Source organism: Paracoccus sp. TD-10, assembly GCF_048270675.1.
In the GTDB taxonomy this organism is placed as follows: Bacteria; Pseudomonadota; Alphaproteobacteria; order Rhodobacterales; family Rhodobacteraceae; genus Paracoccus; species Paracoccus pantotrophus.
The window spans coordinates 2,143,318-2,191,147 of record NZ_CP182418.1 but is presented as its reverse complement, the minus strand read 5'-3'; the positions used below and the strand labels follow the sequence as shown (position 1 = coordinate 2,191,147).

The 47,830-nt window shown below is 69.0% G+C and carries 45 protein-coding genes (1 of these 45 cut by a window edge); 25 read left to right on the top strand and 20 right to left on the bottom strand.

Annotation, left to right across the window (positions count from 1 at the left end; translation table 11 throughout):
- Nucleotides 1–413 precede the first annotated feature (413 nt).
- Nucleotides 414–2,300, bottom strand: a complete 1,887-nt coding sequence (locus ACNKFW_RS10875; RefSeq protein WP_147428242.1) for an autotransporter assembly complex protein TamA — start codon at nt 2,298–2,300, stop codon at nt 414–416.
- Nucleotides 2,301–2,391: 91 nt separating this feature from the next.
- Nucleotides 2,392–3,315 (bottom strand): glucokinase, encoded by a 924-nt coding sequence (locus ACNKFW_RS10870; RefSeq protein WP_024842675.1) that lies wholly within the window; start codon nt 3,313–3,315, stop codon nt 2,392–2,394.
- A 154-nt stretch (nt 3,316–3,469) separates the two neighbouring features.
- Between ACNKFW_RS10870 and ACNKFW_RS10865 the strand changes: the two genes are divergently transcribed.
- The 4 genes from ACNKFW_RS10865 (at nt 3,470) to ACNKFW_RS10850 (ending at nt 6,296) form a co-directional block, all read left to right on the top strand.
- Nucleotides 3,470–3,907, top strand: a complete 438-nt coding sequence (locus ACNKFW_RS10865; protein ID WP_418024400.1) for a hypothetical protein — start codon at nt 3,470–3,472, stop codon at nt 3,905–3,907.
- Between the two features lie 69 nt (nt 3,908–3,976).
- On the top strand, nt 3,977–5,368 hold the full coding sequence (ahcY, locus tag ACNKFW_RS10860; RefSeq protein ID WP_418024398.1) for an adenosylhomocysteinase: 1,392 nt from the start codon (nt 3,977–3,979) through the stop codon (nt 5,366–5,368).
- 54 nt (nt 5,369–5,422) lie between these two features.
- Nucleotides 5,423–5,857 (top strand): HIT family protein, encoded by a 435-nt coding sequence (locus ACNKFW_RS10855; RefSeq protein WP_418024396.1) that lies wholly within the window; start codon nt 5,423–5,425, stop codon nt 5,855–5,857.
- Nucleotides 5,858–5,954: 97 nt separating this feature from the next.
- Nucleotides 5,955–6,296: a DUF2853 family protein gene (locus ACNKFW_RS10850; protein ID WP_418024394.1), complete on the top strand. Its 342-nt coding sequence runs from the start codon at nt 5,955–5,957 to the stop codon at nt 6,294–6,296.
- Between the two features lie 60 nt (nt 6,297–6,356).
- Here the strand turns inward: ACNKFW_RS10850 and ACNKFW_RS10845 are convergent, their stop codons facing one another.
- Nucleotides 6,357–6,974: an enoyl-CoA hydratase/isomerase family protein gene (locus ACNKFW_RS10845; RefSeq protein WP_024842670.1), complete on the bottom strand. Its 618-nt coding sequence runs from the start codon at nt 6,972–6,974 to the stop codon at nt 6,357–6,359.
- An 86-nt stretch (nt 6,975–7,060) separates the two neighbouring features.
- On the opposite strand from ACNKFW_RS10845, the gene ACNKFW_RS10840 reads away from it, so the two are divergent.
- The 4 genes from ACNKFW_RS10840 to ACNKFW_RS10825 all read left to right on the top strand — a co-directional run bounded on the left by ACNKFW_RS10840 (nt 7,061) and on the right by ACNKFW_RS10825 (nt 11,485).
- Nucleotides 7,061–8,623: a DUF2125 domain-containing protein gene (locus tag ACNKFW_RS10840; protein WP_418024392.1), complete on the top strand. Its 1,563-nt coding sequence runs from the start codon at nt 7,061–7,063 to the stop codon at nt 8,621–8,623.
- 97 nt (nt 8,624–8,720) lie between these two features.
- Entirely contained in the window at nt 8,721–10,073 is a 1,353-nt protein-coding gene (locus ACNKFW_RS10835; protein WP_418024390.1) for a TldD/PmbA family protein, read from the top strand.
- On the top strand, nt 10,060–10,881 hold the full coding sequence (locus ACNKFW_RS10830; RefSeq protein WP_418024388.1) for a 3'(2'),5'-bisphosphate nucleotidase CysQ: 822 nt from the start codon (nt 10,060–10,062) through the stop codon (nt 10,879–10,881). Before ACNKFW_RS10835 ends, ACNKFW_RS10830 begins: the two co-directional genes overlap by 14 nt.
- Before the next feature lie 58 nt (nt 10,882–10,939).
- On the top strand, nt 10,940–11,485 hold the full coding sequence (locus tag ACNKFW_RS10825; RefSeq protein ID WP_418024386.1) for a flavin reductase family protein: 546 nt from the start codon (nt 10,940–10,942) through the stop codon (nt 11,483–11,485).
- A 6-nt stretch (nt 11,486–11,491) separates the two neighbouring features.
- On the opposite strand, the gene ACNKFW_RS10820 is transcribed toward ACNKFW_RS10825, so the two are convergent.
- From ACNKFW_RS10820 to ACNKFW_RS10800, 5 genes are all read right to left on the bottom strand, one after another.
- Entirely contained in the window at nt 11,492–11,968 is a 477-nt protein-coding gene (locus tag ACNKFW_RS10820) for a DUF2867 domain-containing protein (protein ID WP_418024385.1), read from the bottom strand.
- A 78-nt stretch (nt 11,969–12,046) separates the two neighbouring features.
- On the bottom strand, nt 12,047–12,697 hold the full coding sequence (locus tag ACNKFW_RS10815; protein WP_024842664.1) for a PqiC family protein: 651 nt from the start codon (nt 12,695–12,697) through the stop codon (nt 12,047–12,049).
- A 1-nt stretch (nt 12,698) separates the two neighbouring features.
- On the bottom strand, nt 12,699–14,765 hold the full coding sequence (locus ACNKFW_RS10810) for an intermembrane transport protein PqiB (RefSeq protein WP_024842663.1): 2,067 nt from the start codon (nt 14,763–14,765) through the stop codon (nt 12,699–12,701).
- Nucleotides 14,762–15,421, bottom strand: a complete 660-nt coding sequence (locus ACNKFW_RS10805) for a paraquat-inducible protein A (RefSeq protein ID WP_418024382.1) — start codon at nt 15,419–15,421, stop codon at nt 14,762–14,764. The genes ACNKFW_RS10810 and ACNKFW_RS10805 overlap by 4 nt, the downstream gene beginning before the upstream one ends.
- On the bottom strand, nt 15,418–16,098 hold the full coding sequence (locus ACNKFW_RS10800) for a paraquat-inducible protein A (RefSeq protein ID WP_114669339.1): 681 nt from the start codon (nt 16,096–16,098) through the stop codon (nt 15,418–15,420). Before ACNKFW_RS10800 ends, ACNKFW_RS10805 begins: the two co-directional genes overlap by 4 nt.
- 164 nt (nt 16,099–16,262) lie before the next feature.
- Between ACNKFW_RS10800 and ACNKFW_RS10795 the strand changes: the two genes are divergently transcribed.
- The 5 genes from ACNKFW_RS10795 to ACNKFW_RS10775 all read left to right on the top strand — a co-directional run bounded on the left by ACNKFW_RS10795 (nt 16,263) and on the right by ACNKFW_RS10775 (nt 22,113).
- Complete coding sequence (locus ACNKFW_RS10795; protein WP_418024380.1) at nt 16,263–17,063, top strand: flagellar motor protein MotB; 801 nt, start codon at nt 16,263–16,265, stop codon at nt 17,061–17,063.
- An 86-nt stretch (nt 17,064–17,149) separates the two neighbouring features.
- On the top strand, nt 17,150–18,490 hold the full coding sequence (locus ACNKFW_RS10790; protein WP_418024378.1) for a flagellar hook protein FlgE: 1,341 nt from the start codon (nt 17,150–17,152) through the stop codon (nt 18,488–18,490).
- Between the two features lie 52 nt (nt 18,491–18,542).
- Complete coding sequence (gene flgK, locus ACNKFW_RS10785) at nt 18,543–20,000, top strand: flagellar hook-associated protein FlgK (RefSeq protein ID WP_418024376.1); 1,458 nt, start codon at nt 18,543–18,545, stop codon at nt 19,998–20,000.
- The gene (locus tag ACNKFW_RS10780) at nt 19,997–21,016 is read left to right on the top strand and encodes a flagellin (protein WP_418024374.1); all 1,020 of its coding nucleotides are present in this window, start codon (nt 19,997–19,999) and stop codon (nt 21,014–21,016) included. Before flgK ends, ACNKFW_RS10780 begins: the two co-directional genes overlap by 4 nt.
- Nucleotides 21,013–22,113 carry a flagellar basal body P-ring protein FlgI gene (locus ACNKFW_RS10775; protein ID WP_028709775.1) on the top strand — a complete coding sequence of 367 codons (1,101 nt, stop codon included), beginning with the start codon at nt 21,013–21,015 and terminating at the stop codon, nt 22,111–22,113. Before ACNKFW_RS10780 ends, ACNKFW_RS10775 begins: the two co-directional genes overlap by 4 nt.
- Before the next feature lie 96 nt (nt 22,114–22,209).
- Here the strand turns inward: ACNKFW_RS10775 and ACNKFW_RS10770 are convergent, their stop codons facing one another.
- Entirely contained in the window at nt 22,210–22,860 is a 651-nt protein-coding gene (locus tag ACNKFW_RS10770) for a carbonic anhydrase (RefSeq protein ID WP_024844046.1), read from the bottom strand.
- 145 nt (nt 22,861–23,005) lie between these two features.
- On the opposite strand from ACNKFW_RS10770, the gene ACNKFW_RS10765 reads away from it, so the two are divergent.
- The 5 genes from ACNKFW_RS10765 to ACNKFW_RS10745 all read left to right on the top strand — a co-directional run bounded on the left by ACNKFW_RS10765 (nt 23,006) and on the right by ACNKFW_RS10745 (nt 28,036).
- On the top strand, nt 23,006–23,383 hold the full coding sequence (locus ACNKFW_RS10765) for a hypothetical protein (RefSeq protein WP_024844045.1): 378 nt from the start codon (nt 23,006–23,008) through the stop codon (nt 23,381–23,383).
- Nucleotides 23,384–23,455: 72 nt separating this feature from the next.
- Complete coding sequence (locus ACNKFW_RS10760; protein ID WP_024844044.1) at nt 23,456–24,853, top strand: leucyl aminopeptidase family protein; 1,398 nt, start codon at nt 23,456–23,458, stop codon at nt 24,851–24,853.
- Entirely contained in the window at nt 24,850–25,701 is an 852-nt protein-coding gene (locus ACNKFW_RS10755) for a C40 family peptidase (protein WP_024844043.1), read from the top strand. The genes ACNKFW_RS10760 and ACNKFW_RS10755 overlap by 4 nt, the downstream gene beginning before the upstream one ends.
- Nucleotides 25,702–25,725: 24 nt before the next feature.
- Nucleotides 25,726–26,781, top strand: a complete 1,056-nt coding sequence (locus tag ACNKFW_RS10750; protein ID WP_024844042.1) for a saccharopine dehydrogenase — start codon at nt 25,726–25,728, stop codon at nt 26,779–26,781.
- Nucleotides 26,782–26,848: 67 nt separating this feature from the next.
- Entirely contained in the window at nt 26,849–28,036 is a 1,188-nt protein-coding gene (locus ACNKFW_RS10745) for a PQQ-dependent sugar dehydrogenase (RefSeq protein WP_418024371.1), read from the top strand.
- A gap of 182 nt (nt 28,037–28,218) precedes the next feature.
- Here the strand turns inward: ACNKFW_RS10745 and ACNKFW_RS10740 are convergent, their stop codons facing one another.
- The 10 genes from ACNKFW_RS10740 to ACNKFW_RS10695 form a co-directional block, all read right to left on the bottom strand.
- Entirely contained in the window at nt 28,219–28,590 is a 372-nt protein-coding gene (locus tag ACNKFW_RS10740) for a DUF3775 domain-containing protein (protein ID WP_024844050.1), read from the bottom strand.
- A 48-nt stretch (nt 28,591–28,638) separates the two neighbouring features.
- The gene (locus ACNKFW_RS10735; protein WP_418024369.1) at nt 28,639–29,016 is read right to left on the bottom strand and encodes a hypothetical protein; all 378 of its coding nucleotides are present in this window, start codon (nt 29,014–29,016) and stop codon (nt 28,639–28,641) included.
- A gap of 260 nt (nt 29,017–29,276) precedes the next feature.
- A complete protein-coding gene (gene mutL / locus ACNKFW_RS10730; protein ID WP_418024367.1) occupies nt 29,277–31,088 on the bottom strand; it encodes a DNA mismatch repair endonuclease MutL in 1,812 nt (603 codons plus the stop codon).
- A gap of 43 nt (nt 31,089–31,131) precedes the next feature.
- Complete coding sequence (locus ACNKFW_RS10725; protein WP_024844039.1) at nt 31,132–32,460, bottom strand: M16 family metallopeptidase; 1,329 nt, start codon at nt 32,458–32,460, stop codon at nt 31,132–31,134.
- Nucleotides 32,457–33,866, bottom strand: a complete 1,410-nt coding sequence (locus ACNKFW_RS10720; protein WP_418024364.1) for a M16 family metallopeptidase — start codon at nt 33,864–33,866, stop codon at nt 32,457–32,459. Before ACNKFW_RS10720 ends, ACNKFW_RS10725 begins: the two co-directional genes overlap by 4 nt.
- 95 nt (nt 33,867–33,961) lie before the next feature.
- A complete protein-coding gene (locus ACNKFW_RS10715; protein ID WP_024844037.1) occupies nt 33,962–34,534 on the bottom strand; it encodes a DUF3035 domain-containing protein in 573 nt (190 codons plus the stop codon).
- 31 nt (nt 34,535–34,565) lie between these two features.
- Nucleotides 34,566–35,261: a signal peptidase II gene (lspA, locus tag ACNKFW_RS10710; protein ID WP_024844036.1), complete on the bottom strand. Its 696-nt coding sequence runs from the start codon at nt 35,259–35,261 to the stop codon at nt 34,566–34,568.
- A complete protein-coding gene (purH, locus tag ACNKFW_RS10705) occupies nt 35,261–36,850 on the bottom strand; it encodes a bifunctional phosphoribosylaminoimidazolecarboxamide formyltransferase/IMP cyclohydrolase (protein ID WP_418024362.1) in 1,590 nt (529 codons plus the stop codon). The genes lspA and purH overlap by 1 nt, the downstream gene beginning before the upstream one ends.
- Nucleotides 36,851–36,890: 40 nt before the next feature.
- Entirely contained in the window at nt 36,891–38,540 is a 1,650-nt protein-coding gene (locus ACNKFW_RS10700) for a heparinase II/III family protein (protein ID WP_418024360.1), read from the bottom strand.
- Nucleotides 38,541–38,568: 28 nt separating this feature from the next.
- A complete protein-coding gene (locus tag ACNKFW_RS10695; RefSeq protein WP_418024358.1) occupies nt 38,569–39,852 on the bottom strand; it encodes an RsmB/NOP family class I SAM-dependent RNA methyltransferase in 1,284 nt (427 codons plus the stop codon).
- Between the two features lie 54 nt (nt 39,853–39,906).
- Between ACNKFW_RS10695 and ACNKFW_RS10690 the strand changes: the two genes are divergently transcribed.
- The 6 genes from ACNKFW_RS10690 to ACNKFW_RS10665 all read left to right on the top strand — a co-directional run bounded on the left by ACNKFW_RS10690 (nt 39,907) and on the right by ACNKFW_RS10665 (nt 46,486).
- The gene (locus ACNKFW_RS10690) at nt 39,907–40,080 is read left to right on the top strand and encodes a DUF1674 domain-containing protein (protein WP_036747342.1); all 174 of its coding nucleotides are present in this window, start codon (nt 39,907–39,909) and stop codon (nt 40,078–40,080) included.
- Nucleotides 40,081–40,237: 157 nt separating this feature from the next.
- Nucleotides 40,238–41,407 (top strand): efflux RND transporter periplasmic adaptor subunit, encoded by a 1,170-nt coding sequence (locus ACNKFW_RS10685; protein WP_024844032.1) that lies wholly within the window; start codon nt 40,238–40,240, stop codon nt 41,405–41,407.
- 3 nt (nt 41,408–41,410) lie between these two features.
- A complete protein-coding gene (locus ACNKFW_RS10680; protein ID WP_418024356.1) occupies nt 41,411–44,509 on the top strand; it encodes an efflux RND transporter permease subunit in 3,099 nt (1,032 codons plus the stop codon).
- Entirely contained in the window at nt 44,506–45,549 is a 1,044-nt protein-coding gene (gene selD / locus ACNKFW_RS10675) for a selenide, water dikinase SelD (RefSeq protein WP_418024354.1), read from the top strand. The genes ACNKFW_RS10680 and selD overlap by 4 nt, the downstream gene beginning before the upstream one ends.
- Nucleotides 45,550–45,644: 95 nt before the next feature.
- Nucleotides 45,645–46,004 (top strand): hypothetical protein, encoded by a 360-nt coding sequence (locus ACNKFW_RS10670; RefSeq protein ID WP_024844029.1) that lies wholly within the window; start codon nt 45,645–45,647, stop codon nt 46,002–46,004.
- Nucleotides 46,005–46,066: 62 nt separating this feature from the next.
- Entirely contained in the window at nt 46,067–46,486 is a 420-nt protein-coding gene (locus ACNKFW_RS10665) for a PaaI family thioesterase (RefSeq protein ID WP_024844028.1), read from the top strand.
- A 1-nt stretch (nt 46,487) separates the two neighbouring features.
- On the opposite strand, the gene ACNKFW_RS10660 is transcribed toward ACNKFW_RS10665, so the two are convergent.
- Complete coding sequence (locus ACNKFW_RS10660; RefSeq protein WP_418024351.1) at nt 46,488–47,183, bottom strand: fumarylacetoacetate hydrolase family protein; 696 nt, start codon at nt 47,181–47,183, stop codon at nt 46,488–46,490.
- 113 nt (nt 47,184–47,296) lie between these two features.
- Here ACNKFW_RS10660 and ACNKFW_RS10655 point away from each other — a divergent pair, with 113 nt between their 5' ends.
- Nucleotides 47,297–47,830 carry the 5' portion of a protein-L-isoaspartate O-methyltransferase family protein gene (locus ACNKFW_RS10655; protein WP_024844026.1) on the top strand. It continues 120 nt past the right edge of the window, so only the first 534 of its 654 coding nucleotides appear in the window; its start codon is at nt 47,297–47,299; its stop codon lies beyond the right edge, outside the window.

Below are 47,830 nucleotides of genomic sequence, written 5' to 3'. Positions count from 1 at the left end.
CTGCGGCAGCGAGAACTCGCGCGCCTCGGCCTGGGGGGCGCTGTCGCCGGTGCCGGGCAGGCGCGGCAGGATGATGCGCTCGGCCGAAAGCTCGTTGATCTCGACCCGCCGCGCCAGCAGCGCCGAGCGGGTCCATTGCATGGCGCCGTTTTCCAGCGTGATCCAGACGCCGTCGTCGTCGGCGATGGTCATGCGCTCGAAGGTCGCGCGCGAGGACAGCGCGCCGCGGAAGCCCTCGATCACCACCTGCCGGCCGGCGCCGGACAGCTTTTCTTCCAGGAAACGGGTGATGAAACCGCGGTCGTCCTCGACCTCCTGCGAAATTTCGGCGGCGGTATCCTGCGCCAGCGCGGCCAGGGGCGCGGCCAGGGCCAGCCCGAATGCCAGAACGAGACGATAAGCCAGATCACGCATCAGAACGCCTGCCCCAGACCGATATAGACCTGCACCCCGCCGTCGTCGCCATCGCCGCCGCCGACCGGGGTGGCGATGTCGAAGCGCAGCGGCCCGACCGGGGTGCGATAGCGGATGCCCGCGCCGGCCCCGGCCTGCCAGCCGCTGGCGCCGGACCAGCCGCTGTCCTCCCAGACCCGGCCGGCATCGGCGAACAGCGCCAGGCCGATGCGTTCGCGGACCTGGATGCGGGTCTCGGCGGTCAGGGTGACGATGGACATGCCGCCGGTGCGCACCATGCCGCCGCTGTTGTCGGGGATCACCTCGACGCCCAGCGATTCATAGGAATGGCCGCGCACCGTGCCGCCGCCGCCGGACCAGAACAGGTAATCGCGCGGGGTTTCCCCGATCTCGGGGCCGACCACGGTGCCCAGCCGCGCCCGGCCGGCCAGGGTGAAGCGGTCATCGGTGCCGAAGCTGTAATAGGCCCGCCCCTCGGCCAGCACCTGTGCGCCCGAGCCGGTTTCGTCCTGCAAGCCGACAAAGGGCGTGACCCCGCCCGACAGCCAATAGCCGCGCTTGGCGTCGGTCGGCTCGTCGCGCTTGTCCCAGATCACGCTGGTAGGCAGCGCGAAAAGCCGGAAATCGGTGCGGCCGCTGTCGTCGTCGACGCGCAGCGCCCGGTATTGCAGGGCGATATCGGCGGTCAATTCGTCGCTGGGGATCCAGGTGAAGCCCAGGCCGAAGGTGCCGGACTTGAGGTCGTAATCCTCTTCCTGCAGGCTTTCGACCTTGGCCAGCACATAGCCGGTGGTGTCGGCGGTGATGGTGGCGGGCCGGTCGATGCGCAGCCCCAGGCTGTAGTCGCGCCCGCTATCGCCGCCGATATCCGAGACGCCGGCATCCACGCGCAGCCGCTCGCCGCCGCGGAACAGGTTGCGGTTGATCCAGTAGGCGGTCAGCGACAGCCCGTCGGTATTGGAATATTCGAAGCCGGCACCCAGCCGGCGCAGCTTCTGCTCGGCCACCAGCAGGTCCACGTCCAGCGTGTTGCCGGGGCCGATCCGGTCGGCCTCGGTCAGGGTGATGGCCGAGAACACGCCCGAGCGGCGCAGGCGCTTCCTCACATTCTCGAGCTTCTCGGGATCGAAGCGTTCGCCCTCGGGGAAGCCGGCGATCTTGCGCAGCCGGCGCGGGTCCATGCGCTGATGGCCGCGGATGGTCAGCTGGCCAAAGCGCAGCTCGGGGCCCGGCGCCAGGCGGATGCGGCTGTCGATCAGGTTGGTGGCGTGGTCGGCGATGATCTCGGTCTCGGCCACCTCGGCCTTGGCGTGGCCCACGTTGCGCCAGCCCGCCACGCCGGCGGTGGCGGCGTTCTTCATGTCGCCGGTGCGGGCGATCTCGCCCCGGCGATAGCTGCGCGGCAGTTCGGTGCCCGGCGCCACCGGCGCGATCTCGGCCCGGCTGTAGCGAAAGCGCGGGCCGGGCTGGACCGAGACCACCACCCGGTGCACCACCTTGGGCGCGTCGAGCGGCGCGATGCCGGCAGCCTCGACCCCGTCCAGGGTGATGTCGATGACGCCCGAGTAATAGCCCTGGTCGTAAAGCACCCCCAGGATGCGGGCGTAATCGCCGCGCGCGGCGGCCAGCATGTCCTGGCCCGTCACCCGCCCCTCGTCCTGGGCGCTGACCAGAAGCGAGGTCTGCCGGATCGCCGGAAGCAGGGCGTCGTCGCCGCCATCGACCTGGAAATCCAGGTTCACGGGCGAGCCGTCATTGCCGTCCCGGCCGAACCAGCCCGAAAAGGGCGAGGAGGAAGGCGAGCCCGAGGACTGCGCCCAGACCATGCCCGCGCCGGTTGCAAGCACGATTGCGGCAGCCGTCCCTGCCTTGATCCAGCTTTTCATTGCCTGATTGCCCTGCTTCTGGCGGTTTTCCCGCAAGCATTGCAGGGCACGTCAACAAAATCCAGCGCAGCTGCCCAAATTCGGGCGATTTTCAGCGGATTGCGGCCAGACAGCCATGCAGCGCCGCCATGTCGTCCCGGATCACGCCGATCGGAACCGCCTGCGGAATCCGCGCCATCAGCGGGTCGGAAAGGAAGGCGCGCTCGAAGATTTCGAACCGATCGGTGCAGGAACGCGCGACGCTGCCGGCCAGGAACATGCCCTCCATCGGCATGAAACGAAAGGCAAGTTCGCGGCAGAACAGCCCGAACAGCCGGGCATAGAGCGCCAGCGTTTCCTCGGCCGCCTGATCGCCCTGGGCCGCGTCTGCGACCACGGTTTCGGCCCGGCCCTGCGGCAGGCCCATGCGCAGCGCGTGCAGCCGGGCAAGGCCGCGGCCGGCGAACAGTTCCTCGACCGAATCAATCGCCCGGCCGGCTGCACCAAGCGCCTCGGCCAGCGGCTCGGCCACGGAAAGCGGCAGGCGGGTATGGCCCTCCTCGGCCTCAAGGCAGGCGATCCCGCCGTCCGGCAGCACCTTGACCGCGCAGACGTTGAAGCCGGTGCCGGCATTCACCACCAGCCGCTGCCCGTTCGACAGCGCGCCTTCGGGCGCCGCGCGCAGGAAGCCCGCCGCCTCGCCGTCCAGGGCCGGCGTGGCATAGCCCAGGGCGATCAGGTCGTTGATCAGCCGCGCGCGGGGGGCGCCGGACAGCGTGCAGAGCCGTGCCGTGGAAAAGCTCCAGTCGCGGTTGGTCAGCCGCGCCTCGTCTCCCCAGACCGGGCCGGCGACGGCGACGCAGACCGCCTCGATCTGCGGGCTGCCCTGCTGGGCGAGGAACTTGGCCACCACCTCGTCGAATGTCGCATGATCGTCGCCGCGAAACCGGGTGATGGTATCGGCGACCAGCGCGCCGTCCCGTGCCAGCGCCATCCGCGCATTGGTGCCGCCCACATCCGCCAACAGGATCGCCATGTCTTCCCCTTTTCCGCGCAGCCTCGTCCCGATCCTTCTAAGCCATTCCAGAGAAAGCTGCTACCGCTCACATTTGCGACTGGATCGGAACCTTTCGCGAACCCCGGCGGTTTTCCCCGGTCACCCGCGCAAGCGAAAGGTTGAGGCAATGCACATGACCCCGGCTTCCCGCATCGCAGCCGCCCTGCTGGCGGTGCTTCTGGCCCTGCCGGGCCAGTCCGCGCAGGCGGCGATCCAGACCCGCGAGGAGAACCTGGCCCATCCGCGCGGCTGGTCCGCCATCGCCGGCATGGACCCGCGCGCCGTGCGCGAGGTCGCCCGCACCCTGCCGCTGTCCGAAGTGGCGGTGGAGGACCAGCCCTGGTGCGCCCGCAAGGCGGAACTGGAGCAGACCCTGCGCCAGGATTTCGGCGAGGCGCGGATCGCCACCGGGACCGATGGCGTGACGCTGTGGGGCTCGGACCTGATGGGCACCTGGACGGTGGTGTTCGAGCGGCCGGATGCGACCAGCTGCGTCATCGCCTCGGGGATCGGCTTCAGCGACGCGACCAGCCCGCAGGTGTTCTTCGTCAAGGCGGGCTTCAACGGCTGACCGCTTGGGTTTGCAGGACCGCGCCGGGGATGCTAAGGCCGCGCCAACAGCACAAGGCGCGAGGGCCCCATGACCGATTACATCATCCGCGACATCGCCCTGGCCGAATACGGCCGCAAGGAGCTGGACATCGCCGAGACCGAGATGCCCGGCCTGATGGCCCTGCGCGCCGAATATGGCGAGACGAAGCCGCTGAAGGGCGCCCGCATCGCCGGCAGCCTGCACATGACCGTGCAGACCGCCGTGCTGATCGAGACGCTGGTGGCGCTGGGGGCCGAGGTGCGCTGGGCGTCCTGCAACATCTTCTCGACCCAGGACCATGCGGCGGCGGCGATTGCGAAAGCCGGCATCCCGGTCTTTGCCGTCAAGGGCGAGACGCTGCCGGAATACTGGTCCTATACCGACCAGATCTTCCAGTTCGCGGAAGGCACGGCGAACATGATCCTGGACGACGGCGGCGACGCGACCATGTATGTGCTGCTGGGCGCGCGGGTCGAGGCGGGCGAGACCGGGCTGATCGACGTGCCGACCAGCGAGGAGGAGGAGGCGCTGTTCGCCCAGATCCGCAAGCGGCTGGCGGCCTCGCCCGGCTGGTTCACCCGGCAGCGCGATGCGATCCGCGGCGTCAGCGAGGAGACGACGACCGGCGTGCATCGGCTTTACGACCTGCACAAGAAGGGGCTCTTGCCGTTCCCGGCGATCAACGTGAACGACAGCGTCACCAAGTCGAAATTCGACAACAAGTATGGCTGCAAGGAATCGCTGGTCGACGGCATCCGGCGGGCCACCGACGTGATGATGGCCGGCAAGGTCGCCGTGGTCTGCGGCTATGGCGACGTGGGCAAGGGCTCGGCCGCGTCGCTGCGCGGTGCCGGCGCCCGCGTGAAGGTGACCGAGGTCGATCCGATCTGCGCCCTGCAGGCCGCCATGGACGGCTTCGAGGTGGTGCTGCTGGAGGAGGTGGTCGCGACGGCCGACATCTTCGTCACCACCACCGGCAACAAGGACGTGATCCGCATCGAGCACATGCGCGAGATGAAGGACATGGCCATCGTCGGCAACATCGGCCATTTCGACAACGAGATCCAGGTCGCGGCGCTGAAAAACCACAAATGGACCAACGTCAAGGACCAGGTGGACATGATCGAGATGCCCTCGGGCAACCGGATCATCCTGCTGTCCGAGGGGCGGCTCTTGAACCTGGGCAATGCCACCGGCCACCCCAGCTTCGTGATGTCGGCCAGCTTCACCAACCAGGTGCTGGCGCAGATCGAGCTGTGGACCAAGAACGACGAATACGCGCCGGGCGTCTATATCCTGCCCAAGGCGCTGGACGAAAAGGTCGCCCGGCTGCATCTGGACAAGATCGGCGTCAAGCTGACCAAGCTGTCCAGCGAACAGGCCGCCTATATCGGCGTGACGCCCGAGGGCCCGTTCAAGTCCGAACATTACCGCTATTGAACGCGTGGGCGCGGCTCGACCGGGGCCGCGCCGCAAGCCGGGAAGGGGGACCGGATGTCCGACGATTGCCTGTTCTGTCGCATCGCGCGCGGCGAATTGCCGGCGCATCGGATCTATGAGGACGAGCATATCCTCGCCTTCCTGGACCTGCATCCCATCCGTCCCGGCCATTGCCTGGTCATTCCCAAGCGGCATTACCCCTGGTTCGAGGATCTGCCCGAGGATCTTGCCACCCGCATCACCGGTTGCGCGCAGCGCCTGGCCCGGCAGATGAAGGCGCTTTATGCGGTCGAGCGGGTCGCCCTGTTCTATACCGGCATCCATGTCGCCCATGCCCATGCGCATGTCGTGCCGATGCATCATGTGCATGACGTCTCGTCGCAGGCCTATCTGAAGGAGGGCATCGACAGTTTCGCGGTGCCGCCGCAACTGTCGCCCGAGGAAGGCGCCCGGATCGCCCAGGCGCTGGCCCCCGCCTTCGCGGGATAGGCACGCCGCGCCGCAAGCGTGCGGTTTCAGTTGATATTTGCCCGCCCGGCGCTAGGCTCTCCCCTGGGATGAACCAATCCGAAGGGGGGACAGAGCAATGAGCAAGCGCGACGATCTGATCGCCAAATACGCCGCCGACATGAAGGACAAGCTGGGCGTCACGCCCGACATGGACCTGCTGACCAAGGTGGTCATCGGCTGCGGGCCTTCGATCTACAACGCCGACGGGGAAACCGTGGCCGGATCGGACAAGGCCGAACTGGAGCGTATCAGGACCAACTACCTGATGAAAAAGCTGGGCCTGCCTGACGGCCCCGATCTTTCCGCCGCCATCGACAAGGTGATCGCGAAATACGGCAGTTCCAACCGCAACAAGTATCGCGCGGTGGTCTATTACATGCTCTGCATGCATTTCGGCAAACAGGCGGCCTATGCCTGACGGCGGTGACGCAACGTCACGAAAGGCCGCGGCCAGGCGCTGAACGCCGGGCGGGCGCCGTCAATCCAGCATCCGCTTGATCGCCGCGACATGGCCGGCATCGGCGGCGCAGGCGTCGGCGGCCAGCGCCGCGGCCTCGTCCAGCAGCGCCTCGGGCGCGACCAGCCGGTCGATCAGGCCCCAGGCCAGCGCCTCTTCGGCCGGGATCTTTTGCCCGGCCATCAGGATCATCTTGGCGCGCGCCGGCCCGACCAATGCGCGCAGGCGCAAGGGATCGCTGGGCTGGGGCAGGAAGCCCAGGCGCATGACCGGATAGAAGATTTTCGCACCCGGCACCGCCAGCCGCAGGTCGCAGGCCAGCACCATGCCCAGGGCGCCACCCGCCGCCGTGCCGTTCAGCGCGGCGATGGTCAGGCAAGGCATCGAGGCCACGCGGGACGACAGCCGCTCCCATTCCGGGGACAGGGCCAGCCCGGCGCGGGCCTCGTCCAGATCGGCCCCGGCGGAAAACACCGCGCCCTCGCCGGTCAGGATCACGGCGCGCAGGGCGGGCTCGGCGGCCAGCGCGTCGAAAGCGGCGGTCAGCCCGGCCAGCATGGCGCCGGTCAGCGAATTGGCCTTGGCCGGGCGCGCGATGGTGATGCGTCCGATCCCGCCGACGATTTCCCTGGTGATCATCATTCCCTCCTTGGACCCGCGCGCTGGCTGTGGCAAAAGCCGGATCGGTGTTTCTTATGCAATTCTCGCCGGAAAGGTGTTATGAAATGAACCTGCGACTGACAAGCTCGGCCCTGGCGCTGGCCGCGATGACGGCCCCGGCGCTTGCCGATGTGACTTCGGAACAGGTGTGGCAGTCCTGGGTCGATTACTACCAGTCGCTCGGTTACAGCGTGACCGAGGGCAAGCGCGACAAGGCCGGCGACACGCTGACGCTCAGCGACATCGCCATCAGCGGCGGCGTGCCCGACAGCCAGGTCAGCTTCAGCATTCCCCAGGTCACGCTGAGCGAGGGGGCCGACGGCACGGTCAAGACGGTCTTCGCCGACCGGATGACCGGCGAGGCGCATGGGACCGATCCCGACGGGCAAAGCTACAGCCTGCCCTTTACCGTGGACATGCCGGGCAATGCCATCGTCACCTCGGGCGCGCCCGAGGACATGACGCATGACTTCGACTATCCCGCGATGGACTTCACCCTGACCACGATCAAGAGGGGCGACAAGGAAACCCCGCTGCCGATCAAGGTGGGCGTGGCGGATTCGACCGGCACCTTCCACATCGTTGCCGGTGCACCGGCGAAATACGACTACGCGATGAAATCGGGCGCGATCACCTTCTCGGGCGACGTGGACAGCGAGGAAGGCGACAAGGTCAAGTTCGCGGGCAGCCTCGCCGATCTGGAAACCACCGGCGAGATGGCCGTCCCCTCCGGCATCAAGCTGGAAGAGGACATGAACGCCGCGCTGAAGGCCGGGCTTGCCATGAACGGGGTACTGAAATCCGGCGCCATGGCGGTCAGCTTCGACTTTGCCGGCACCGACGAAGGCGGCGAGGCCACCAGCGGCGCCGGCAAATACGACGGCAAGGGCTTCGAGCTGAGCTTCGGCCTGTCGCAGGACGGCATGACCTACCAGGCGGGCTCGGATGCCGGCAACTTCGAGCTGACCAGCAGCGACATGCCCTTCCCGATCAATTACGCCATCGAAAGCGGCAGCTTCGACATGCAGATGCCGGTGATGCAGTCGGATCAAGCGCAGCCCTTCAAGTTCGCCTATTCGCTGGCCGGGCTGACGCTGGGCGATGCGATCTGGAACCTGTTCGACGCGCAGGGCCAGCTGCCGCGCGACCCGGCCTCGCTGGACATCGACGTGACCGGGCAGATGAAGGTGACCAAGGACATCTTCGACCCGGCCAGCATGGCGCCTGCCGCGGACGAGGCCCCGGATGAGGCTGAGACCGACGGCGCCGAGGGCATGGAGGCTGCGGAAGCCGACCCGCAGCCCTTCGAGCCGGTCGAGGTCGCGATCAACCAGTTCGCGCTGGTCGCGCTTGGCGCCAAGGTGAATGCCGAGGGCGCGCTGAAGGCCCCGGAAAGCGGCGACATGACCACCCCGGTCGGCGAGGTCCATGCCCGCTACGAGGGCGTGAACGGCCTGATCGACAAGCTGGGCGCCATGGGCCTGATCCCCGAGGATCAGATCATGGGCGTGCGGATGATGATGGCCATGTTCGCCAAGCCGGTCGCTGAGGGTGAGGACAGGCTGGAAACCAGGCTCGAGTTCAAGGAAGACGGCTCGATCTTTGCCAACGGCCAGCAGATCAAGTAACCCCTCCGGGGCGCGGCGCCCGGCGCCCTGACGGATCGCATTGCGGGGGCCGGGCGTTGGTGCCGCGGCCCCCGTGTCCTATTCCAAGGTGAACCGCATGTCCGAATACCATCGACTCGAGGCTTTGGCGCAGCAGCTTCTGGCGGCGGCGCACAAGGCGGGCGCCGACCAGGCCGATGCCGTGGCGCTGGAGGCCGCCGCCGTCTCGGTCGATGTGCGCGCCGGGCATCTGGAACATGCCGAGCGCGCCGAGGGCGTCGAGATCGGGCTGCGCGTGCTGGTCGGCGGGCGGCAGGCCTGCGTCTCGGCTTCGGACCGCTCGGCCCGGACCATCGAGGAAATGGCGGTCCGCGCCGTCGCCATGGCGCGCGAGGCGCCGGTGGACGACACGCTGGGCCTGGCCGAGCCCGAGCAGCTGGCCCGCGACACCGACAGCGCCCGGCTGGACCTTTACGACCACGCGGCCGAGCCCACGCCAGAGCATTTGCGGGATCTGGCCTTGCGTGCCGAGGCGGCGGCGCTGGCGATCGAGGGCGTGTCGACGGTCGAATCCGCCGGTGCCAGCCATTCGCAGCGCCGCATGTGGCTGGCGGCGACGAACGGCTTCTCGGCCGGCTACGGGCGCAGCGGCCACAGCCTGTCCACCGTCGCGATCACCGGCGAGGGGCTGGGGATGGAGCGCGACTGGGCCGGCGAAAGCCGGGTCCATGCCGCCGACCTGCCCGCACCCGAAGAGATCGGCCGGCTGGCCGCCGAACGTACCGTCGCCCGGCGCGGCGCGCGCAAGCCGCCGACCGGCGCCTTCCCGATCCTCTATGACGAGCGCGTGGCCTCGGGGCTGATCGGCCACCTGGTCGCGGCGGTGAACGGCGCCTCGGTGGCGCGCGGCGCCAGCTGGCTGCGCGATGCGCTGGGGGAACAGGTGCTGCCCAGGGGGTTCGCGCTGCGCGAGGATCCGCACCGGCCGCGTTATGGCTCTTCGCGCCTGTTCGACGGCGAGGGGCTGGCGACCGCGCCGCGGCTGATCGTGGCCGATGGCGTGTTGCAGGGCTGGACGCTGGACCTGGCCACGGCGCGCAAGCTGGGCATGGACTCGACGGCCAATGCCATGCGCGGTGCCGGCAGCCCGCCCTCGCCCGGCGTGACCAACCTGGAGCTGACCCCGGGCGACAAGACGCGGGACGAGCTGATCCGCGAGATGGGGCGCGGCTTGGTCGTGACCTCGATGCTGGGCGCCTCGATCAACGGCACCACCGGGGATTATTCGCGCGGCGCCGGCGGCTTCTGGGTCGAGAACGGCGAGATCGCCCATGCCGTCAACGAATGCACCATCGCTGGCAACCTGCGCGACATGCTGCTGCGCCTGACCGCCGCCAATGACCTGCCCGACTGGCGCTCGATGCGCGTGCCCAGCCTTCTGGTCGAAGGGATGACCGTTGCCGGCGAGTGACCTTGCGCTTCTGGAACAGGCCGCGCATGAGGCGGGCGAGATCGCGCTGCGCTATTGGCGGCGCGAGCCGCGGGTCTGGGACAAGGGCGACGGCGCCGGCCCGGTGACCGAGGCCGACCTGGCCGTCAACGCGCATCTGGAGCGCCTGCTGCGCAGGGCTCGTCCCGATTACGGCTGGCTGAGCGAGGAAAGCGCCGACGACCCGGCCCGGCTTCAGGCCGAGCATTGCTTCATCATCGACCCGATCGACGGCACTCGCGCCTTCATCGACGGGCAGGTCGGATTTTCCCATGCGCTGGCGATCACCCGCGGCGACCGGGTGGTGGCGGGCGTGGTGCATCTGCCGGCGCAGCGCACCACCTATGCCGCCTCGGCCGATGGGCCGGCGCTGCGCGACGGCAAGCCCATTGCCCCCTCGGCGCAGGGGTTGCGCGGCGCCCGCGTGCTGACCAGCAAGGCGAGCCTCGATCCCGTGCATTGGCGGGGCGCGGCGCCGCCGGTCAAGCGCAGCTTCCGCCCCTCGCTGGCCTGGCGGCTGTGCCTGGTGGCGGACGGGCAGTTCGACGCCACGCTCTCCACACGCCCGGCCTGGGAATGGGACGTGGCGGCGGGCAGCCTGATCGCCGCCCGCGCCGGCTGCCTGGCCAGCGACCTGTCCGGCGCGCCGATGCGTTTCAACGCCGCCCGGCCGCTGACCGACGGGCTGGTGGTGGCGGCGCCGGCGCTGCACCGCCAGCTGATCGCCGCCATGACCCCGCGATTGGCGATGCCCAGCGGTCGGGTTGATGCGCCGCCGCCCGCCGACTAAGAAGGGGAAAAAGGCCGGAACCGCTCTGGCCATGTCCCGCAGATGACAGGGCCCGCGCATGAGCCGTCTTCCCCCCGCGACCCGCGACCGGCTGGCCGACGAGATCACCTTTCATCCCGCCAATGCCGAGGCGCGGCTGCTGCGCGAGGCGCTGGGGCGTTTCGTCACCGGCGTCACCGTGGTGACCACCACCGGGCCCGAGGGACCGCTGGGCATGACGGTGAACAGCTTCTCCAGCGTTTCGCTGGAGCCGCCGCTGGTGCTGTGGTGCCCGGCCCGCGCCTCGGCCCGGCACGCGGCCTTTGCCGGGGCGGCGGCCTGGTCGGTGCATGTGCTGGGCGCGGAACAGCTGGAGACCTGCCTGCGCTTCACCCGCGGTGGCCGGCAGTTCGAGGGGCTGGAGAGCGTGCTGACCCCCGAGGGCGTGCCGGTCATTCCCGGCGTCGCGGCGCGCTTCGACTGCATGGCCCATGCCGCGCATGAAGCGGGCGACCATTCGGTGCTGATCGGGCGGGTGCTGCGGGTCACGGTGGCAGGCCCGGGCGATCACCCGCTGGTCTTTGCCGCCGGCCGCTTCGGCCAGTTCGAGCCGGATGCCGGCTAGGCCGGGCTAGCCGCGCATCAGCCGGCGCAGCATGGCGCGCACGATCAGCCGATGCGCCGGCCCCACCACCAGCATATAGGCCCGGCCGAAGCGATTATGCGTCACCACCGAGGAGGTGATCGCCAGATCTGCCCCGTGGGTCGAGATGCAGGTCATCACGTCCAGATGCCGGTCGCGCTCGGTCAGCACCAGCAGGTCGGGCGCGATATGCTCGACCAGAAAGAAATCCAGCCGCTGACCGGCGCGCACGCTGTCGCTGGGCGCCTTGCCCAGCCCGCCGATGCGCCGCACGCCGAACCGCGCCGACACCGCGTCGCGAATGCGGAAGGCCAGGCCCAGCAGGGGCAAGGGGCGGCTGCGGATACGGTTCCATGCCTCCAGCGGGGTGATCGGCGCCGGCAGCAGCACCGTTTGCCGGTCGAGAAAGTCCAGCCGCCCGGGCGGCGCCAGCAGCGGCACCCCTTGGATCTGATCGGCCTGCATTTCACCTCCGCTGCCGGGATGGGCGCAGTCTAGGCGGGGGCGGGAAGGCGGAAAGCCGTCAAACTGTCGCAGCCGGGTTCAGCTGCCCTCCAGCGGCGGCAGCGGCTGCGAGAAGATGTCGTCGATCCGCGGCAGCGGTGCGGTGCTGGTGCGGATCGACCGGCCCGGCCCGGACAGCGTGGCGATCTGCCGGGCAAGCCGGGCGATGGCCTGCGACTGTGCGCGGGCGATGGCGGCGGGGTTCTGGTCGGCAAGCGGCACGGAAATGTCGAAGCCGCGCGCCTGGTTTGTGCCGCCCGCGCCCTCGTCAGCGACGAAATAGCGCCCGGTCAGGCGATAGCTGCCGTCGGCCTGGGCCAGCGCCTTTTCCACCCGCACCTCCAGCCGGCGACGCGGCGGTTCGGCCAGCGGCCATGGCTCGGCGATCACCGTGGCGCCCGAGAGATCCGAGATGCTGCGCGCCAGCGTCAGCGTGAAGGCGCGCTGCGGATCGTCGGCCCAGAGCTGTTTCGTGTTCGAGCGCACCGCCCCGTCCCCGGTCTGCCAGCTGACCTCACCGCCCGAGGCGTATTCCGGCAAGGACACGTCCTTCAGCTCCGCCGTGCCCAGCCGGTCGGGCACCCGTTCGCCCGTCATCGGCGGGTCGATCAGGTAGCGCGCGGTCTTTTCGCCGTTCGAGCAGGCGCCGAGCAGGGCGAGGCAGGCGGCGGAGGCAAGGATCAGGCGCATCTTATCGTCCCAGGATGAAGGCTTGCGGATTGCGTTCGATGGTCCGGGCCAGGCTGCCGAAGGCATTGGCGGCGCGGCGCATCTCGCGCATCAGGTTGATGGTCTCGTTGTTGAAGCTGGAGCGGTCGCCATAGGCGGCGATCACCGCATCGGCCCGCGCCGCCAGCGCCTCGAGCCGCGCGGAAAGCTGCGGCAGGCGTTTCGCCGCGTCCGAGACATCCTGCGCCGCCGTGCTGGCCGAGGCGAGCGCCGTGTTCAGGCTGCCCGCGGCATTGCCGTCGCGCAGGTCGTTGAGCAGGCCGGAGGCCGCCTTCAGCGTCTCGGACAGATCCCTGGGCAGCCGTTCGGCATCCTCGGTGCCCAGAAGCGCGCGCACGTCCCTGAGGATGCCCTCGGCCTCGGTGCCGATGGCGGCATAGTCCACCGCCTCGATCTTGACCGCGGCGGCGTCGATCTGGTCGACCATGGCCGGCACGTCGGCGGCGGCGAGCTTGACCGCCTCGGCCGCTGCCGCCGCCTCGTCCACCATGCGGCGCAGTTGGCCCACCGCGCCGGATTCGCGCAGCTCGGTGGTGACTTGCCGGATCTCGCCGGCGGCGGCCTGCGCGTCCTCCAGCGTGCCGCGCAGGGCGCCGGGGATGGCGCGGGTATCCTCGCTGCTGGCGATGGCGGTGACGCTGTTCATCATGTCGGTGACGGATTTCAGCGCCTCCTCGATCGGCAGGTTGCCGACGCGGGTCAGGAAGCCCTGTGCCGTCTCGGTGAAATCGGAGATCTCGCCGGGGACCGAGGGGATGAGCGGATAGGGATCGCCGGCGCGGTCCAGTTCGGCCGGCGTGGCATCGGGCAGTTCGACCAGCTCGACCTGCAGCGAAGTGCCGAAGAAACCGGCGCTGGCGACGCGCGCCCGCAGGCCGGCCCGGACCTGGCCGGCCAGGAAGTCCAGCGCCTGCTCGGGCGTGGTCTCGTCCGGCAGGCCCAGGCGGGCGGGGGTCAGGGCCAGCGTCACCTCTTGCTCGATATGCTCGCGCCCCTCGGCATCGGCGATCACGCGGGCGGCCAGATCGGTGACGCGGCCGACGGTCAAGCCCATGAACTGCACGTTGGCGCCGGTCTCCAGCCCCTTGACCGATTCGCCGATGCGCATGGTTAGCCGCAACGCCTGCGCCTCGTCGGCGAACAGGTTGGTGCGCGCCGTCGCCTCGTCGGGTTGCAGGGTAAAGACATGGCCGTCCTCGACCGGCCGCCCGCCCGAGGTCAGGGTGGCGAATTCCGCCCCGCCCTGCAGCACCGAGGCCAGCGAGTTCACGTTCAGCGACAGGCCCTGCGCCCCCAGCGATACCGAAAAGCCCGAGGTGTCCCAGAACACCGTGCTGGTGGTCAGCCGCGCGTCATGCGGCGCGGCGATGAAGACATCGGCCAGCACGCTTTCGTCGTCCTCGGACAGGCGCAGGTTCTGCATCTGCCCGACCGGCAGGCCGCGGAACATCACCGGCGCGCCCTCGGTCATGCCGCGCGAACGGTCGGTCGAAAGCACGATCCAGGTGCCCTTTTCGCCGAAGCTGGTCAGCGGCGGCCGGTCCAGCCCCTGGAAGCGGGTCTGCGGCTCGTCCGGCTTGTCGTCCCAGAAGCCCTCGACGAAGGCGCCGGTCAGCACGGTGTCCAGCCGCGAGATGCCCTGGGCCGAGACCTGGGGCCGCACGATCCAGAACTGCGATTCGCTGTCGATATAGGGGGCCAGATCCTTGTCCACCCGCATGTTCACCAGAACCTGCTGCAGATCCTCGGTGAAGCGCACCGATTCGACCTTGCCCACGGTGATCTCGCGGAATTTCAGCGCGGTTTCGCCCGGCGTGATCCCGGTCGCGTCCTTGAAGGCGACCGAGATCAGCGTGCCGCGTCCGGCGATCATGTTCCAGCCCACGCCCAGCGTCACCACCAGCGCCGCGATCGGCACCAGCCAGATCAGCGGCAGCCCGGTCCGCACGGCGCGGGCGGCGGGCTTGCGGACGGGTTCGGCGGGTTTCAGGGGGGCGTCGCTGCGCTCGGGCGAGGGCCTGTCGGTCATTCATGGTCCTTGCGGCTGCGCAGCGGAAGGCCGCGCCAGATCAATCTCGGGTCGAAGCTTTGCGCGGAAAGCATGGTGAAGGCAACCGACAGCGCAAAGGACACCGCGGCAGGCCCCGGATGGATCGAGGCGACGAAGCCCAGCTGCACCAGCGCCGACAGGATCGCCACCACGAAGACGTCGATCATCGACCAGCGGCCGATGAACTCGACCACCTCGTAAAGCGCCAGCCGCTTGTGCGCGGCCCTGACCGTCGCCGGCCGCCCCGCCACCAGCGCCAGCCAGGCGATGGCGACGAACTTGCCGACCGGCACCATGACCGAGGCGGCAAAGATCACCGCCGCGATGCCGTAATTGCCGTAATGCATCAGTTCGACCACGCCGCCCAGGATGGTGGATTCGCTGTTGCCGCGCAGCCCGCCGAAGGTCGAGGTCTTGAGCATCGGAAACAGGTTGGCCGGGATGTAGAAGATGAACCCCGCCGCCAGCCAGGCCCAGACCGCGTTCAGGCAGCGCCGGTCGGGCGGCACCAGCGCGCTGCCACAGCGGCGGCAGGTCGTCTCGGCCTCGGGCCAGGCCCGGCCGCAGCTGCGACAGCCGGCCAGCCCGGCGCGATGCGCGGTCAGCACCGGGGCGTCCTGGGCGGGCGCGCTCATGCCCGCGGCTCCGGCACGATCTCGCGCCCGTCGGTGGCCATGCCGGCATCCTCGATGGCGTCCCAGATCGTCGCGGCGCTGGTAAAGGCGTTGCTGGCGGCGTTGACCAGGATCAGCCCGCAAAAGGCCCAGAAGGCCGGGCCGAAGCTGATGTTGGCCAAGCCCCCCACCTTGACCAGCGCGATGGCGGTGCCGATGACGAAGATCTCGGCCATAGACCAGGGCCGCAGCACCTCGGACAGGCGAAAGGCCGGCACGGCATGGGCAAAGGGCCGGCGTTTCCGCGCCAGCGGCAGCAGCGTATAGACCAGAAGCAGCGCCCGCAGCACCGGCAGCCCCACGATCATGCCCAGCACCGCCACGGTCAGCGGCATCAGGGCGCCGTGCGAAAAGGCCAGCGCCACGCCGAAAAGCGAGGTCTGGTTGCCGAACCCCATGCGCGAGATTTCCAGGAACGGAAAGAACACCGCCCCCACCATCAGCACCAGCGAGGCAAAGGACAGCGCGATGATCCGGGTGAAGGCGCCGGCGCGCGGGCTGGCCAGCAAGGTGTTGCAGCGCAGGCAGCGCGCGGTCTCGCCCGGCTCCAGCTCGCGCTCGACATGCAGCGCGTCGCAGCGCGGGCAGGCGGTCAGCCCGGCGCCGGTGGAGAGGTCGTATTCGCCTTCGGTCTGCATCGGCACAGATTATCCGCGCACGGGGCCGGCGCAAGATGGCGCGGCTGCTCGCGGCTAGCCGGTCCCCGGCGGCGCCTGGGGGAAATAGGCGGCATTTGAGCGGTAACTGGTATTTGGCGGCGCGGCGCGAGACCTTTCCCGGCAGGCAACGAAAGGAATGGTTCATGGCCGGGAACGGTGGCGGCGCCCCGATCATCATCAAGAAGGTTCAGGGCGCGTGCGAAGCCGGGCATCACGGCGGCGCCTGGAAGGTCGCCTATGCCGATTTCGTCACGGCGATGATGGCGTTTTTCCTGCTCATGTGGCTGCTGAACGCCACCACCGAAAAGCAGCGGCAGGGGCTGGCGGAGTATTTCAACCCGACGCTGATCCATTCGACCCGCAGCGGCCATGACGGGCCCTTCGGGGGCGAGGTGCAGGATGCCGAAACCGATTCGGGCCAGGGCGCCGGCGCCTCGCGCGACACGCTGGCCGCGCAGGCGCGCGAAGGCCGGGAAGCGGGTTTCGAGGAGATGGCCCGCCACGTCCAGGACCAGCTGACCGGCAGCGGCGCGGAATCCATGCAAAAGGTCAATCTGCTGCGCCATGTCGTGACCCGCATGACGGACGAGGGGCTGGTGATCGAGTTGACCGACCTGATGGACGAGCCGCTTTTCGTCGGCGACAGCGCCCAGCCGACCCCGGCGATGAAGGAACTGGCCGGCATCCTTGCGGGTGTGTTGGGGCGCATCAGGAACGAGGTCGCGCTGACCGGCCATGTCCGCGCCTATCCCGAGATGCTGATCCAGTCGCCGGTCTGGGCGCTGTCGGACGCCCGTGCCCATGCCCTGCGCAACCTGCTCGAGGGCTCGGGCTTCGACAGCGCGCGCATCCAGCGCGTCACCGCCTTCGCCGACCGGCGCAACCGGTCGGTGAACCCGATGGACCCCAACAACAACCGGATCGAAGTGATTTTACTGAGATGACCGGCCGGGCCGGGATGCCGTTAGCGGCATGTTAACCCCCGGCCGGCAAACTCCACGCAGAACGACTCAGACAGGGTGACAACAGAATGTCGATTTCATCTGCCCTCAGTGCCGGGGTGTCCGGGCTTGCCGCCAATTCCACGCGCCTGGCCAATATTTCCGACAATATCGCGAATTCCGGCACCTATGGCTACAAGCGGGTGGATACCAGTTTCGAAAGCATGGTGATCAACCAGGGCCGCGGCGGCGGGCTTTATACGGCCGGCGGCGTCCGCGCCTCGACCAGCCGGCTGGTGGACCAGCGCGGCAACCTGGTTCCCACCGCGCATCCGATGGACATCGCGATTTCCGGGCGCGGCATGCTGCCCGTGATCCATGCCGCCGCCCTGGCCTCGGGACCGGGCACGCAGCGCGAACTGGTGATGACGACGACCGGTTCGTTCCGCACCGACGACCAGGGGTATCTTCGCACCGGTTCGGGGCTGGTGCTGATGGGCTGGCCGGCCAATGCCGACGGCACGATTTCCAGCCAGCCGCGCGATTCTGCGACCGGCTTGCAGCCGATCCTGATCAATCCCAGCCAGACCGCGGCCGACCCGACGACGCGGATCAACCTGCGCGTGAACCTGCCCGCCGACGACGCGGTCGCCGGCGCGGCCGGCGATGCCTGGGAAATGGAGGTCGAATATTTCGGCAACCTCGGCAATTCCGAAAGGATGGCGGTCAGCTTCACGCCCGAGGTGGCGGGCGCGGCCGGGACTCGCACGAACCGCTGGACGATGGAGATCCGCGATTCGGCCATCATCGACGATCCGGCTACCCCCGCCGACGACTCGCTGATCGGCGTCTACACGCTGGAGTTCCAGGGCGGCCAGTCCGGCGGCGGCACGCTTGCGGGCGTGACGACGGTCACGGGCGGCGCCTACAGCGCGGCAACCGGGCTTCTCACCGTCCCCGGCGCGAACGGACCGATGACCATCAACCTGGGCCGATATGGCGACAGCCAGGGGATCACCCAGCTCAGCGCCGGCTTCTCGCCGGCCAATGTGACCAAGAACGGCTCGCCTGTCGGGAACCTGACCGCGCTGGAGATCGACGAAAGTGGCCATCTTCGCGCCACCTATGACACCGGTTTCACGCGGACCCTGTATCAGGTGCCGCTGGTGGGTGTTCCCAATCCGAACGGTCTGATCGCGATGGACAACCAGACCTACAAGATCTCGCCCCAATCCGGTGCGTTCTACCTGTGGGATGCCGGCGACGGTCCGACTGGCGCGATCGCCGGCTATGCGCGTGAGGCATCGACCACCGATGTCGCGGCCGAGTTGACCGATCTGATCCAGACCCAGCGCGCCTATACCTCGAACGCCAAGGTCATCCAGACCGTCGACGAGATGCTGCAGGAAACCGCCAATCTCAAGCGCTGACATTGGCCGGCGTGCTTCAGCCTGTCCCGCGCTCGGAAAACGGAGTTTGTAAATGAGCCTTTCATCCGCCATCTCCAATGCCGTTTCAGGGCTGACCGCGGCTTCGCGGGGCACGGAAGTCGTGTCCTCCAACATTGCGAACGCGCTGACGCCCGGCTACGGGCGCAGAGAGCTCGACCTGTCCTCGCGCCTGGCAGAACGCGGTGGCGGCGTGAGCATCGATGGCGTCAGCCGAACGGTCACGGCGGGGCTGATCGCCGACAATCGCCTGGCTCTGGCGGATGTCGGTTCAACCCGGACCGTGGCGGCCTTCCACGCCACCATGGAACAGGCCTTCGGCACCGGGACCGAGGCATCCTCGCTGGTCCAAACTCTCACCGACTTCGAATCCGCGCTGACCCGTGCGGCCGCAAGGCCCGACAGCGAAGCACGGCTGGCGACGGTGCTGGATACGGCCACGGTCCTGGCAAACAAGGTCAACGGCATTTCCGCCACCATCCAGGCCGAGCGTGGCAAGGCGGAACAGGCCATCAAGAATGACGTTTCGCGGTTGAACACCGCGCTTGAACAGGTGGCGAAACTGAATGCGCAGATCGTCACCGTAACCGCGCAGGGCAAGGATGCCTCGTCGCTGATGGACGCGCGACAGGCGATCATAGACAGCGTATCGGATATCGTGCCTATCAAGGAGGTATCGCGTGAAAATGGCCGGGTTGCCCTGTTCACATCCGGCGGCGCCATCCTGCTGGACGGCACCGAGCCGGCCAGGATCGGCTTCGACGCCGTCTCCGGCATCACTGCCGATATGACCGCGGCCAGCGGCGCGCTTTCTGCGCTGACGCTGAACGGCAAGCCACTTGGCGACCCGCAGAAAACCATGTGGAACGGCGGCAGTCTGGAAGCGAATTTTGTCATTCGCGACCAGATTGCCCCGGCTTACCAGCAGCAGATCGACGCTTTCGCCCGCGATCTATACGACAGGTTGTCCGATCCGGCGATCGACCCTTCCCTGAATCCAGGCGACCCAGGGCTGTTCACGGATTCCCAGGGCGCTTTCAGCTCTGCCGATGAAACCGGCTTCGCCAGCCGCATTGCGGTTAACCGGGCGGCAAACCCCGAAACGGGCGGACAACTTTGGCGGATCCGCGCGGGTATAAATGCGATCGACCCCGGCAGTTCGGGAGAAAGCGCGCTGCTTGATCGGCTCGGTATGGCAATTTCGACCACGCGTTCGCCGGCTTCGGCCAGCTTGTCCGACGCACCACGCGGCCTGCAGGGCCTTTCGGCAGACCTGTCTTCGGCTGTTGCAACGAATCGTATCCGAGCCGAAGCCAGCGCCATGCAAAGCAGCTCGCGTCAATCTGGTCTCCAATCGGCCCTTCTGGCGGAGGGGGTGGACAGCGACAAGGAAATGGAAAGCCTGCTCGCTTTGGAGCGTGCCTACGCCGCCAATGCCAAGGTCTTTCAGACCGCAAATGACATGCTGGATACTATCCTGAGGCTGACATGACCGCTTTTCATTCCATCGGCGATCTTTCCCGTTCCTATCAACTCCGCCTTGGGCAGCAGGGGCTGAAAGCCAGGCTGGACCGGCTGACCCAGGAAATGATGACCGGGGACAAATCGGATATTCCCAAGACGCTGGGCGGGGATCTGTCGGGGATCTCGCATATCGAATCCCGACTGAAGCTGCTGACCACGTTCCAGCAAAACGCATCGGAAGCGCAAACCCGGCTGGCCGGCATGCAGGCCGCGCTCGGGCAGATCCACGATGTCGTGGACGATCTCGGCCCCCGGTTGCTGACGGAGCCCAATATTCTGGACGAGCATGACCTGAGGGCGCGTGCCGACAGCATCAAGCGGGATTTCCAGTCTATGCTTGCTACCCTGAACACCACCAGCGTCGGGCAACATCTTTTTGCAGGCAACCGGACCGACGGTCCGGCACTGGCCGGTTTTGAAACGATCCTCGCGGAGCTGAATACCGCGGTCTCTGGCGCGACCACGGCGGCGGCTATCGCAAACCGTATCGACGCATGGTTCGCTGCGCCACAGGGGGCTGGGGGCTTTTCCGACACGGTCTACCGGGGTAGCGATAACGGCAGTACCCGGTTCTTGATTTCGCCCGATCATCGGATCGACAGCAATCTTTCGGCCAATTCGGTGGAACTGCGCGACACGCTCAAGGGAATGGCCATGATCGCCTATGCTTCGGAAGCCGGGCCGGCAATGGACGCAAAGACCTTGCGCGATCTTTTCTCCGAAGCCGGGGTCCGACTGGCCAAGGCAACGATCGGATTGACTGCTGCCCGCGCCGATCTGGGCCAACAACAAGCCGCCGTCACCCAGGCGCAGGCCAGAAACTCGGCCGAAACAACAACGCTATCCATCGCGCGCACGAACATGATCGGTGCCGACCCCGCTGAGACCGCCACTGCCTTGGAGGAAACAGAAGCAAAGATTCAAAGTCTCTATGCCATCACGGTTCGGCTTTCCCGTCTCAGCCTCGCGGACTACCTGTCATGAGGTTTTTATGCCTTCTGCTGATCCTGTTCGGCCTTGCCGCTCCCGGACTCGCAGCGCCGGTCCGGATCAAGGATCTGGCTAATATCGACGGCGTCCGGGGCAACGATCTGGTCGGTTATGGCCTTGTCGTCGGTCTGAGCGGTTCGGGCGACAGCTTGCGAAACTCGCCTTTTACCGAAGAGATCATGGCCGGATTGCTGGAACGACTGGGCGTTAATGTCACTGACGAAGCATTCCGGCCCAAGAACGTGGCGGCGGTGATCGTCACAGCGACCCTGCCGCCCTTTGCGCGTGCCGGTTCGCAGATCGATGTCAGCGTGGCCGCGATAGGCGATGCGAAAAGCCTGCTGGGTGGCACATTGGTCATGACGCCGCTGAGCGCGGCAGACGGCGAAATATACGCCGTAGCGCAAGGCTCGGTTCTGGCTGGAGGAACGGAAGCCTCCGGTGCAGCCGCCTCGGTCGTCCAAGGCGTGCCGACAACAGGAACCATCCCCTCGGGCGCGCGGGTGGAGCGGGAGGTGGCCTTCGATTTCTCGCAGATGACAAACCTGCGCCTGGCGTTGAGGAATCCCGATTTCACCACAGCAGCCCGCGTGGAGGCTGCGATCAATCGCACGCTGGGACGTGGACTGGCCGAGCTTGTCGATTCGGGAACCATCGTGATCGACTCGACCGTTTTGGGCCGGGTCAACCCGGCGCGGCTTATGGGACAGATCGAGAATATCACCGTCGAGCCCGAGACAGCCGCTCGCGTCGTCATCGATCACAAATCTGGCACTATTGTCATGGGCGAGGATGTGCGCATCTCGCGGGTGGCGGTTTCCCAGGGCAACCTGACCCTGCGGGTGCGGGAAACACCTGTCGTGTCGCAGCCGAATCCCTTCTCTCCGGGAGAAACCGTGGTTCTGCCCAGGACGCAGGCCGAAATCACCCAGGAACCGGGGATCGGCTTTGCCGAAATATCCGGTGAATCATCCTTGTCCGAGGTGGTCGCGGGGCTCAACGCCCTGGGCATCAGGCCCCGCGACATGATTGATATCTTGAAGGCGGTTCATGCCGCTGGGGCGCTGCATGCCGAATTCATCGTGAACTGAACCGGAACAACCACTCGGCGCAGGGCCTTTGCGCTTCCGAGGCCGGACTTTCCCGGCCGCATCTGCAACCGGCCGATGTCGGTGCGGCGGGCGGACTCAGATGACCGGCGTGAATCCCCCAGCCTGATGATCGTATTGTTCCAGCGTTCCCTCGGCGATGTCGTGCAAGACTCCGTGCAAGGACAGGTTCCCTGATTCGACTGCGGTTTTCACAAAGGGAAAGGTCATCAGGTTTTCAAGCGAAACCAGGACGGCCTGCCGTTCGAGCCCGCGAATCTGCTGTTCGGGCGGCAGCGTCGCCACGCGCTCGTAACCCGGTCGCAGGATGTCCATCCAGCGGCCGACAAAGCTGGATTTTTCCTCGAGCTCGGGCGCATGGCCGGAACACATGGCATGGCATCCCTGCACGCCGCCGCAATTGGTGTGTCCCACCACGACCACATGGGCGACCTTGAGCGTGTTCACCGCATATTCGACCGCGGCCGAGGTGCCATGCTGCTCGCCGTCCGGCGCATAGGGCGGAACCAGATTCGCGATGTTGCGGTGAATGAAGAACTCACCTGTATCCGCCCCGAAGATCGAGGTCACATGAACGCGCGAATCGCAACAGGCGATGACCATGGCGCGGGGATGCTGGCCGTCCTCGGCCAGGCGGCGATACCAGACACGATTTTCGACAAAGGCTGTGGCGCGCCAGCCGTGGTAGCGCTGGACCAGATACAGCGGCAGTGGACGTGCTTCTTTCATTCCTATCCTCATCTACCGATCGCAAGAGTGATAGCGGCTGAACCGATAAAGTTCGAGTGGTTTAGCGCGCGCTGCATAACCTTTTCTTGATGGATTGGTGCCAGCTTGCGCCTCGGCGCGACAGAAAGCCCAGATGGGAGCGGGAATGACGAAGATTGCAGTTCTGAGCATGGACGAGACCGTTCGGATCGACGTGCAAAGGCTTGAACAGATCGTTCGTGAACTGGGGGAACCCGCGGCGGGCCGGATTATCGGTGCGGCGCTGGAACAGCTTGCGCTTGCGCTCGGCCGCACGGTGGCAGCCTCGCAGCGGGGCGACCTGGGGGTCGTCGTCGCCAACGCCGACCAGCTTTCGCGATTGGCTTGGCAGGTCGGGCTCGTCACCCTGGCCGGTGTCGCCATAGATGTCGGCGCTTGCGCGGAACGCCAGGACGATCCGGCGCTTGCTGCCACCACCCGCAGGCTTGAGCGGATCGGCAACCGGTCGTTGACCCAGCTGTGGGATTCGCCGGAATCCCCTTGAACGAACGCGCCCTTGCAGCCCTTGGCCGGGGCGTTAGGGTGCCGCAAAGGACAGAAGGTCACGAAAATGCCGATGATACCCCGATTTGCCGATCCCGATGCCCCCTCGCTTCCGCTTTGGCTGGTCCGGTCGGGCGATGCCGGGCCGGATCTGCCCCCCGACATCGGCCCCCTGGCCGCGACCTGGGCCAAGGCGCAGGGTTTTGCGGCCAAGCCCGGCCAGGTTTGCCTGCTTCCCTTGCCGGATGGCGGGCTTGGCGGCGCGCTGTTCGGCCTTGGCCCCCAGCCCGCGGATCGCCCCGCGCGCGAACGCTTTGCGCTGGCGCGGGCGGCCGAGGTGCTGCCTGCCGGCAATTGGCATCTGGCGAATTTCCCCCAGGATTTCGATCTGGGCCTGGGCGCCCTGGGCTGGCTTTTCGCGCAGTATCGCTTTGACCGCTACAAGCGGATCGAGGCGCCCGGCGCCCGCCTTGTCTGTCCCGAGGGGCTGGACCGCGACCGGCTGATCGCCATGGCCGCGGGCGAGTATCTGGCGCGCGACCTGATCAACACCCCGGCCTCGGACATGGGGCCGGGCGAGCTGGAACAGGCGGCCCGCGACCTGGCCCTGCGGCATGGCGCCGGGATCGAGGTGATTGGCGGCGACGATCTGATCACTCGCAACTTTCCCATGATCCACGCCGTCGGCCGGGCCGGCGCGCAGCCCCCGCGGCTGATCGACATCCGCTTTCCGGGCGAGGGGCCGCGGCTGACGCTGGTCGGCAAGGGGGTCTGTTTCGATACCGGCGGGCTGGACATCAAGCCGGCCGCCTCGATGGCGCTGATGAAGAAGGACATGGGCGGCGCGGCCAATGTGCTGGGCCTGGCCGAGACCCTGGCCCGGCTGGGCCTGCATCGCGACATGCGGCTGCGCATTCTGATCCCGGCGGTGGAAAACGCCATTTCTGCCAATGCTTTCCGCCCCGGCGACATCCTGATCAGCCGCAAGGGCCTGACGGTCGAGGTCAACAATACCGATGCCGAGGGCCGGCTGGTGCTGGCCGATGCGCTGGCGCTGGCGGAGGAGGAGGCGCCGGAGTTGCTGGTGTCGATGGCGACGCTGACCGGCGCCGCCCGCGTGGCGCTTGGCCCCGAACTGCCGCCCTTCTTCTGCGACGACGACGCGCTGGCGGCCGCGATCCAGGGCGCTGGCCGGGCCCATGGCGACCCGGTCTGGCGCCTGCCCTTCTGGGAACCCTATGAGGCGATGATCGAGCCGGCCATCGCTGATCTGGACAATGCACCCTCGGGCGGGTTTGCCGGGGCGATCACTGCTGCGCTGTTCCTGCGCCGCTTTGCCGGTCGGGCGCGGGCCTATGCGCATTTCGACATCTATGGCTGGCAGCCAAGCGCCGCGCCTGGCCGGCCCAAGGGCGGGGCGGGCCAGGCCATGCGCGCCATCCTGCACGCCCTGCCGGAAATCCTGCGATGACCGCGCCTGCCGACCGCCGGCTGACCCCGGCGACCGAGCGGGTCGCGCTGGAATCCCTGCGCGGCATCCTGGAGCGTCCGGCCTATACGCCCGGGCAGCCGATGCGGTTGGCCGCGCCGCTGGCCGATCTGTGCCGCGCGCCCTGCGGCGCCCGCGACCGCCAGCTGAATTTCGGCGCCGACCTGGTGCAGCTGGAACAGGCCGAGGGCTGGGCCTTCGTGCAGGCGGCGGCCGACGGCTATTGCGGCTGGGTCCGGGCCGAGGGGTTGAGCCGGCAGATGCCGGCCATCACCCACCGGGTCAGCGCCCCGGCCACCCATGTCTATGCCGAGCCGGACATGAAAACCCCCGAGCAGATGCGGCTGTCGCTGGGCGCGCGGCTGACGGTCGTCGCCATGCGGGACGGCTTCGCCCGGCTGGCGCAGGGCGGCTGGGTGCCGGCGCAGCATATCTCGGACCGGGCCGAGCGCGACCCCGCCGCGGTGGCCGAGCGTTTCCTGGGCACGCCCTATCTGTGGGGGGGCAACAGCCGCTGCGGCATCGACTGCTCGGGCCTGGCGCAGGCTGCGCTGGCGGCCTGCGCCGTGCCCTGTCCCGGCGACAGCGACATGCAGGAAGCCGCTTTTCCCCCGGCCGACGGCGCGATCCGCCGCAACGACCTGCTGTTCTGGCCCGGTCACGTCGCCCTGGCGCTGGACGGCGAGCGCATGATCCATGCCACCGCCTTCGCCATGGCGGTGATCGTCGAGCCCATAGCCCAGGCCGTCACCCGCATCGACGCGGCCGGACAGGGACCGTTCCGCGGCGCCAGGCGGCCCTCGCTTGCCGTACAGGCGCCATTTCCCTAGCCTCGACCGGAAAGGAGGGTGCGTATGGTTCATCTCTGGGTCCGCGCGGAAAGCCGCGCCAATGAACAGCGGGTCGGCATCACCCCGGCAGGCGTGGGCGAGTTGATCGCGCAGGGCTTTCGCGTCACGGTCGAGGAAAGCCCGCATCGTGTCCTGCCCGTCGCCGATTATGCCGCGGCCGGGGCCGAGATCGCGCCCGCGGCTTCATGGCCCGGCGCCCCGGCCGAGGCCATCGTCTTTGGCCTCAAGGAACTGCCCGAGGACGGCACGCCCCTGGCGCATCGCCACATCATGTTCGGCCATGCCTACAAGGGCCAGCCGGCCGGGCTGGCGCTGCTGCGCCGGTTTCGCGACGGCGGCGGCGCGCTCTATGACCTGGAATACCTGACCGACGAAAGCGGCCGGCGGCTGGCGGCCTTCGGCTATTGGGCCGGTTTCGCCGGGGCAGCGGTCTCGCTGAAGGCCTGGGCGGCGCAGCGGCGCGGCAGCCTCTGCGGGCCGGTCGCCGCCTGGCCCTCGCAAGAGGCGATGCTGGACGAGCTGCGGGCCGAGCTGGACGCGACCGGCGCGCCGCGGCCGCATGCCATCGTGGTGGGCGCGCTGGGGAGGGTGGGCAGCGGCGCTTCGGACCTGCTGGGCCGCATGGGGGTGCGGGTCACGAAATGGGACATGGCCGAGACGGCCGGCGGCGGCCCCTTCCCCGAGATCCTGGCGCATGAGCTGTTCGTCAATTGCATCCTGGCCGGGCCGCAGACCCCGGTTCTGGTGCCGCCCGAGGCGGTCGGGCCCGGCCGGGCGCTGACGGTGATCGGTGACGTCGCCTGCGATCCCTCCAGCGATTTCAACCCGGTCAAGGTCTATGATCGCGCGACCGACTGGCACCGGCCGGTGGTCCGTGTCGCCGCGCACCCGCCGCTGGACGTGATGGCGATCGACAACCTGCCCTCGCTCTTGCCGCGCGAAAGCGCGCTGGATTATGCCGGGCAGCTGTTGCCGGTTCTGAAGCGCCTCGACCGCATCGACGAGGGGGCTTGGGGCAGGGCAGCGGCGCTGTTCCGGGACCATCTGACCGCGCCTTGACCCCGGCCGGGAACGCAAGCGGCGGCCGGGACGTTGGGCCGCAAACCCCAGTCAGACGGATGCGACCATGATGACGCGACCCGCCGCCATTGCCGCCAGCCTTGCCCTGTGCCTTGCCGCCCCGCCGGCGCTGGCCGAGCTGAACGACCGCCCGCCGAATGCCAGCGGGCAGAGCCCGGCCTTTCCGGGCCAGACCCGCGCCCCCGAGATCCGCCAGCAGATCCCCATGGCCCGGACCCCCTTGATCCGCGGGCTCAGCAATCCCTGGGGCATGGCGCTTTTGCCCGATGGCGGCCTGCTGATCACCGAACGCACCGGCACGCTGCGGCTGTACCGTGATGGCCAGCTGTCCCAGCCGATCCAGGGCATGCCCGAGGCCGATGCCCGCGGCCAGGGCGGGCTTCTGGACGTGGCGGTGGCCCCGGATTTCGACCGGACGCGGCAGGTCTGGTTCAGCTTTTCCGAGCCGCGCGGCAATGGCCGCAACGCCACCGCGGTCGGCACCGGTCGGCTGTCGGCCGATGGCACCGCGCTGGAAGAGATGCGGGTGATCTTCCGGCAGGAGCCGGCCTGGGATTCGACCCTGCATTTCGGCTCGCGCCTGGTCTTCGACCGGCAGGGCCAGCTGTTTGTCACCACCGGCGAACGCTCGCGCCCCGAGCCGCGGCAACTGGCGCAGGATCTGGGCACGCATCTGGGCAAGGTGCTGCGCATCGACCCCGTCACCGGTAGCCCCGCGCCCGGCAACCCGTTCAGAGACGGGCAGGCCCGGCCCGAAATCTGGTCCTGGGGCCATCGCAACATCCAGGCGGCGGCCTTGGACGGGCAGGGCCGGCTATGGACCGTCGAACACGGGCCGCAGGGCGGCGACGAGCTCAACCTGCCGCAGGCCGGGCGCAACTATGGCTGGCCGGTGATCACCTATGGTCAGGATTACAGCGGCGCCCCAATCGGCCAGGGCATCACCCAGCGCGAGGGGATGGAGCAGCCGGTCTATTACTGGGATCCGGTGATCGCGCCCAGCGGCATGCTGTTCTATCAGGGTGCCATGTTCCCGGAACTGCAAGGCGACGCGCTGATCGGCGGCTTGCAGGCCGGCGCGGTGGTGCGGCTGCGCATCGAGGGCGACCGCGTGACCGGAGAGCAGCGCCTGCTGGAAGGCATCGGCCGGGTGCGCGACATCGAACTGGCGCCGGACGGGGCGCTGCTGGTCCTGACCGATGCGGGCGAACTGATCCGGCTGGCGCGGGACTGACGGCGGGCGCGCCTTCGCAACCTGGCCAGGGCCCAGGCGCCCGATTGCCGGGCGGGGCGGCGACCGCCGGTCCCGGTCATGCGGCCGGACCGGGGCCGGGGAACCTGCGACCGCTTTCGCAGTCCTTGGCCGTCGCTGGTGTGGTGCGGAATCGCCGCTGTTCCTTGCCAGGGACCGGATGGCTAGACCGGGCGCTGCAACGCGTCCTCGGCATCTTCGGGCGAGATGCCAAGCGCCTCCATCCCGGCTTCCAGATAATCGGCCAGCTGCGGCTCGCCCATCAGGTAGTCCTCGGTGGGGGTACTGCGCTCGGCCTTGGCGGTCTCGATCGCCTCGTCCAGATCCTCGGGGCCGAAGGTGTCGCGGCCGATCCACATCACCGCGACCAGGCTGGCCTGCTCGTCCTCGTTCAGGCTGGCGATGAACTCGGCCAGTTCGGTCTGCGTGCCATGGCCCTTGCGATGCCCGCTATGCGCCCAGGGGTTGATGCCGCTGTCGTATTCGCGGGCGCGGATGATGACATGGGCGATCTTTTCGGGGCTGATTTCCAGCATGGCGGCACCTCCGGGACTATCCATTTGTCGCCCCGAGCGGCGCCGGGGTCAATCGGGATCGAAGCGATGGCTGAAGCGGGCGATGCCCTCGGCCGCGGGGCATGCGACGATGCCGGCCGTCTCGGCGTCCTTGGCCGCGCGCCAATCGCCATGGTCCGGGCGGTTCTCATGCGGCAGCCGGTGCGGGGAAAAGCCCAAGCGGGCCTCAAGCCGGGGCAGGTCGGCACTGAGATGTTCGAGCTTCGGGTAGGGCGCCGGGGATTCGCCCTGCGGTCCGGTCAGGTAAGGCCGCGTCGGGATCGACAGCCGCGCCTGCGTCATCGGGTCGCGCAGGAAATCGGCAAAGCCCGCCGCCTCGGCCGGCCGCACCGAGAGGGGCGCAAAGCCCCGCCCGCCCAGCCAGGAATGATCGCTCGGCGCCTGCACCCAGGGGGGGGCCGCACCAGGGTAAAGACCAGGCAATCCGCCAGGGCGGCTGGATCGACCGGGCCTTGAATATCGGCCATCGTCGAAGGCTCTGACAACCGCACGCGCGTGGCCAGGTTCTTGACGCGGCGGCGGTTGCGGCCCTTGGGCGTGTCGGACGGGATGATGTCATCCTTGCCCGACACGCATCTCCAACCCCAGCGCGGTGCCGCCGGTTTTCGAAATATGGACAAGGACATAGCGATGCCGGTGCGAGGCGATCATCGCCCGAAAAGCCGCTCGATATCCGCCAGCTTCAACTCGATCCAGGTCGGGCGGCCGTGGTTGCATTGGCCGGATTTCGGCACCCGCTCCATCTCGCGCAGAAGTGCGTTCATCTCCTCCGCCGACATGCGCCGGCCCGAGCGCACCGAGCCGTGGCAGGCCATCGAGGACAGCACCGCATCGACCCGCGCCCGCAGCCGGTCCGATGCGCCCTGATCGGCCAGGTCGTCCAGGATGTCGCGGATCAGCCGCCGGGCGTCCAGGCGCTGGACCAGCGCCGGCACCTCGCGCACCGCCACGGCGCCGCCGCCGAAGGGCTCGATCACCAGCCCCAGCGCGGCAAGATCCTCGGCGATGGCCAGGATGCTTTGGGCCTCGGATTCGGACAGCTCGACGATCTCGGGGATCAGCAGGGCCTGGCTGGCGATGCCGCTGGCATCAAGCTGCGCCTTCAGCCGCTCATAAACCAGCCGCTCATGCGCGGCATGCTGGTCGACGATGACGATGCCATCGGCGGTCTGGGCGATGATCCAGTTCTCGTGCAATTGCGCGCGGGCAGCGCCGAGCGGCGCCTCGACCGACGCTTCGGGCTCCGGCTCGACCCTTGCGGTCGGCGCCTCGGCGAAACCCGGCGCCTGAAAGGCCAGGCTGGCGGCGATGGCCGGGGCCGAGGGGCGGGCGGGGCCGTAATGCGCCTGATAGCGGCGCGGCGGCTCGGAAACGGGTTCCGCCCGCGCCACTCCCAGCGCCGCCGCGGCCACGGTGGACGAGCTGCGATGCCCCGCCCCCGCCAGCGCGTGACGCAAGGCAGAAACCACCAGCCCGCGGGCAATGCCGGGTTCGCGGAACCGGACCTCGGCCTTGGCAGGATGCACGTTCACGTCGACCTGGTGCGGGTCGCAGGCCAGAAACAGTACCGCTGCCGGATGCCGCCCCGAGGCCAGCACGTCCATATAGCCCGCCCGCAGCGCCCCGGTCAGCAGCTTGTCGCGCACCGGCCGGCCGTTGACGTAAAGATGCTGCGCCACCGCCGCGCCGCGCGAATAGGTCGGCAGCGCGGCAAAGCCGGTCAGGGTGATGCCGTCGCGCGTCGCGTCGATGGGCAGGGCGTTGTCGATGAACTCGCGACCCATGACGCGCGCGAGCCGGGTCTGCAGGGCGCCGAACAGCTCGCCCTGCTCGGCATCGGCGCGGAACAGCACCCGGCCCTCGTCCTCGTCGGTCAGGGTGAAGCCGACATAGGGTTCGGCCATGGCCAGGCGGCGGACGACCTCGGCCACGGCCTGGGTCTCGGCCCGGTCCGAGCGCAGGAATTTCAGCCGCGCCGGGGTGGCAAAGAACAGGTCGCGCAGCTCGACCACGGTGCCGCGATTGCCGGCGGCGGGCTTGACCGGGCCGATGCGCCCGCCCGTGACGGCGATCTGCGCGCCGTCATGGCCGGCGGCGCGGCTGGTGATCGACAGCCGGCCCACCGCGCCCAGGCTGGGCAGCGCCTCGCCGCGAAAGCCGAAGCTGCGGATGTCCAGAAGGTCGCTGCCGTCGATCTTGCTGGTCGCGTGCCGGGCCAGGGCCAGCGGCAGATCCTCGGCCGTCATGCCGCAGCCGTCGTCGCTGACGCGGATCAGCGCCTTGCCGCCCTTGGCGATGGCGATGTCCACCCGCGCGGCCCCGGCATCCAGCGCATTCTCGACCAGTTCCTTGACCGCCGAGGCCGGGCGCTCGACCACCTCGCCCGCCGCGATGCGGTTGGCGGCGGCCTCGTCCAGCTGCCGGATCACGGGGCGCATCTGGGGGTCGTGATTGTTCATGCCCCCAGATCTAGCATTTCCCGCTGCGCCGGGAAAGGATTCGTCAATTGGTGGCGTCGATACCCTCGGGCCGGCCGACCAGAACGAAGCGGATCTGGCCGGCATGCAGCAGGCGCTTGGCGACGCGCTGCACGTCCGCGGCCGTCACCGCCTCGATCTTGCCGTTGCGGGTGTTGACGTAATCCGCCGGCAGGCCGATCAGCTGCATCCCGGCCAGAATGCCGGCGATCTTGCCGTTGCCGTCGAAGCGCAGCGCATATTCGCCGGTCAGATAGGTCTTGGCATCGGCCAGTTCCTTTTCCGTCACGCCGCCCTGGGCGAACCGGTCCCATTCCTGGCGGATCAGGCCGACCGCCTCGGCCACCTTGTCGTTGGCGCTGGCCATGCCGCCCTGCCAGGTCTCGCCATAGACGCCGTTCGCAAGGCCGGTGCGCACGCCATAGGTCAGCCCGCGCTTTTCGCGGATCTCGTCCATCAGCCGCGAGGAAAAGCCGCCGCCGCCCAGGATGTGATCGGCGACATAGGCGGCGAAGTAATCCGGGTCGGACATGGGCAGGCCGGGCTGGGCAAAGCTGACCACCGTCTGCGGGCTGTCCCAGTCGATCACCGTTACCCCGCCGGTCAGTTGCAGCCGGGCCTTGTCCGGCAGCGGGGCCGAGCCCTGCTCGGGCAGCCCGCCCAGCACCTTGTCGATCAGCCGGCCCAGTTCCTCGGCACTGATATCGCCAGCGGCCGCCACCACCACGCGGTCGCGGGCCAGAACGCGGTCCTTGGCCGCGATCAGGTCGTCGCGGCTCAGCGCCGCCACCGATTCGGCGGTGCCGTTGATCGAGCTGGCATAGGGATGCTCGCCCCAGGCCTGCCGCGCCAGCTCCTTGCTGGCGATGGCGTTCGGGTCGGTCGCCTCGGCGCGGATCACCGCCTGCAGCTGCGCCCGCACCCGTTCGACGGCATCGGGGTCGAAGCGCGGCTCGGCCAGTGCCTGGCGCAGCAATTCGGCCGCCTCATCGCGGTTCTCGGTCAGCATGCGGGCATTGACGGTCAGCGCGTCGTCCCCGACATCGAAACGGTTCTGTGCGCCCAGCCCCTCGACCGCCTCGGCATATTGCACCGAGTCCATCTGGCCCGAGCCTTCTTCCAGCAGCGCGGTCATCAGGCTGATCTGGCCGCGCTTGCCCGGCGCGTCCAGGCTGGCGCCGCCCCGGAACATCAAGGACAGCGCGGTGAAGGGGATCGAGTGATCCTCGACCAGCCAGGCCGTGATGCCGCCGGGCGAGGTGATCTGCTGGATCTCGATGGCGCGGGCCTGCTGAAGGCTGGCCGGCAGCGCGGCCAGCGCGACGAAGGCAAGGGCGGCAAGGGCGCGGATCATTCGGCTTCTCCCGGATTGGCGGTATCGGCAGAGACCGGTTCGGGCGCGGAATCGGCGCGGGCCTCGACCGGCGCCTCCGGCGGCGGCAGCAGCCAGCCGGTGACGCTGGCCCGGCTTTCCAGCACCAGTTTCGCGGCGGCCCGGATGTCCTCGGGGGTGACGGCGGCCAGGATGTCGGGCCAGTCGTTCACGTCCTCGACGGTCAGGCCGGTGGCCAGGCCCTGGCCATAGTCATAGGCCCGGCCATGCGCCGAATCCTGGGCATAGACGCGGCCGGCGCGGATCCGGGTCTTGACCCGCTCCAGCTGCGCGGGATCGGGGCCATCGGCCAGGAATTTCGCCAGCGCCGCGTCCAGCGCCGCCTCGGCCTCGGCATTCGACACGCCCGGCGCCGGCACCATCGAGATCGCGAAGGTGGTCGGATCGACCGCGAACCCGTCATAGGAGGCATTCACGTAAAGCGCCTTGCCGGTCAGAACCAGGTCGCGGGCCAGGACCGAGGTCTGGCTGGAACCCGCCAGCAGGTTGGCCAGCACGGTCAGCGCCGCGGCCTGCTGCTGTTCGCCCCGGTTGCGTTCGGGTGCGATCACGCTGCGGATCATCACCGGCTGGGCGACGCGGGCATCCACCCGCTCGATCCGCCGGGGCGAGCGCTGGATCGGTTCCTGCGGGCGCGGCTTGCGAGCGGCATCGGGCTTGGGCGGGATAAGGCCGTAATATTCTTCCGCCAGCTCCCGGACCTGCTCGGCCGTCACGTCGCCGGCGATGACCAGAACGGCGGCGTTCGGGGCGTAATGCGCGTCATACCAGGCGATGGCGTCCTCGCGCGTCAGCCCCTCCATCTCCTGCCGCCAGCCGATTACCGGGCGGCCGTAAGGGTGATTGTAGAACTGCACGGCGCTGCGTTCCTCGGCGAATTGCGCGCCGGGGTCGCTGTCGGTGCGCTGCGAGCGTTCCTCCAGCACCACCTGCCGCTCGGCCTGCCAGTCGTCCTCGCCGATCTTCAGATTGGCCATGCGGTCGGCTTCCATCTCCATGATCAGCGGCAGCCGGTCGCTGGCGATGCGCTGGAAATAGGTGGTGAAGTCATAGCTGGTAAAGGCGTTGTCCATGCCGCCATTGGCGGTCACGGTCCTGGAAAGCTCGCCCGGTCCCAGCTTGTCGGTGCCCTTGAACATCAGGTGCTCCAGGTAATGCGCGATGCCGGACTTGCCCGGCTGCTCGTCGGCCGAGCCGATGCGATACCACAGCATCTGTACGACGACCGGGGCGCGATGATCCTCGATCACCACGGCTTCAAGGCCGTTATCCAGGGTGAAATGGCTGATTCCCTCGGGCATTTCCGCCAGCGCGGGCGATGCGGCCAGCATGAGCGCAAGCGGTGCAAGTCGGGTCAGGATGGTCATGGGCAGGCTCCGGTTCCGGGTCGCGCCATGAACCTGCCCTTGTGCGCGGGTGCGCGCAAGCCTGCCGCCCCTCATCTCGGCGTGATCGGGGGCGATCAGTCCTCGCGCAGGATCGGCACGCGGTCGCGGACGCTGGGCCGGACCATCTCGCCGCCCCGGCTCATGCCGCGCGGGGGCGCGGCGGGCAGTTGCACGCCGGTCGGCCGCCACCGCTCCAGCTCCGTCCAGCTGTCCAACGTCATCGAGTCATAGGCGCGGTAATAGACATTGGTCCGCGCCAGCACCTCGAGCGCGCGGCGGGAATGGCGGCTGCGCCAGGCCAGATCCTCTTGCGCGGTGGTCTGGCGGATCGCCGGGTCGCGGCCCAGCCGCGAGGCATGGGCGATCAGCGCCGCGTCCGCGGCGCCGACGCCCTGGGCGGAAAGCTGGCCGGGATTGCCGCCCAGCGCCGCTACGGCATCGGCATGGGGCGTCGGATCGGTGATGTTGCCGCCCCCCGGCGTCGGTGTCGGCAGCACGTTCAGGTCGGCCGGCATCTGCAAGGGCCTGGTCGGCAGGATCGAGAACTCGTCAGGGCTGGAGCGGCCGGCGCTGGTGTTCATCAGACGCGGATCGCTGCTGCAAGCGGCCAGCAGCAGCGTGGTCATGGTCAGCGCGATCGCCCGCATCTTCCGTCCCTCTTGTTCTTCCGGCCCGTTCTTAGCGCGTATTGCCGGGCTCGTCACGGGTCTTGTCGTCCAGCGCCAGTTCCGCCTGCGCATCCTCGCCGGGCAGCGTCGGTTCGCCGTTCGCGGGGCGGGGTTTCGGCGCCCGCGGCTTGGCCGGGGCGCGGCGTTTCCTGGGCTCGGGCTTCTTTTCCGGCGGCAGCAGCACCAGTCCCAGCGCACCCAGGAAGATCGCGATATCGGCCACGTTGAAGCTATAGGGGTTGCGCCAGCCCGGCAGCGACATGTTCAGGAAATCCGCGACCGCGCCATAGGTCAGCCGGTCCACGACATTGCCCAGCGCGCCGCCGATCAGCAGCCCGGCCGAAAGTTGGGCAAAGCGCGAGGGCTTGGCGCGTCCGACCCAGATCCCGACCCAGAGGCAGACGGCCAGGGCGATGGCGATCAGCACCCAGCGCATCACCTCGACATCGCTGGCGAACAGGCCGAAATTCATGCCTTGGTTCCAGGCCATGCGCAGGTTCAGCCAGGGGTCGATCACGTCGATCTCGCGCAGCTGGTCCAGCCGCAGCACATGCACGACCAGGTATTTCAGTGCCTGATCCAGCAGGAAGACCAGCCCCGCCACCAGCGCCACATTGCGCCCGACGCGCGGCGGCGGCGGCTTTTTCGAGCGCCGCTTCCGGGCCGCCGGGCTTTTCCGCGGCTTGGGGGTCGCGGTCTCGGCCATCAGTGGCGGAAATGCCGCTGGCCGGTAAAGACCATGGCCAGGCCCAGCCGGTCCGCGGCCTCGATCACCTCGGCGTCGCGCATCGAGCCGCCGGGCTGGATCACCGCCCGCGCGCCCGCCGCCGCCAGCGCCTCGACCCCGTCCGCGAAGGGGAAGAAGGCGTCAGAGGCCACCGAGGAACCGATGGTCAGCGCCTGCGCCAGGCCCAGCGCCTCGGCCATATCCTCGGACTTGCGCTTGCCGATGCGGGTCGAATCGACGCGGCTCATCTGGCCGGCGCCGATGCCGACGGTCGCCAGGTCGCGGGCATAGACGATGGCGTTCGACTTCACATGCTTGGCCACGGTCCAGGCGAAAAGCAGGTCGGCCAGTTCCTGGTCAGTCGGCTGGCGCTTGGTCACCACCTTCAGGTCGGCGGGCAGGATGCGGCCGTTGTCGCGGCCTTGCACCAGGAAGCCGCCGGCGACCTGGCGGAAGGCCAGCCCCGGCGCGGCCGGATCGGGCAGCCCGCCGGTGGTCAGCAGGCGCAGGTTCTTCTTGGCGGCGAAGATTTCCTTCGCCTCGTCACTGGCGTCGGGGGCGATGACCACCTCGGTAAAGATCTCGGTGATCGCTTGCGCGGTCTCGGCGTCCAGCGTGGTGTTCAGCGCGATGATGCCGCCGAAGGCCGAGGTGCGGTCGCAGTCGAAAGCGCGCCGATAGGCATCGACGGCGCTGTCGCCGCGGGCCACGCCGCAGGGGTTGGCGTGCTTGATGATCGCCACCGCCGGGCCCTGGGTCGGGTCGAACTCGGCCACCAGTTCAAAGGCGGCGTCGGTGTCGTTGATGTTGTTGTAGGAAAGCTCCTTGCCCTGCCATTGCCGCGCGGTGGCGACGCCCGGCCGGTCCGAGCCGTCCTTGTAGAAGGCGGCGGACTGGTGCGGGTTCTCGCCATAGCGCAGGCTTTGCGCAAGCTGGCCCGAAAAGCTGCGCCGGCGCGGCGTTTCCTCGCCGATGGCGCCGGCCATCCAGGTCGAGACTGCGGCGTCATAGGCGGCCGTCCGGGCATAGGCGATCTGCGCCTGCCGCTGGCGGAAGGCCAGGCTGGTGCGGTCGTCATTGGCGTCAAGCTCGGCCAGCACGGCGGCGTAATCCTCGACATCGACCACCACCGTCACGAAGGCGTGGTTCTTGGCGGCGGCGCGGATCATCGCCGGACCGCCGATGTCGATGTTCTCGATGCAATCGTCATGGGCGGCGCCCTTGGCCACCGTCGCCTCGAACGGATACAGGTTGACGACCAGCAGGTCGATCATGCCGATCCTGTGCGACCGGGCGGCGGCCATGTGCTCCTCGTTGTCGCGCAGCGCCAAGAGACCGCCATGGACCACCGGGTGCAGCGTCTTGACCCGGCCGTCCATCATCTCGGGAAAGCCGGTCACGTCGGCCACGTCCACCACGCTCAGCCCCGCCTCGCGCAGCGCCTTGGCGGTGCCGCCGGTGGACAGGATCTCGACGCCCCGCGCCGAAAGCGCCCGCGCGAAATCGATCAGCCCGGTCTTGTCGGAAACGGAAATCAGCGCGCGCTTCAGCGGAATGCGGTCGGTCATCGGTCGGTAGCCCCGTGCGGTGGATGGCGGATTTGGCCCGTCACCTACCCCCGGAACGCGCCAAGGTCCAGCCGATCTGGATCGCCCGGCCCAGCAGATGCGCGGAAATCACCATCTGCCGCGAGGGGCGCGGCTCGGCCAGGGCGCGGTCGAGCAGGCAGGACGCCTCCAGCCGCAGCTGCCCCACGCCGTCATGGGTGAACAGCCATTCCTCGCCACCCGGCAGGGTCAGGTGGATGTCCTGCCCCTGCTGGCGGGCCTGGACCTCGGGGTGCAGGTGGAAGCGGATGTCGAAGGCCAGCCCCTCCTCCGGACGGACCTGGTCCAGCCGGGCCTGGGCGCTGGCATCCAGCGCCGCCAGCGAATCCTCGCCCTTGAGGCCCATGCCGTCGGGGTCGAGCCATAGCTCGCGCAGATGCGTCAGCCCGTGGCTGGCCAGCCAGCCGTCATGGCCGGCCAGCAGATGCGCCGGTTCCGGCGAATGCGCCGGGCCGCAATCCGGGGCGGTCAGGTTGCCCAGCGCGTCGCAATCGCCGGCCCAGACCAGGTCGGGACGCTCGGTCAGGATGTCGGGCTCGCCCTCCTGCCGGTTCGGGTTCAGCCGCGACGAGGACAGGCCGGCCAGGCACAGCGCCGAATGGCAGGGCGTGGCGCGGCTGGCCCTGGCCCAGAGCGGGCCGAAGCCGTCGCCGGGGCCGCAATTCACGATCAAGGGCTGGCGCGCCACGGTCAGTTCGAAGGCCAGGGTCGAGGCATGGGCGCGCACCGCCGCCGGACCGCCGGGCGGCGGCGCCGCATCCAGGATCAGCGTGGTGCGGGCCCGCGCCATGCGGGCAAAGCCCATGGCCAGCCCGCTGGCCGGCAGGGCGGGGCCTTCGGCCGCGCGCAGGCAGCGGTCCAGCCGCCCGGCCGCGCCGCGCCCGCCGCCATGGAAGCTGGGCAGCGCACCGTCGGCATGGCGCAGCGCCCGCAGGATCGGCGCGATCTCGGCGATGATGGCGTGCAGCTCGGGCGGGCAGTCCAGCCCCACCTCTTCGGCGACCTCCTGCGCCCAGACCAGCAGCGCCATCGCCTCCAGCAGCGATTCGGGCGCGCGCGCCTCGGACAGGGTGGCGACGCCCATGGCGTCGGCCTCTTCGGCCAGGGCGATCAGCGCCGGCTGCGCCAGGGCCTGGCGGTCGCGCAGCGACATGGCGCCGATGGCGAGCCCCGCCAGCGCCTCGATCCGGCACAGCCCGTCGGTGCTGTCGAACCATTTGTCGCGCAGGTGAAGCAGGTGCTGGTCGAGGGCGCGGAAATAGGGCTCGGCCCCGTCGCGGTCCAGGCCCGGCAGGATCATCCCGGCATGGAAGATCCAGCGCAGCACCCGCCGCCCGGCGACCTGGGGCGCCCATTCCGGCGTCTCGGGCTGCGGCTGACGATGCCGGCGCAGCCAGCGCAGCACATGGTCCTGGGCGATGGCGCGGGCACGGGGCGTGCCCACGGCGGCAAGATCGTCGAGCCAGCCGAAGCCGGCCAGTTCGGCCGCGACGCTGGCGGGCAGGTCGGCGGCGAAGAAATCGCCCGAGAGCGTGATGCCGCCCAGGTGCAAGGTACCCGCGGCGATCTGTTCGCCGCGGCCGGGATGGCCGATGGCCTTGGGTTCGGGGCGGCGCAGGAATCCCCGGGGCGCGACGGTGCTATCGGTCATGGGCAACATTCACTAGGACGGCGCAACCTTAGGTCCGCTCGGCGGATTTCCGCAAGCGCGCGATGAAGAACCCGTCCATGCCGCCGCGTTCCGGCCACAGGTCCGGGCGCAGCCGCAAGCCGCCTCCGGGCGTGATCCAGCCCGGCTCGATGCCGGTGGCGCGGGGCGGCTCGATTGCCAGGCCGGGATGGCGGGCCAGGGCGGCGGCCAGCTGGTCCTCGCCCTCGGCCGGCAGGAGCGAGCAGGTGGCATAGACCAGCCGCCCGCCGGGCTTGAGCAGCGTGAGTGCATGGTCGATCAGCCGCGCCTGCAATCCGGTCAGTTCGGCAAGGCCGGCACCGTCGCGGATGCGCGGCAGCTCGGGATGGCGGCGGATGGTGCCGGTAGCCGAGCAGGGCGCATCCAGCAGCACCGCGTCCAGCGGCTGGTCGGGGTGCCAGTCCAGCGCATCCGCCGCGACCAGCCGGGCGGAAAGCCGGCAGCGGGCCAGGTTCTCGGCCACGCGGGCCAGGCGCGGCTCGGAGATGTCCAGCGCCGTGACCTCGGCCCCGGCGGCGGCGAGTTGCAGCGTCTTGCCGCCGGGCGCGGCGCAAAGATCGGCGATCGCCTCGCCCGGCTGCGGGTCCAGCACCCGCACCGCCAGCGCGGCGGCCGCGTCCTGCACCCACCAGTTCCCCTCGGCATAGCCGGGCAGGGCCGAGATCTGCGCGGCGGCGGGCAGCCGGTGCGAGCCGGTCGGCAGCGCCTCTCCGGGACAATCCGCGTCCCTGGGCGTCAGGTCCAGGGCTGCGCCGGCCTCATGCGCGGCCTCGATGGCGCGGGCGATATCCTCGCCCCAGGCGGCGACGATGGGGGCGCGCAGCCAGGGCGGCATCTTTTGCGGCGAGAGCCGCGCCCAGGCCTCGGCGGCGCCGGCGATCTTGCGCAGCACCGCGTTCACCATGCCGGCCGCCGCCTGTCCCTTTGGCCCCGAGGCGCGGGCCAGAGCCACGGCGGCGTTGACCGCGCCATGCGGCGCCTCGCCCAGGGCCAGCATCTCGACGGTGGCCAGCCGCAGGATGCGCATGATCTCGGGCCGCGGCCGGCGGGCCAGCAGCGGCGCCAGCAGCAGGTCGGCGCGGTCCGCCCGGCGCAGCACCTCAAGCGCCAGGCGGCGGGCGCGGGCGCGGTCGGGCGGCGACAGGCGCTCGGTCAGCGCCGCCGCCTCGTCCAGCGTCGCGCCCTCGTCCACCGCGCCGAGCAGGCGCAGCGCGCCCTTGCGCGCCCCGTCCCTGGTCCCGTCCCTGACCGTCTTGCCCTGTGCCTTGTCCAAAGCCTGCCCCTTGCCTAGATTGGTCCGGTCTAGCGTGAAGCAGGGGAAACCGCCATGACCGACCGCAAGGATCTGCCGCCCGCCGCCCAGCGCGCGCTGGCCGAGGCCGAGGAGCGCCGCCGCAAGCAAAAGCCGCTGGAGCTGCCGGTCGAACTGGGCGGGCGCGACGGGCCCGAGCCGGTGCGCTATGGCGATTACGAAAAGAAGGGCATCTGCGTCGATTTCTGATCCGCTGCGCCCGGCCGCCCGGTCGCATGGGTATTTGGAGAACGGAGAAATCCGCCCTGCTGGCGAATCCGTGATCGGGAATGAGCCGGCCGTTTACTTGCCATTGGGGTTCGGCGTCTAAACAATGCGCCAACCACCAAACCGCAAGGAACGGCAGATGGCCTCTGGGCAGGGGATGATGAGATGGGCGGCGCTGGCGATCCTGCTGGCGGGCCCGGCTTTCGCGCAGCAGGGACCGGGGGCGCGCGGACCGCAAGGTCCGACCCAGGTCGGGGTGATGGCCACTGCCGAGGAGGACGTGCCCTATACTGTCACCCTGCCCGGCCGCGCCATCGCCTATCAGCAGACCGGCATCCGGCCGCAGGTCGGCGGGGAAGTCCTGGAGATCGCCTATGATCCCGGCAGGCCGGTCAAGGCCGGCGACGTGCTGTTCCGGCTGGACCCCGAGACCCTGGCCGCGGCGCTGGCCGCTGCCGAGGCCGCGGTGGCCGGGGCCGAGGCCAGCCTGACCCAGGCGCAGAATACCGTCACCCGCTATCGCCGGCTGGAGGGGTCGGGCGTCTCGGCCGTGGAGCGGGCCAATGCCGAGGTGGCGCTGAAACAGGCCGAGGCCGACCTGAAATCGGCCGAAGCCGCGCGGGACGCGGCGCGGCTGGCCTTGCAGCGCACCGAGATCAGGAGCCCGCTGGACGGGGTGGCGGATGTGGCGGCGGTCTCGGTCGGGGATCTGGTGACGGCAAGCCAGTCCGAATCGCTGACCACCATCACCCAGCTCGACCCGATCTATGTCGATGTCTCGGAATCCAGCGCCCGCATGCTGCGCAACCGGGCGCGCATCAGTGCCGGCCAGCTGGTCGTCAACGGCGGGGTAACGACGCAGCTGATCCTGGAGACCGGCGAGGAATACCAGGGCGAGGGGCGGATCGTCAGCCCCGGCATCGCGGTCTCGCCCACCACCGGCACGGTGCCGATCCGGCTGCAATTCGACAATCCCGACCGGATGATCCTGCCCGGCCAGTTCCTACGCGTGCAGCTGACGCTGGGCACCACCCGCGCCGTGCTGGTGCCGCAGCGCGCGACCAGTCGCGCCTCGGACGGCACGCTGACCGCCTTTGTCGCCCGCGACGGCAAGGCGCAGCAGGTCACGCTGAGCGAACAGGGCAGCTATCGCAACAGCTGGATCGTCACCCAGGGCATCAATCCGGGCGAGCAGCTGATCGTGGACGGGCTGGAAAACCTGCGCGCCGGCGCCGAAATCGCCACCGTCCCCGTCACCATCGACGCCCAGGGCGTCGTGCGCGAGGTCGATGAGCGCGGGGAAGGCTAGGACATGGCGCAATTCTTCATTCACCGCCCGGTCTTTGCCTGGGTGCTGGCCATCGTGACCATGCTGATCGGCACCTGGTCGCTGATCGGCCTGCCGGTCTCGCAATATCCCGACATCGCGCCGACCACGATCCGCATCACCGCCAGCTATTCCGGGGCGACGGCGCGGGCGGTGCAGAACTCGGTCACCACGCCGATCGAGGATGCGCTGACCGGGCTGGACGGGCTGCTCTATACCATCTCGACGGCCTCGACCGGGCGCAGCGTGATCGAGATGGTCTTCGACGACAGCGTGGACCCGGTCGATGCGCTGAACGAGGTGCAGTCCAAGGTCCGCTCGGTCGAAAGCCGGCTGCCGACGCCGGTGCAGAACGACGGCGTGTCGGTCACGCGCTCGTCCTCGTCGATCCTGATGGTCGGCTCGCTGGTCTCGACCACCGGGCAGCATTCCACCATCGAGCTGGGCAACCTGCTGGAGCAGGTGGTCGAGGGCCCGGTCAAGCGCACCGAGGGCGTGGGCGGGGTCAATGTCTTTGGCTCGGGCTATGCCATGCGGATCTGGATGGACCCGCTGCGGCTGGCGCAGTTCCAGCTGACCCCCACCGACCTGACCACCGCCGTGGCGCAGCAGAACAGCACCGTCTCGGTCGGCGCGCTGGGCGAGCAGCCGGTGGTGGCGGGCCAGCAGTTCACCGCCAACATCACCGCGCAAAGCCAGCTGACCTCGGTCGAGGATTTCCGCAACATCCTGCTGAAGACCGGCGAGGACGGCGCCACCGTGCGGCTGGGCGACGTGGCCGAGGTCGAGATCGGCCAGACCCGCTATGGCCGCGATTCGCGCTATAACGGCATGAACGCCTCGGGCTTCGCGGTGAACCTGGCCACCGGCGCCAACGCGGTCGAGACGGCCAGCGCGGTGCGCGCCACGCTGGAGGGGCTGAAGAACGCCCTGCCCGAGGGGGTCGAGGTGCATATCGCCTATGACACCGCGCCCTTCGTCGAACTGTCGATCGAGAAGGTCTATCACACGCTGATCGAGGCCATCGGGCTGGTCTTCCTGGTGATCCTGCTGTTCTTGCAGAACTGGCGCGCGACGCTGATCCCGATCATCGCCATTCCGGTCGTGCTGCTGGGCACCTTCGGCATGCTGGCGGCGCTGGGATATTCGGTCAATACGCTGACCATGTTCGCCATGGTGCTGGCTATCGGCCTTTTGGTGGACGACGCCATCGTCGTGGTCGAGAACGTCGAGCGGGTGATGGAGGAGGACGGGCTGGGCCCGGTCGAGGCCACGGAAAAGAGCATGGGCCAGATCAGCGGCGCGCTGGTCGGCATCGCGCTGGTCCTGTCGGCGGTGTTCCTGCCCATGGGCTTCATGCCCGGCTCGACCGGGGTGATCTATCGCCAGTTCTCGGTCACGATCATCACCGCCATGGTGCTGTCCCTGCTGGTGGCGCTGATCCTGACCCCGGCGATGTGCGCGAGCCTGCTGCGCCAAAGCCACGGCCCGGCGCGCTTTGCCCCCGCCCGCTGGTTCAATGCGGGCTTCGAGCGGGTGACGCGCGGCTATTCCGCCACCGTGCGCCGCAGCCTGCGCCGGCCGTTCCTGGTCATGCTGCTGCTGGCCGCGATCAGCTATGGCGCCACCGACCTGTTCGGCCGCATGCAAACCACCTTCATCCCCGGCGAGGACCAGGGCGTGCTGCAATCGCGCATCACCCTGACCGAGGGCTCGACCGCGCAGCAGACCGCCGCCGTGGTGCAGGAGATCGAGCAATACATGCTGACCGAGGAAAGGGAGGCGGTGGATTCGGTCTTTGTCGCCATGGGCTTCGGCTTTTCGGGCACCTCGCAAAGCCGGGCCATGGTCTTTGTCAAGCTGCGCGACTTCGACCAGCGCAAGGATCCGGCGCTTTCGGCCAGCGCCGTCGCCTCGCGTGCCAATGCACGCTTCCAGAACCATCGGGCGGGACGCATCACCTTCCTGCAGCCGCCGGCGATTCCGCGGCTGGGCAATGCGGCCGGCTTCAGCATGTTCCTGCTGGACCAGTCCGGCGGTGGGACCGAGGCGCTGACCCAGGCCGCCGAGGCGCTGGAGCGGGCGGCGGCCGAGGATCCGCGCCTGCAAAGCGTCGAAAGCAGCGGCACCGAATCCGAGGCGGCGCTGAAGATCGACATCGACCAGCAAAAGGCGGAAAGCCTGGGCGTCAGCCTGTCAGGGGTGAATGCCATGCTCTCGACCATCTTCGCCGGGACCGAGGTGAACGATTTCTCGCTGGGCGCGCAATTGCGGCCGGTGATCGTCCAGGGGGCGGCGGCCAACCGCATGCAGCCCGAGGACGTGGACAGCTGGTATGCCCGCAACGCCAATGGCGAGATGGTGCCCTTTACCGCCTTCATGACCACCCGCTGGGAGCCGGTCGAGCCGAGCCTGTCGCGCATGGACAGTATCGACGCCATCGAGATCACCGGCCAGCAGAGCGACAGCGCCAGCTCGGGCGAGGCGATGGCGGCCATGGAGGAACTGGTGGCGCAGCTTCCCGGCGGCTATGGCACGGCCTGGACCGGGCTTTCCTATCAGGAGCGGCAATCGGGCAACCAGGCGCCCTGGCTTTTCGCGCTGTCGGCGCTGGTGGTGTTCCTGTCGCTGGCGGCGCTTTACGAAAGCTGGTCGGTTCCGTTCTCGGTCATGCTGGCGGTGCCGGTCGGCGTCCTGGGCGCAGTGGTGGCGGCGCTGACCTTCGGCCAGGCCAATGACGTCTATTTCAAGGTCGGCATCCTGACCACCATCGGCCTGGCGGCCAAGAACGCCATCCTGATCGTCGAATTCGCCCGCGACCTGGAGCAATCCGGCCGCGCCACCGTCGCGGCGGCGGTCGAGGCGGCGCTGCTGCGGCTGCGGCCGATCCTGATGACCTCGCTGGCCTTTATCCTGGGGGTGCTGCCGCTGGCCATCGCCACCGGGGCGGGGGCGGCGGCGCAGAACTCGATCGGCATCGGGGTGATGGGCGGGATGATGGCGGCGACCTTCCTTGGCATCTTCATGGTCCCGGCCTTCTACGTTACCGTGCGCCGGCTGACCGACAGGAGAGCCCGGACATGAACGACCTTCCCCGACTGACCTCGCTGGCGCATGGCGGCGGCTGCGGCTGCAAGCTGGCGCCCTCGGTCCTGCGCGAATTGCTGGCCGACCAGCCCCTGGCGCAGGCGTTCCCGCAATTGCTGGTCGGGACCGAGACCTCGGACGACGCCGCGGTCTGGCAGGTCGACGACAACACCTGCGTCATCGCCACCACCGATTTCTTCATGCCGATGGTGGACGATCCGCGCGCCTTCGGCCGCATCGCCGCGACCAATGCGATTTCCGACATCTATGCCATGGGCGGCCGGCCGATCATGGCGCTGGCCATCCTGGGCATGCCGATCGACAAGCTGGCCCCCGAACAGATCCGCGAGATCCTGGAGGGCGGGCGCGAGATCTGCCATGAGGCCGGCATTCCGGTGGCGGGCGGCCATTCCATCGACGCGCCCGAGCCGATCTACGGGCTGGCGGTGATCGGTCTCTGCCATCCGTCCGAACTGCGCCGCAATGCCGATGCGCGGCCGGGCGATGCGCTGATCCTGACCAAGGGGCTGGGCGTCGGCATCTATTCCGCCGCCATCAAGAAGGGCGCGCTGGACGCGGCCGGGATCGCCGAGATGATCGGCTCGGCCACCACGCTGAACCGCATCGGCGCCGACCTGGCGAAGCGCGGCGACGTGCATGCGATTACCGACGTGACCGGCTTCGGCATCCTGGGCCACGGGCTGGAGATCGCGCGGGGCGCCGGGCTGCGGCTGCGGCTGCGGCTGGCCGACCTGCCGCTGCTGTCGCGGGCGGCGGAACTGGCCGAGGCGGGATTCGTCACCGGTGCCTCGACCCGGAACTGGGCCGCCTATGGCGCCGAGGTCGAACTGCCCGAGGGGCTGGCGCCCTGGCAGCGGGCGCTGCTGACCGATCCGCAGACCTCGGGCGGGCTCCTGGTCGCCTGCGCGCCCGGGGCCGCCGGCGAGGTGCTGGATTTCATCCGCGGCGCGGGTTTCCCGCTGGCGGCCGTCGTCGGCCATGCCGAGCGGGGGGGCGCGGGCATCCTGGTCGAATAGCGCCGGGATTCCTGGGTATTTGGGGAACGAAGAAGCGGCGGGCGGCGCGGAACCCGGCGCTGCAGCGGACGTTGGGACGCAGGAGGATGCAGCCCATGCCCCAGATTTCCCCGTTCCGTTCCCTGGCCCTGAGCCTGGCGCTGGCCTGCCTGGCCGCGCCGCTTTCGGCACAGACCGCACCGGCCGCCGAGGAGCAGCCGCAGCAGTCCGCCCAGGCCGCGGCGGGCGAATGCCCACCCGCAGCAGCCCAGGCCGAACCCGCGACGCCCGAGACCGCCTTGGCCGACGGCACGGCGCCCGAGAACTCGGGCTCGACCGGCTGGACGGGCGGCACCGGCGGGTCGATGATCGGCACCAACCCTTCGGGTGCGGATCACGCCAGCCGGACCTGGCAGCCGCCCACCGCCCGGGGCCTTGATCTTGCCGGCCATCCCGAACCGGCGCCGGCCTGCTGATCCGGCGGACGATTGACGCTGGCGCCCCGGCCGCGGAAGATGCGGGCAAAACGGGGACCGCGATGACCGACGACCAGAATCCTGCCGCCATCGAGGCGCATTCGCCCTATTCCGAATCGCTGGAGATGCAGGTGGTCGCCGCCACGCTCGACGAGGTGGTGCTGCGCATGCCGGTGACGCGCAGCCTGACCAATCGCAACGGCGTGCTGCATGGCGGCGCGATCATGAGCCTGGCCGATCATGCCGCCGGCACCGCCACCCATCTGCGCCTGCCCCAGGGCGCGGCCACCACGACGCTGGAAAGCAAGACGAACTTCCTGCGCCCGATTCGCCTGGGCGACGTGGCCGAGGCCCGGCCCCGGCCGCTGCACCTGGGCCGGACCACGATGATCTGGCAGACCGATATCCTGCGCGGCGACGGCAAGCTTGCTGCCGTGGTGATCCAGACCCAGCTGGTGCTGGAATGGAAGGAGCCCGGCTGAGCTATTGCGCCGGACCGATGGTCAGTTCGACCGGTTCCAGCCCCTCGACCTCGCCGGCCAGCCGGTCGCCTTCCGCAACCGCGCCGACCCCGGCGGGCGTGCCGGTCATGATCAGGTCGCCCGGCGCGAGGTGGTAATAATGCGACAGGTCCGCGATCAGTTCCGGGATGGACCAGACCATGTCCGAAATCGGCGCATCCTGCCGCAGGGCGCCGTTCACCTCCAGCCGGATGCGTTGCCTCGCCGGGGTGAAGTCCCGCGCCGGGGTGAGCGCCGAGAACACGGCCGCCCCCTCGAAATTCTTGCCCAGATCCCAGGGATGGCGCTTGTCCTTGGCCCGCGCTTGCAAGTCCCGCCGCGTCATGTCGAGGCCCGTGCCATAGCCCCAGACCGCGGCCATCGCCTGCGCCGGCGCGATGCGGAAGGCGGGGGCGCCGATCGCCACCACCAGCTCGATTTCGTGATGCAGGTCGCGCGTGCCGGGCGGATAGGGCAGGGTCGCGCCACTTTGCCGCACCGCATGGGCGGATTTCAGGAAATAGAACGGCGCCTCGCGGTCGACCTCGGCCCCCATCTCGGCGGCATGGGCGGCATAGTTGCGCCCGACGCAGAAAATGCGGTTTGCCGGGAATCGCGCGTCCTGGCCGGAAACCGGCAGCGCGGCGGGCGGGGGCGGGGGGAACAGATATTCGCTCATGCCCGCGACCCTGCCACGGCAATGCAGTCGCGGCAAGAATGCGGGCGCCGTTGCCCGCACCGGATTTTCATGGCAAGAGAGCGTAAAGCCAACCGAATGCAGGGTTCGCATACATGACCGATTTCGCGCAGCGCCGCACCATGATGGTCGACACTCAGGTGCGTCCGAACGAAGTGACCAGCTATCCCGTCATCGAGGCGATGCTGAACGTCCCGCGCGAGCAGTTCGTCCCCGAATCGCGCCGGGACGTGGCCTATGCCGGCAACAATATCGACCTTGCCCCCGGCCGCGTCCTGCTGGAGCCGCGGACGCTGGGCAAGATGATGGATGTGCTGAACCTGCAAAACGGCGACCTGGTGCTGGATGTCGGTTGCGGCTACGGCTATTCCGCCGCCGTCATGGCCCGCATCGCCGAGGCCGTCGTCGCGCTGGAAGAGGACGCCGCGATGGCTGCCGAGGCGGAAAGCCGGCTGGCGGCGCAGGACGTGTTCAACGTCGCCGTGGTCCAGGGCGCGCTTTCCGAGGGCTGCGCCGGCCAGGCCCCCTATGACGCCATCCTGATCGAGGGTGCGGTCGAGCAGGTGCCCCAGGCGCTGGCCGAACAGCTGCGCGAGGGCGGCCGCATCGTCGCCATGTTCCGCGAGGGC

Bases quoted from the DNA above. Each gene is read 5' to 3' on its own strand.
- purH (WP_418024362.1), bottom strand. From the start codon at position 36,850: ATGACCGACCGCATTCCGCTGAAGCGCGCGCTGATTTCCGTTTCCGAC.
- ACNKFW_RS10755 (WP_024844043.1), top strand. From the start codon at position 24,850: ATGACCGCGCCTGCCGACCGCCGGCTGACCCCGGCGACCGAGCGGGTC.
- ACNKFW_RS10715 (WP_024844037.1), bottom strand. From the start codon at position 34,534: ATGCGGGCGATCGCGCTGACCATGACCACGCTGCTGCTGGCCGCTTGC.
- ACNKFW_RS10740 (WP_024844050.1), bottom strand. From the start codon at position 28,590: ATGCTGGAAATCAGCCCCGAAAAGATCGCCCATGTCATCATCCGCGCC.
- ACNKFW_RS10725 (WP_024844039.1), bottom strand. From the start codon at position 32,460: ATGATCCGCGCCCTTGCCGCCCTTGCCTTCGTCGCGCTGGCCGCGCTG.
- ACNKFW_RS10760 (WP_024844044.1), top strand. From the start codon at position 23,456: ATGATACCCCGATTTGCCGATCCCGATGCCCCCTCGCTTCCGCTTTGG.
- ACNKFW_RS10690 (WP_036747342.1), top strand. From the start codon at position 39,907: ATGACCGACCGCAAGGATCTGCCGCCCGCCGCCCAGCGCGCGCTGGCC.
- ACNKFW_RS10765 (WP_024844045.1), top strand. From the start codon at position 23,006: ATGACGAAGATTGCAGTTCTGAGCATGGACGAGACCGTTCGGATCGAC.
- ahcY (WP_418024398.1), top strand. From the start codon at position 3,977: ATGACCGATTACATCATCCGCGACATCGCCCTGGCCGAATACGGCCGC.
- ACNKFW_RS10660 (WP_418024351.1), bottom strand. From the start codon at position 47,183: ATGAGCGAATATCTGTTCCCCCCGCCCCCGCCCGCCGCGCTGCCGGTT.
- ACNKFW_RS10810 (WP_024842663.1), bottom strand. From the start codon at position 14,765: ATGACCGACAGGCCCTCGCCCGAGCGCAGCGACGCCCCCCTGAAACCC.
- ACNKFW_RS10775 (WP_028709775.1), top strand. From the start codon at position 21,013: ATGAGGTTTTTATGCCTTCTGCTGATCCTGTTCGGCCTTGCCGCTCCC.
- flgK (WP_418024376.1), top strand. From the start codon at position 18,543: ATGAGCCTTTCATCCGCCATCTCCAATGCCGTTTCAGGGCTGACCGCG.
- ACNKFW_RS10720 (WP_418024364.1), bottom strand. From the start codon at position 33,866: ATGACCATCCTGACCCGACTTGCACCGCTTGCGCTCATGCTGGCCGCA.
- ACNKFW_RS10790 (WP_418024378.1), top strand. From the start codon at position 17,150: ATGTCGATTTCATCTGCCCTCAGTGCCGGGGTGTCCGGGCTTGCCGCC.
- ACNKFW_RS10875 (WP_147428242.1), bottom strand. From the start codon at position 2,300: ATGAAAAGCTGGATCAAGGCAGGGACGGCTGCCGCAATCGTGCTTGCA.
- ACNKFW_RS10795 (WP_418024380.1), top strand. From the start codon at position 16,263: ATGGCCGGGAACGGTGGCGGCGCCCCGATCATCATCAAGAAGGTTCAG.
- ACNKFW_RS10870 (WP_024842675.1), bottom strand. From the start codon at position 3,315: ATGGCGATCCTGTTGGCGGATGTGGGCGGCACCAATGCGCGGATGGCG.
- mutL (WP_418024367.1), bottom strand. From the start codon at position 31,088: ATGAACAATCACGACCCCCAGATGCGCCCCGTGATCCGGCAGCTGGAC.
- ACNKFW_RS10685 (WP_024844032.1), top strand. From the start codon at position 40,238: ATGGCCTCTGGGCAGGGGATGATGAGATGGGCGGCGCTGGCGATCCTG.
- selD (WP_418024354.1), top strand. From the start codon at position 44,506: ATGAACGACCTTCCCCGACTGACCTCGCTGGCGCATGGCGGCGGCTGC.
- ACNKFW_RS10780 (WP_418024374.1), top strand. From the start codon at position 19,997: ATGACCGCTTTTCATTCCATCGGCGATCTTTCCCGTTCCTATCAACTC.
- ACNKFW_RS10840 (WP_418024392.1), top strand. From the start codon at position 7,061: ATGAACCTGCGACTGACAAGCTCGGCCCTGGCGCTGGCCGCGATGACG.
- ACNKFW_RS10750 (WP_024844042.1), top strand. From the start codon at position 25,726: ATGGTTCATCTCTGGGTCCGCGCGGAAAGCCGCGCCAATGAACAGCGG.
- ACNKFW_RS10865 (WP_418024400.1), top strand. From the start codon at position 3,470: ATGACCCCGGCTTCCCGCATCGCAGCCGCCCTGCTGGCGGTGCTTCTG.
- ACNKFW_RS10700 (WP_418024360.1), bottom strand. From the start codon at position 38,540: ATGACCGATAGCACCGTCGCGCCCCGGGGATTCCTGCGCCGCCCCGAA.
- ACNKFW_RS10820 (WP_418024385.1), bottom strand. From the start codon at position 11,968: ATGCAGGCCGATCAGATCCAAGGGGTGCCGCTGCTGGCGCCGCCCGGG.
- ACNKFW_RS10835 (WP_418024390.1), top strand. From the start codon at position 8,721: ATGTCCGAATACCATCGACTCGAGGCTTTGGCGCAGCAGCTTCTGGCG.
- ACNKFW_RS10855 (WP_418024396.1), top strand. From the start codon at position 5,423: ATGTCCGACGATTGCCTGTTCTGTCGCATCGCGCGCGGCGAATTGCCG.
- ACNKFW_RS10800 (WP_114669339.1), bottom strand. From the start codon at position 16,098: ATGCAGACCGAAGGCGAATACGACCTCTCCACCGGCGCCGGGCTGACC.
- ACNKFW_RS10680 (WP_418024356.1), top strand. From the start codon at position 41,411: ATGGCGCAATTCTTCATTCACCGCCCGGTCTTTGCCTGGGTGCTGGCC.
- ACNKFW_RS10825 (WP_418024386.1), top strand. From the start codon at position 10,940: ATGAGCCGTCTTCCCCCCGCGACCCGCGACCGGCTGGCCGACGAGATC.
- ACNKFW_RS10665 (WP_024844028.1), top strand. From the start codon at position 46,067: ATGACCGACGACCAGAATCCTGCCGCCATCGAGGCGCATTCGCCCTAT.
- ACNKFW_RS10745 (WP_418024371.1), top strand. From the start codon at position 26,849: ATGATGACGCGACCCGCCGCCATTGCCGCCAGCCTTGCCCTGTGCCTT.
- ACNKFW_RS10805 (WP_418024382.1), bottom strand. From the start codon at position 15,421: ATGAGCGCGCCCGCCCAGGACGCCCCGGTGCTGACCGCGCATCGCGCC.
- ACNKFW_RS10850 (WP_418024394.1), top strand. From the start codon at position 5,955: ATGAGCAAGCGCGACGATCTGATCGCCAAATACGCCGCCGACATGAAG.
- ACNKFW_RS10815 (WP_024842664.1), bottom strand. From the start codon at position 12,697: ATGCGCCTGATCCTTGCCTCCGCCGCCTGCCTCGCCCTGCTCGGCGCC.
- lspA (WP_024844036.1), bottom strand. From the start codon at position 35,261: ATGGCCGAGACCGCGACCCCCAAGCCGCGGAAAAGCCCGGCGGCCCGG.
- ACNKFW_RS10670 (WP_024844029.1), top strand. From the start codon at position 45,645: ATGCCCCAGATTTCCCCGTTCCGTTCCCTGGCCCTGAGCCTGGCGCTG.
- ACNKFW_RS10770 (WP_024844046.1), bottom strand. From the start codon at position 22,860: ATGAAAGAAGCACGTCCACTGCCGCTGTATCTGGTCCAGCGCTACCAC.
- ACNKFW_RS10845 (WP_024842670.1), bottom strand. From the start codon at position 6,974: ATGATCACCAGGGAAATCGTCGGCGGGATCGGACGCATCACCATCGCG.